The organism is Bradyrhizobium sp. MOS002 (assembly GCF_003020115.1).
Classification (GTDB): domain Bacteria; phylum Pseudomonadota; class Alphaproteobacteria; order Rhizobiales; family Xanthobacteraceae; genus Bradyrhizobium.
On sequence record NZ_PYFX01000018.1, the window covers coordinates 55985 to 96542 of the forward strand.

Annotated in this window: 39 protein-coding genes and 1 other RNA gene (1 of these 40 only partly in view); 35 read left to right on the forward strand and 5 right to left on the reverse strand. The window is 64.2% G+C overall.

Annotated features, from left to right (window positions below; all coding sequences use genetic code 11):
* Positions 1 to 301: a transfer-messenger RNA gene (gene ssrA, locus C7G41_RS31145) on the reverse strand; it reaches 66 nt to the left of the window's first position.
* 194 nt (positions 302 to 495) lie between these two features.
* Between ssrA and C7G41_RS31150 the strand changes: the two genes are divergently transcribed.
* The 11 genes from C7G41_RS31150 to C7G41_RS31200 all read left to right on the forward strand — a co-directional run bounded on the left by C7G41_RS31150 (position 496) and on the right by C7G41_RS31200 (position 10085).
* Positions 496 to 1002 (forward strand): chromate transporter, encoded by a 507-nt coding sequence (locus tag C7G41_RS31150; RefSeq protein ID WP_245446810.1) that lies wholly within the window; start codon positions 496 to 498, stop codon positions 1000 to 1002.
* Positions 999 to 1529, forward strand: a complete 531-nt coding sequence (locus C7G41_RS31155) for a chromate transporter (protein ID WP_106946114.1) — start codon at positions 999 to 1001, stop codon at positions 1527 to 1529. Before C7G41_RS31150 ends, C7G41_RS31155 begins: the two co-directional genes overlap by 4 nt.
* 95 nt (positions 1530 to 1624) lie before the next feature.
* Positions 1625 to 2386 (forward strand): tripartite tricarboxylate transporter TctB family protein, encoded by a 762-nt coding sequence (locus tag C7G41_RS31160; RefSeq protein ID WP_106946115.1) that lies wholly within the window; start codon positions 1625 to 1627, stop codon positions 2384 to 2386.
* Between the two features lie 7 nt (positions 2387 to 2393).
* A complete protein-coding gene (locus C7G41_RS31165; RefSeq protein ID WP_007600973.1) occupies positions 2394 to 3959 on the forward strand; it encodes a tripartite tricarboxylate transporter permease in 1566 nt (521 codons plus the stop codon).
* A 222-nt stretch (positions 3960 to 4181) separates the two neighbouring features.
* A complete protein-coding gene (locus C7G41_RS31170) occupies positions 4182 to 4976 on the forward strand; it encodes a thymidylate synthase (RefSeq protein ID WP_106946116.1) in 795 nt (264 codons plus the stop codon).
* A gap of 5 nt (positions 4977 to 4981) precedes the next feature.
* On the forward strand, positions 4982 to 5467 hold the full coding sequence (locus C7G41_RS31175) for a GNAT family N-acetyltransferase (RefSeq protein ID WP_106946117.1): 486 nt from the start codon (positions 4982 to 4984) through the stop codon (positions 5465 to 5467).
* The gene (locus C7G41_RS31180) at positions 5467 to 5976 is read left to right on the forward strand and encodes a dihydrofolate reductase (protein WP_106946118.1); all 510 of its coding nucleotides are present in this window, start codon (positions 5467 to 5469) and stop codon (positions 5974 to 5976) included. Before C7G41_RS31175 ends, C7G41_RS31180 begins: the two co-directional genes overlap by 1 nt.
* Positions 5977 to 6130: 154 nt before the next feature.
* Entirely contained in the window at positions 6131 to 7267 is a 1137-nt protein-coding gene (gene hflK / locus C7G41_RS31185; RefSeq protein WP_106946119.1) for an FtsH protease activity modulator HflK, read from the forward strand.
* On the forward strand, positions 7264 to 8160 hold the full coding sequence (gene hflC / locus C7G41_RS31190) for a protease modulator HflC (RefSeq protein ID WP_106946120.1): 897 nt from the start codon (positions 7264 to 7266) through the stop codon (positions 8158 to 8160). The genes hflK and hflC overlap by 4 nt, the downstream gene beginning before the upstream one ends.
* Positions 8161 to 8231: 71 nt before the next feature.
* A complete protein-coding gene (locus C7G41_RS31195; protein WP_018454337.1) occupies positions 8232 to 8438 on the forward strand; it encodes a DUF2065 domain-containing protein in 207 nt (68 codons plus the stop codon).
* Positions 8439 to 8582: 144 nt separating this feature from the next.
* On the forward strand, positions 8583 to 10085 hold the full coding sequence (locus tag C7G41_RS31200) for a Do family serine endopeptidase (RefSeq protein WP_106946121.1): 1503 nt from the start codon (positions 8583 to 8585) through the stop codon (positions 10083 to 10085).
* Positions 10086 to 10223: 138 nt separating this feature from the next.
* Here the strand turns inward: C7G41_RS31200 and serB are convergent, their stop codons facing one another.
* A complete protein-coding gene (gene serB, locus C7G41_RS31205; protein ID WP_106946122.1) occupies positions 10224 to 11129 on the reverse strand; it encodes a phosphoserine phosphatase SerB in 906 nt (301 codons plus the stop codon).
* Positions 11130 to 11140: 11 nt separating this feature from the next.
* On the opposite strand from serB, the gene miaA reads away from it, so the two are divergent.
* From miaA to C7G41_RS31265, 12 genes are all read left to right on the forward strand, one after another.
* Positions 11141 to 12097 (forward strand): tRNA (adenosine(37)-N6)-dimethylallyltransferase MiaA, encoded by a 957-nt coding sequence (miaA, locus tag C7G41_RS31210; protein ID WP_106946123.1) that lies wholly within the window; start codon positions 11141 to 11143, stop codon positions 12095 to 12097.
* Between the two features lie 329 nt (positions 12098 to 12426).
* The gene (locus tag C7G41_RS31215) at positions 12427 to 14202 is read left to right on the forward strand and encodes an acetolactate synthase 3 large subunit (protein ID WP_106946124.1); all 1776 of its coding nucleotides are present in this window, start codon (positions 12427 to 12429) and stop codon (positions 14200 to 14202) included.
* A gap of 154 nt (positions 14203 to 14356) precedes the next feature.
* A complete protein-coding gene (locus C7G41_RS31220; RefSeq protein WP_106946125.1) occupies positions 14357 to 15340 on the forward strand; it encodes a threonine dehydratase in 984 nt (327 codons plus the stop codon).
* A gap of 23 nt (positions 15341 to 15363) precedes the next feature.
* Positions 15364 to 15906, forward strand: a complete 543-nt coding sequence (gene ilvN / locus C7G41_RS31225) for an acetolactate synthase small subunit (protein ID WP_106946126.1) — start codon at positions 15364 to 15366, stop codon at positions 15904 to 15906.
* Between the two features lie 3 nt (positions 15907 to 15909).
* The gene (locus tag C7G41_RS31230) at positions 15910 to 16599 is read left to right on the forward strand and encodes a class I SAM-dependent methyltransferase (protein WP_106946127.1); all 690 of its coding nucleotides are present in this window, start codon (positions 15910 to 15912) and stop codon (positions 16597 to 16599) included.
* 189 nt (positions 16600 to 16788) lie between these two features.
* Entirely contained in the window at positions 16789 to 17685 is an 897-nt protein-coding gene (locus C7G41_RS31235) for an EamA family transporter (protein WP_106946128.1), read from the forward strand.
* Positions 17686 to 17687: 2 nt separating this feature from the next.
* Complete coding sequence (locus C7G41_RS31240) at positions 17688 to 18290, forward strand: LysE family translocator (protein WP_199198705.1); 603 nt, start codon at positions 17688 to 17690, stop codon at positions 18288 to 18290.
* A gap of 148 nt (positions 18291 to 18438) precedes the next feature.
* The gene (gene ilvC, locus C7G41_RS31245) at positions 18439 to 19458 is read left to right on the forward strand and encodes a ketol-acid reductoisomerase (RefSeq protein ID WP_007600992.1); all 1020 of its coding nucleotides are present in this window, start codon (positions 18439 to 18441) and stop codon (positions 19456 to 19458) included.
* 473 nt (positions 19459 to 19931) lie between these two features.
* On the forward strand, positions 19932 to 20783 hold the full coding sequence (locus C7G41_RS31250; protein WP_106946130.1) for an SDR family oxidoreductase: 852 nt from the start codon (positions 19932 to 19934) through the stop codon (positions 20781 to 20783).
* Positions 20784 to 20845: 62 nt separating this feature from the next.
* Positions 20846 to 21136: a DUF1330 domain-containing protein gene (locus C7G41_RS31255; RefSeq protein WP_106946131.1), complete on the forward strand. Its 291-nt coding sequence runs from the start codon at positions 20846 to 20848 to the stop codon at positions 21134 to 21136.
* Positions 21137 to 21371: 235 nt separating this feature from the next.
* Positions 21372 to 23084, forward strand: coding sequence for a sulfatase-like hydrolase/transferase (locus tag C7G41_RS31260; RefSeq protein WP_199198706.1), 1713 nt, complete (start codon positions 21372 to 21374; stop codon positions 23082 to 23084).
* Between the two features lie 228 nt (positions 23085 to 23312).
* On the forward strand, positions 23313 to 23690 hold the full coding sequence (locus C7G41_RS31265) for a rhodanese-like domain-containing protein (protein ID WP_106946133.1): 378 nt from the start codon (positions 23313 to 23315) through the stop codon (positions 23688 to 23690).
* A 26-nt stretch (positions 23691 to 23716) separates the two neighbouring features.
* On the opposite strand, the gene C7G41_RS31270 is transcribed toward C7G41_RS31265, so the two are convergent.
* Both C7G41_RS31270 and C7G41_RS31275 read right to left on the reverse strand, forming a co-directional pair.
* Positions 23717 to 25276 (reverse strand): glycine betaine ABC transporter substrate-binding protein, encoded by a 1560-nt coding sequence (locus C7G41_RS31270; protein WP_106946134.1) that lies wholly within the window; start codon positions 25274 to 25276, stop codon positions 23717 to 23719.
* A complete protein-coding gene (locus C7G41_RS31275; protein ID WP_199198707.1) occupies positions 25273 to 26055 on the reverse strand; it encodes an ABC transporter ATP-binding protein in 783 nt (260 codons plus the stop codon). Before C7G41_RS31275 ends, C7G41_RS31270 begins: the two co-directional genes overlap by 4 nt.
* A 148-nt stretch (positions 26056 to 26203) precedes the next feature.
* On the opposite strand from C7G41_RS31275, the gene C7G41_RS31280 reads away from it, so the two are divergent.
* Both C7G41_RS31280 and C7G41_RS31285 read left to right on the forward strand, forming a co-directional pair.
* Positions 26204 to 27022 (forward strand): ABC transporter ATP-binding protein, encoded by an 819-nt coding sequence (locus C7G41_RS31280; RefSeq protein WP_106946136.1) that lies wholly within the window; start codon positions 26204 to 26206, stop codon positions 27020 to 27022.
* Positions 27022 to 27807 (forward strand): ABC transporter permease, encoded by a 786-nt coding sequence (locus C7G41_RS31285; protein ID WP_007613304.1) that lies wholly within the window; start codon positions 27022 to 27024, stop codon positions 27805 to 27807. Before C7G41_RS31280 ends, C7G41_RS31285 begins: the two co-directional genes overlap by 1 nt.
* A 45-nt stretch (positions 27808 to 27852) precedes the next feature.
* On the opposite strand, the gene C7G41_RS31290 is transcribed toward C7G41_RS31285, so the two are convergent.
* Positions 27853 to 28302 (reverse strand): cupin domain-containing protein, encoded by a 450-nt coding sequence (locus C7G41_RS31290; protein ID WP_106946137.1) that lies wholly within the window; start codon positions 28300 to 28302, stop codon positions 27853 to 27855.
* 138 nt (positions 28303 to 28440) lie between these two features.
* Here C7G41_RS31290 and C7G41_RS31295 point away from each other — a divergent pair, with 138 nt between their 5' ends.
* From C7G41_RS31295 to C7G41_RS31345, 10 genes are all read left to right on the forward strand, one after another.
* Positions 28441 to 29466 (forward strand): ABC transporter substrate-binding protein, encoded by a 1026-nt coding sequence (locus C7G41_RS31295; RefSeq protein ID WP_106946138.1) that lies wholly within the window; start codon positions 28441 to 28443, stop codon positions 29464 to 29466.
* A gap of 29 nt (positions 29467 to 29495) precedes the next feature.
* Positions 29496 to 30200, forward strand: coding sequence for an NUDIX hydrolase (locus C7G41_RS31300; protein ID WP_106946139.1), 705 nt, complete (start codon positions 29496 to 29498; stop codon positions 30198 to 30200).
* Between the two features lie 95 nt (positions 30201 to 30295).
* Positions 30296 to 31618, forward strand: a complete 1323-nt coding sequence (locus C7G41_RS31305; protein ID WP_106946140.1) for an ABC transporter substrate-binding protein — start codon at positions 30296 to 30298, stop codon at positions 31616 to 31618.
* A 31-nt stretch (positions 31619 to 31649) separates the two neighbouring features.
* Positions 31650 to 32417 (forward strand): ABC transporter ATP-binding protein, encoded by a 768-nt coding sequence (locus tag C7G41_RS31310; protein WP_106946141.1) that lies wholly within the window; start codon positions 31650 to 31652, stop codon positions 32415 to 32417.
* Between the two features lie 3 nt (positions 32418 to 32420).
* On the forward strand, positions 32421 to 33125 hold the full coding sequence (locus C7G41_RS31315) for an ABC transporter ATP-binding protein (protein WP_106946142.1): 705 nt from the start codon (positions 32421 to 32423) through the stop codon (positions 33123 to 33125).
* A gap of 13 nt (positions 33126 to 33138) precedes the next feature.
* Entirely contained in the window at positions 33139 to 34020 is an 882-nt protein-coding gene (locus C7G41_RS31320) for a branched-chain amino acid ABC transporter permease (protein WP_106946143.1), read from the forward strand.
* On the forward strand, positions 34017 to 35036 hold the full coding sequence (locus C7G41_RS31325; RefSeq protein ID WP_106946144.1) for a branched-chain amino acid ABC transporter permease: 1020 nt from the start codon (positions 34017 to 34019) through the stop codon (positions 35034 to 35036). The genes C7G41_RS31320 and C7G41_RS31325 overlap by 4 nt, the downstream gene beginning before the upstream one ends.
* Complete coding sequence (locus tag C7G41_RS31330; protein WP_106946145.1) at positions 34996 to 35946, forward strand: polyphosphate kinase 2 family protein; 951 nt, start codon at positions 34996 to 34998, stop codon at positions 35944 to 35946. The genes C7G41_RS31325 and C7G41_RS31330 overlap by 41 nt, the downstream gene beginning before the upstream one ends.
* A 1043-nt stretch (positions 35947 to 36989) precedes the next feature.
* Positions 36990 to 39317 carry a mechanosensitive ion channel domain-containing protein gene (locus C7G41_RS31340; RefSeq protein WP_106946155.1) on the forward strand — a complete coding sequence of 776 codons (2328 nt, stop codon included), beginning with the start codon at positions 36990 to 36992 and terminating at the stop codon, positions 39315 to 39317.
* A gap of 103 nt (positions 39318 to 39420) precedes the next feature.
* Positions 39421 to 40434, forward strand: coding sequence for a tripartite tricarboxylate transporter substrate binding protein (locus C7G41_RS31345; RefSeq protein WP_106946146.1), 1014 nt, complete (start codon positions 39421 to 39423; stop codon positions 40432 to 40434).
* Positions 40435 to 40558 lie beyond the last annotated feature (124 nt).

The window sequence follows — 40558 nt, forward strand, 5'->3', positions numbered from 1 at the left end:
AGAATGGTCTTTCAAACTGCGTTACGCAGCCTGAGCAACCGGAGCAAAGTTGTCGTTGGCAACTATTGCATAGCCCGATAACGGCGGAACAATACCGAGAAAAAGAACGCCCTTTACGCCCTCGTCGATCCTATTTCGCCCCCGCCAAAGCCCGCTTTCAGGGCTAGCCCGCTGGTGGGCTTTGGTGGAGGCGCCGGGTACCGCCCCCGGGTCCGAATGGTTTATTACGACGACCGTTTATTTCCATAGCCGGCGAACCGGCACCCCCAATATAGGGGGCAAAGGTTTCAAATAACAGGTGTTTCGAGCGGCCATCCCGAGGTTCCCTTTGGATAGGTTCCCGACAGGCTTGGCCGCGCGTCGGCCGGCGTTCTAAGCTCCTGACATGTCCGAGGATTCCGCACCGGCTGCCCAACACCGAGATCACGACCGGACCGTCCAGCCACCAGCGCCGTTCCGCCGGGCTTGCTCGCGCTGTTCCTGGCCTTCGCCAGGATGTCGCTGGCGGGCTTCGGCGGGGTTTTGGTCTTCGCCCGGCAGGCCATCGTCGAGCAGCACCGCTGGATGACGGCCGACGAGTTCAACGAGACGTTTGCGCTCTGCCATTTCCTGCCCGGGCCCAATATCGTCAATCTGTCGATGGTGTTCGGCGCGCGGCTGCGCGGGATCGCAGGCGGCATTGCCGCCTTCGCGGGGCTGTTGCTGCCGCCCACGCTGATCATGACGGTGCTCGCGATCGTCTATGCCCGGTTCAGCGATGTGGAGGTGCTGCGCCGCATTCTCGCAGGCATCTCCTGTGCGGCCGTCGGCCTCTTGATCGCGGTGGTCTTCCGGATGATGACGCCGCTGCTCAAGCGGCTGGACGCTCTCGCGCTCGTCCTGATGGTGGGCGTCTTCCTCGCCATCGGCGTCCTTCGCCTGCCGCTCCAGGCCGTGCTTTTGGTCGCGATCCCCCTCAGTCTCGGCGCCACCTTCCTGATGCGGCGGAAGGTAGCAGCATGAACGCGGAGAACCCCATCTGGGCGCTGATCTCGACCTTTGGTCTGATGTCGCTGTTCGCGGTCGGCGGCGCCGCGGCGGCGGTGCCAGAGATGCACCGCATCGCGGTCGAGGTGCATCACTGGATGACCGACAAGCAGTTCGCCGACGCCTATGCGATCGCGCAGCTCTCACCAGGTCCGAACGTACTTATCGTCACGTTAATCGGCTATGCCGTCGCCGGCATCCCCGGCGCCCTGGCGGCGACCTTGGCCATGTGCCTGCCCACCGCGCTGCTTGCCTATTATGTCAGCCGGCTCCTCAACCGGCCGAGCCAATCGCGCTGGCCCGGGCTGATCCAGGCTGCACTGGTTCCGCTCTCGATCGGCTTGATGGCGGCGAGCGCCCTGATCCTCGCCGAGTCGACCGATCGCACGCTTGCTGCGCTGCTTCTGACGGCGACGGTTGCAGCGGTCGCATCCGTCTCGCGCATCAATCCACTATGGATTTTGCTCGTCGGGGGCTTGTTGGGTTTTGCTGGCATTGTGTAATGAAAATGGCTAGGCAGGGATCCGGGCGGGGGCATCGATTTCCAGCCGATTAGAACAACAGTGCTCGTGGCTTACGGGTCGCGGAGGAGACATGCATGGCCGATACGATGGGCCACTCGGCGACAGCCAACCGAAACACCTCGGTGGTGATCAGCTTTTGTCTGCTGGCCATAGCGCCGCAGATTTTCGAATTCATCTGGTCGTTCGGGACGATCTTTGGCTGGGGCGCCGGACGCGGCCCGGCCGCCGTGGTGATCAGCCACGTTACGGCGCTGCTCGCGGGCGCGCCCGGCGCGTTGCTCGGGGCGGTCGGCGGTGACACCAAGAAGGCGTCATCCGATGTGCTGCTGGCGCTGATCTATTCCTATCCGATCTTTGCGGTGGCGATTCTCACGTTCTTCATGACGATCAGGTCGTCGCAGGACTATGTCGGCGGAATCGTGCTGATGGCGCTCGCCTTGTTCGCACTGTGGGCCTCCAGCGATTTGCAGGGGATGCGGGGCTTCTCCTTTGGTGCCGGCACGGCGCCGCGGATGTTTGGCGGGCTGCTCGTCGCACTTGGCGCCGGCATTGCGTTGACGGGACTGCTGACCGACGGGCCGGGCATGGCACACTATGCCTGGCGTGGGCCGCTCTTCGTGATGATCTCGATCGTCTTCTTCGCGTTGGCGATTCGTCCGCTTGGGGTGGTGGTAACGGCGTTCGCAAGCTTCATGATCGCGGCGATGGGCACGCATGAGACGCGCTGGGTCGAAGCGCTCATCGTCGGGGCCTGCCTGACGCTCGGCTGCGCGCTGCTCTTCCCCTACGTGCTAGGCCTGCCGATGCCGATGTTCCCGCGCTTCCTGGTTCAGTGAGGGTGTGATGTTCGATCTCTTCCACAATCTGGGCCTCGGTTTCGGTGTGGTGTTTCAGATCTCGTGGTGGTCACCCTGGTGGCTCTACGGTCTGTCGCTGCCGATCTCGATCAATATTCTCATGTGCCTGATTGGCGCATTGGTCGGCACGCTGGTCGGCGTGCTGCCCGGTATCGGCACCGTCGCAACCGTGGCGATGCTCCTGCCGATCACGTTCGGATTGCCGCCGGTCGGCGCGCTGATCATGCTCGCCGGCATCTATTATGGCGCCCAGTACGGCGGCTCGACCACTTCGATCCTGGTCAATATTCCCGGTGAGGCGACGTCGGTCGTCACCGCCATCGACGGCCACCAGATGGCGAAGCAGGGCCGTGCCGGCCCGGCGCTGGCGATCGCGGCGATCGGCTCGTTCTTTGCCGGCTGCGTCGCGACCGTGCTCATCGCCGTGCTCGGCGCGCCGCTGACCAAGCTTGCGCTGGCGTTCGGTCCGGCCGAATATTTCTCGCTGATGGTGCTCGGCCTGATCTTCGCGGTGGTGCTGGCCAAGGGCTCGGTGCTGAAGGCGATCGCGATGATCGTGTTCGGCCTGATGCTGTCGATGGTCGGCTCCGACATCGAGACCGGCGCCTCGCGCATGGCGTTCAACATTCCGGAACTCGCCGACGGTCTCGGCTTTGCGACGGTGGCGATGGGCGTGTTCGGTTTCGCCGAGATCATCCGCAACCTCGACGCCGGCGCCGAGATGAACCGCGACCTCGTGCAGCAGAAGATCACCGGCCTGATGCCGACCAGGAAAGACCTGATCGACTCGGCGCCTGCGATCCTGCGCGGCACCGTGCTCGGCTCGATCCTCGGCATCCTGCCGGGTGGTGGCGCGGTCATCGCGTCCTTTGCGTCCTATACGCTCGAGAAGAAGATCGCCAAGAACCCGTCGCGGTTCGGCCGTGGCGCGATCGAGGGCGTGGCGGCACCGGAAAGCGCCAACAACGCCGCGGCACAGACCTCCTTCATTCCGCTGCTGACGCTCGGCATCCCGCCCAACGCCGTGATGGCGCTGATGGTGGGGGCGATGACCATCCACGGCATCGTGCCGGGTCCCCAGGTGATGCAGAAGCAGCCGGAGCTGGTCTGGGGCATGATCGCCTCGATGTGGATCGGCAATCTGATGCTGATCATCATCAACCTGCCGCTGGTTGGAATCTGGGTGCGGCTGCTGCGCGTCCCCTACCGGCTGATGTTCCCCTCGATCGTGATCTTCTGCGCGATCGGCATCTACTCCGTGAACAACGCGCCGGTCGACGTCATCCTCGCAGGCGTGTTCGGTCTGGTCGGCTACTGGCTGATTAAGCACGACTTCGAGCCGGCGCCGCTGCTGCTCGGCATGGTGCTCGGACCGCTTATGGAAGAGAACCTGCGCCGTGCACTGCTGATCTCGCGCGGCGACTGGAGCGTGTTCCTGACGCGTCCGCTGTCGGCCGTGCTGCTCGCGATCGCGGCTTTCCTGCTGGTGCTCACGGTGCTGCCCGCGTTGCGTGCCAAGCGCGACGAGGTGTTCACCGAATCCGAGAACTAAGGGCGCCGCGCCTGCGTCGGCGCGCCGTGGCTCGAACCCAAGCAGGCAAGTTGGCCAGCAGGATCAATCTGATAGACGAGGGGCGGGACGTGAGTTCCGCCCCTTGTCGTTTGCATCGGGAACGCTCACTTTTCCGGGTATAATGCGTATGGATGGCGAATCGCCGCTGTCGCAGCGCGGGGGCGGCCGCTAAATTCGCCGCCTCCCCAAAGGCTCACGCAAATGCACCAGTATCAGGACCTGCTCGAGCGGATTCTTTCAGACGGCGCCGAAAAGACCGACCGGACCGGCACCGGCACGCTGTCGGTGTTCGGCCATCAGATGCGCTTCAACCTGTCCGCCGGTTTTCCGATGCTGACCACCAAGCGCCTGCCGCTGAAGGCGATCGTGCATGAGCTGTTGTGGTTCCTGAAGGGCGATACCAACATCAAATATCTGCGCGACAACGGCGTCACCATCTGGGACGAGTGGGCCGACGCCAACGGCGATCTCGGCCCCGTCTACGGCCATCAGTGGCGCTCCTGGTCCGCGCCGGACGGACGCAGCATCGATCAGATCGCGAACGTGATCGACATGATCAAGCGCAATCCGGACTCGCGCCGCCTGATCGTCTCGGCCTGGAATCCGGCCGAGGTCGACAAGATGGCGCTACCGCCGTGCCACTGCCTGTTCCAGTTCTATGTCGCCAATGGCAAGCTGTCTTGCCAGCTCTATCAGCGTTCGGCTGACGTGTTCCTCGGCGTACCCTTCAACATCGCCTCCTACGCGCTGCTCACCATGATGGTGGCGCAGGTTACGGGCCTCAAGCCCGGCGACTTCGTGCATTCGTTCGGTGACACCCATCTCTATTCCAATCATCTGGAGCAGGCGAAGCTCCAGCTCACGCGCGCTCCGCGCGCGCTGCCGGTGATGCGGATCAACCCCGACGTGAAGGATATCTTCTCCTTCCGTTACGAGGACTTTGAGCTCGTCGGCTACGACCCGCATCCGCACATCAAGGCCGCGGTCGCGGTCTGACGCCGATGTCGCTCAACATCCGCCGTGTGCGTCCCGGCGAAGCCGGGCTGGTTCTTGCTTTCATCCGCGAGCTCGCCGAGTACGAAAAGCTTTCGCACGAGGTCGAGGCGACCGAGACTGACATCGCCGACGCACTCTTCGGCGAGCGACCGCAAGTCCATTGCGCCCTCGCCGAGTGGAACGGTGAGCCGGTCGGCTTCGCGGTGTGGTTCGCGAATTTCTCGACGTTCAGCGGCCGCCACGGCATCTATCTCGAAGATTTGTATGTGCGGCCGTCGCATCGGGGCAGGGGCCTCGGAAAAGCTCTGCTCGTGTACCTTGCCAGGGAATGCGTCGAGAACGGCTGGTCGCGGCTGCAATGGGCGGTGCTCGACTGGAACGCGCCGTCGATCGCGTTCTACAAATCGCTCGGTGCCGTCATGCTGGACGACTGGACGCTGTGCCGCGTCACCGGGCCTGCGTTGACGCGGCTTGCCGGGAGCGCGTCCTGATGGAGATCGTCTTCGTGGTGGCGATCGCTGAGAACGGCGTCATCGGCGCCGGCAACGCGATGCCGTGGCGAATGAAATCCGACATGGCGCGCTTCAAGGCGCTCACCATCGGCAAGCCCGTGATCATGGGCCGCAAGACCTTCGAATCCCTGCCCCGGCCGCTTCCGGGCCGCACCAACATCGTGATCACGCGCGACGCGGATTATCGCGCCGCCGGCGCCATCGTCACGACATCGGCCGCGGATGCAGGCGCGGTCGCACTTGGCGATGCCCTTCGGCGATCGGTCACCGAGATCGCCGTGATCGGCGGCGCCGAAATCTACCGGCAATGGCTCGATCGCGCCGATCGCCTCGAAATCACTGAAGTGCATGCGCGTCCCGAAGGCGACACGCATTTCGACATCGACAGGGCAGAGTGGGATGAGGTTGAGCGCATCCGCCATCCTGCCGGACCCCACGACAGCGCCGACTACTCCTATGTGACATATCGTCGGCGGGTGGGCCATTAACCGCATTTGCCAATGTTAACATTGACTTTTCTGCCCCCAAGCTTAGCTCGAAGGGCGGAGAGGGCTGCGTTGTAAGGGACCTGCCTGTCCCCTATAAAGCCGGACCGGACAAAGCGGGCGGGGGCCAATTTCACCCTGCCGAGGAGAGCGTCGAATGCCGTGGAAGAATCAGGGCGGTGGCCCATGGGGCTCGGGTCCGAAGGGACCATGGGGCAACGGCCCGCAACCGGTCGGGCCGAGGCCGCCGGATCTGGAAGATCTTCTGCGGCGCGGCCAGGATCGCCTCCAGCAGATCATGCCGGGTGGCTATTTCTCCGGCATCGGCATCACGCTGATCGTGCTGCTGATCGTCGCGTTCTGGCTGCTGTCGGGCTTCTTCCGGGTGCAATCCGAAGAGCTCGGCGTCGTGCTGCGCTTCGGCAAGCATGTCCGCACCGTGGATCCCGGCCTGAATTATCATCTGCCCTATCCGATCGAGACCGTGCTGCTGCCAAAGGCATTGCGCGTTTCCACCATCTCCATCGGCATGACGCTGATCGACGATCCGGCGCGCCGCGGCCGCTCCATTCGTGACGTGCCGGAAGAGAGCCTGATGCTGACCGGCGACGAGAACATCGTCGATGTCGACTTCACCGTGCTCTGGCGCATCAAGCCCAACGGCGTCGGCGATTTCCTCTTCAACATCCAGAATCCCGAAGGCACCGTGAAGGCGGTCGCCGAGAGCTCGATGCGCGAGGTGATCGGCCGCTCGCAGATCCAGCCGATCCTGACCGGCGCGCGCAACGTCACCGAACAAGGCGTGCAGGAATTGATCCAGAAGACCCTGGACAGCTACGGCGCCGGCATTCAGATCAGCCAGGTGCAGATGCAGAAGGTCGACCCGCCGGCTCAGGTGATCGACGCCTTCCGCGACGTCCAGGCGGCACGCGCCAATCTCGAGCAGTTGCAGAACGAAGCGCAGACCTATGCCAACCAGGTCGTGCCGCAGGCACGCGGACGTGCGGCGCAGATCATGCAGGCCGCCGAAGGCTACAGGGAGCAGACGGTCGCCGAGGCCAAGGGCCAGAGCTCGCGCTTCCTGAAGGTTTACGAGGAATACAAGAAGGCGCCCGACGTGACGCGTGAACGGATTTATCTGGAAACGATGGAGCGCGTGCTCGGCGGCTCGGAAAAGCTCATCTATGACGGCGGCCAGTCGGGCCAGGGCGTCGTGCCTTATCTGCCGCTCAGCGAGTTGACGGCCAAGCGGCCGCCTGCAACCGGCCAGCAGACCACCGGAGGCAACCGATGAGATCCCCGGTTACAGGCATCGCCACGCTGCTCGGCCTCCTGCTCGTCGTGATCGTGGGCTACATGTCCCTGTTCACGGTGGCGCAGACCGAGCAGACCATCGTGCTGCAGTTCGGCAAGCCCGTCGACGTCGTCACCGCTCCCGGCCTGCACTTCAAGGCGCCATGGAATTCGGTGATCAACATCGACAAGCGCATCCTCGATCTGGAGAACCCGTCGCAGGAAGCGATCGCGTCCGACCAGAAGCGGCTCGTGGTCGACGCCTTCGCGCGTTACCGCATCAAGGACGCGCTCCGCTTCTATCAGAGCATCGGCTCGATCCAGGCCGCCAACATCCAGCTCACCACGCTCTTGAACGCGGCGCTGCGCCGCGTGCTCGGCGAGGTGACCTTCATCAACGTGGTCCGCGACGACCGCGAGAAGCTGATGCAGCGCATCCGCGATCAGCTCGACCACGAGGCCGACGGCTACGGCATCCAGGTCGTCGACGTCCGGATCCGCCGTGCCGATCTGCCAGAGCAGAACAGCCAAGCGGTCTATCAGCGCATGAAGACGGAACGCGAGCGCGAAGCCGCCGAGTTCCGCGCGCAGGGCGGCCAGAAGGCACAGGAGATCCGCTCCAAGGCCGACCGCGAGGCGACCGTGATCGAGGCGGATGCGAGGTCGCTGGCCGAGCAGACGCGCGGCGTCGGCGATGCCGAGCGCAACCGTCTGTTCGCCGAAGCCTACGGCCAGGATGCGGATTTCTTCGCCTTCTACCGCTCGATGGCAGCCTATGAGACCGGGCTGCGCGCGAACGACACCCGCTTCCTGCTGCGTCCGGACTCGGATTTCTTCCGGTTCTTTGGTAACCCGTCCGGCAAGACGGCGACCACGACGCCAGCGAAGCCGTAAGCCAGACAAGGGCGGCAGGTCTGGCCGCCCTTCGTCCGGACAAGAACAGCACAACGGGAGGTTCCAATCCGATGAGGTCCATTGCGTTCGCCGACTTCCTCATCGGTTTGGGCATCCTGTTCGTGCTGGAAGGCTTGATGTTCGCGGCTAGCCCGGCCTGGATGCGCAAGGCCATGAAAAGCGCGATGGCCACGCCGGACAATGTCCTGCGGGCGGTCGGCATTGGTTCGGCCGTGGCCGGCCTGGTCCTGATCTGGGTTATGCGACGGCCAATTTAGCCGTCGCACCAACGCCAAAGTGAAGGCGAGGGACCGGTTTTCGCCTTATTATCCGGGTCTTGAGGCCCGTTAAGGTCCGCGCTTGCGCCGTCCCCCCGTTCGAGCGCAGTCTTGACGTCGAATCCTTGTTTCCTGGAGATCACAATGACCGCTGCCACCATTGCCCCGACCCGTTTGCGCTTAGGGCTGGCCGCGCTCGCCGTTGGCGTTTTCAGCGCACTCGGCACACCGGCCTATGCGCGCGGGCCGGACGGCATCGCCGACGTCGCCGAAAAGGTGATCGATGCGGTCGTCAACATCTCGACCTCGCAGACCGTCGAGGCCAAGGGCGGCGGCGGCGGCGGGAATGCCATGCCGCAACTGCCGCCCGGTTCGCCCTTCGAGGAGTTCTTCGACGACTTCTTCAAGAATCGGAAGGGTCCCGGCGGCGGCAGCAAAGGCGGCGAGAACAGCCCGGCGCCGCGCAAGACCAACTCGCTCGGAAGCGGCTTCATCATCGACACATCAGGCGTCGTCGTCACCAACAACCACGTCATCGCGGATGCCGATGAGATCAACGTCATCCTCAACGACGGCACCAAGATCAAGGCCGACCTGGTTGGAGTCGACAAGAAGACCGACCTTGCCGTGCTGAAGTTCAAGCCGCCGAAGCCGCTGGTATCGGTGAAGTTCGGCGATTCCGACAAGCTGCGCCTCGGCGACTGGGTCGTCGCGATCGGCAATCCTTTCAGCCTCGGCGGCACCGTGACGGCCGGTATCGTCTCGGCGAAGAACCGTGACATCTCGTCCGGTCCTTACGACAGCTACATTCAGACCGACGCCTCCATCAATCGCGGCAATTCCGGCGGGCCGCTGTTCAACCTCGATGGCGACGTCATCGGCGTCAACACACTGATCATCTCACCGTCCGGCGGCTCGATCGGCATCGGCTTCGCCGTACCGTCGAAGACGGTTGCCGGTGTCGTCGACCAGCTCCGCCAGTTCGGCGAATTGCGCCGCGGCTGGCTGGGCGTGCGCATCCAGAGCGTCACCGACGAGATCGCCGAGAGCCTCAACATCAAGCCGCCGCGCGGCGCGCTGGTTGCCGGCATCGACGACAAGGGCCCGGCCAAACCGGCCGGCATCGAGCCCGGCGACGTCGTCGTCAAGTTCGACGGGAAGGACGTCAAGGACCCGAAGGATCTCTCTCGCGTGGTCGCCGACACGGCGGTCGGCAAGGAGGTCGATGTCGTCATCATCCGCAAGGGGCAGGAGGAGACCAAGAAGGTCACGCTCGGCCGGTTGCAGGATCCCGACAAGGTGCAGGCCGCAGTGAAGACCGACGAGCCCGCGCCTGAAAAGACCGTGACACAGAAGGCGCTCGGCCTCGATCTCGCCGCGCTGAGCAAGGATCTGCGTGCGCGCTACAAGATCAAGGACAGCGTCAAGGGCGTGGTCGTCACCAATGTCGACGCCAATTCGGATGCCGCCGAGAAGCGCCTCTCCGCCGGCGACGTCATCGTCGAGGTGGCGCAGGAGGGCGTCTCCAGCGGCGCCGACATCCAGAAGCGGGTCGACCAGCTCAAGAAGGACGGCAAGAAGTCGGTGCTGCTGCTGGTGTCGAACGCCGACGGCGAGCTGCGCTTCGTTGCGTTGAGCGTGCAGTAAGGCGCACGAGCAGCCACACATTCACTGTCATGCTCCGCGAAAGCGGGGCATCCAGTATGCCGCGGCCTTTCCGTATCGCTCTGTCTTGGAATACTGGATCACCCGCTTTCGCGGGTGATGACGGCGGAGAGGAGGAGACTACCCCTCCACGAACTCCTCGCGTCGATACCCCTGCGCATACAGCAGCGCGGTGAGATCGCCATGATCGATCCGGGCTGCCGCAGCCGCGGCGACCGCAGGTTTGGCATGATACGCCACGCCCAGCCCTGCCGCCTGGATCATCGCGAGATCATTGGCGCCGTCGCCGACCGCCAGCGAGTCGATGTCGTCGAGATCGAACGATTCCATCAGATCCACCAGGGTCGCGAGCTTCGCCGCGCGCCCCAAGATCGGCTCCTTCACCTCGCCGGTGAACTTGCCGTCGCGGACGACGAGCTCGTTGGCGCGGTTCTCCTGGAAACCGATCCTGGTGGCGACCGCGCTGGTGAACAGCGTGAAGCCGCCGGAGACGAGACAGGCATAGGCGCCATGGGCGCGCATGGTCGCGACCAGTTCGCGGCCACCCGGCGTCAGCGTAATGCGCTTGGCCAGCACCTCGTCGACGGCACTGGCGGGGAGGTCCTTGAGCAGCGCGACGCGCTCGCGCAGCGCCGGCTCGAACTCGATCTCGCCGCGCATCGCGCGCTCGGTGATGGCGGCCACATGGGCCTTCACCCCGACGAAATCGGCGAGCTCGTCGATGCATTCCTGACCGATCATGGTGGAATCCATGTCGGCGAGAAAAAGCTTCTTGCGCCGGAAGCCGACTGGCTGCACGACGATGTCGATGGGCAGGTCGCCGCGAAGCTCGCGGAGCCGCTGCTCGATGGCGTGACGGTCGCCTTCGAGGTTACTGTCGACGCCGAAGGGGATGTCGACTGCAACCCCGTCGAACAGCCAGTGCGCGGGAGCTGCCTGAGGCAGCACGGCGCGGGCGCCATCGACGATGGTCGAGTCGAGCGCGGGATTATTCGGGTTGCAGATCAGCGTGGCAACGAGGGACATTTGAGGTTTTCGTGAGCGAGGGGCAAGTCGGAAGAAGGCATGTCGGCAAGGCGGTGCTTATCGCAGGCCCGACCGCCAGCGGCAAGTCGGCGCTGGCGCTCGAGCTTGCGCTCGCTGCGGGCGGAGTCGTGATCAATGCCGATTCCATGCAGGTCTACCGCGACCTCCGCATCATCACCGCGCGGCCCACAGATGGCGACGAGGCGCGGGTTCCTCATCGCCTGTACGGCCATGTCGATGCGGCCGTGAATTTTTCGGCTGGCGCCTGGGTGGGCGACGCGGCCAAGGCGCTCGAAGAGGCGAAAGCCGAAGGCCGCCTGCCGATATTCATCGGCGGGACCGGCCTCTATTTCAAGGCACTGACGGCGGGCCTTTCCGTGGTGCCGCCGATCCCCGCCGAGGTGCGCGAGGGCGTTCGGGCGCGGCTGGAGCGGAACGGCGTGGAGGCGCTGCACGCCGAACTCGCAGCCTCCGATCCGCGGGCGGCCGAGCGATTGAACCTGCGTGACCGCACGCGCATTGCGCGCGCGCTCGAAGTGGTCGAAGCCACCGGTCGTTCGCTGCTGGACTGGCATCATGAGGGCCAACCGCCCTTGCTCCCCCGGGACAGTTTTCGCGCGGTGTTCCTCGCGCCTGAGCGCGACGAGCTCTATGCGCGTATCGACGCCCGCTTCGAGGCCATGTTGGGTGCCGGCGCGCTGAAGGAGGTCGAGCGTCTCGCCGACCGAAACCTCGATCCGCTGCTCCCGGCGATGAAGGCTCATGGCGTGCCGGCGCTGATCCGGCATCTGCGCGGTGAGCTCAGCTTGGAGCAGGCCGCCACGATCGGCGGCGCCGACACCCGCCACTACGCCAAGCGGCAGTTCACCTGGTTCCGGCATCAATTGCCCGAATTCGAGTGGGTGAAGCCGGAGGAGATGCGGAACTGGCTGGCCACGATCGTGAACGCGGCACAGGACCCCGGCTGACACGCTTTTGTGCCTCGGCTCCCGAATTTACCTCTCGCCCAACCCCGGGAACACCGCTACACTGGCAAAATCGAGCGGAACGGCCGCTTTGCCTTGACATCGAGGCTTTGGGCGTTATGTTTCGCGCAACCTTTGGGATGCTGAGCGCCTAACATGCGTAATATTATTACCAATCTCCTTATCGCCGTCGTACCCAGGCACACCGCCGGGGGTGGCTAGCTGCCATCCACATGACAGGCGGTGTGCAGGGTCCCTCTTCGGGGCCTTTTTTATTTCCGAAAACCCGACACGAACGAAGCCGCTGACAACAGCGCATCCGGAGCAAGACAATGACCGACAAGAGCCACGATCCGAACCAGATGACCGGCGCCGCGATGATCGTCCGCGCGCTCATCGATCATGGCGTGACCGATATTTTCGGCTATCCCGGCGGCGCCGTGCTCCCGATCTACGACGAGATCTTCCAGCAGAGCCAGGTCCAGCACATCCTGGTCCGCCACGAGCAGGGCGCGGGCCACGCCGCCGAGGGCTATGCGCGTTCGACCGGCAGGCCGGGCGTTGCACTGGTGACCTCCGGCCCCGGCGCCACCAACATGGTGACGCCGCTCACCGACGCGCTGATGGACTCGATCCCGCTGGTCTGCATCTCCGGCCAGGTGCCGACGCATCTGATCGGCAACGACGCGTTCCAGGAATGCGACACCGTCGGCATCACGCGCCCCTGCACCAAACACAACTGGCTGGTGCGCGACGTCAACGATCTTGCAAAGGTGCTGCACGAGGCGTTTTACGTTGCGACCACGGGTAGACCGGGCCCGGTGCTCGTCGACGTGCCCAAGGACGTGCAGTTCGCAACCGGCACCTATCATCCGCCGCGCAAGTCCGACGTTCATCGCTCCTACGCGCCACGCGTGAAGGGCGATGCGACGCAGATCCGCAAGGCGGTGTCTCTGCTGGCCAATGCCAAGCGCCCCGTGATCTACAGCGGCGGCGGCGTGATCAATTCCGGCCCCGAAGCAACCAGGCTGCTGCGCGAGCTGGTCGAGGTCACCGGTTTCCCGATCACCTCCACGCTGATGGGCCTCGGCGCATATCCCGCGTCGGGCAAGAGCTGGCTCGGCATGCTCGGCATGCACGGCACCTACGAAGCCAACATGACCATGCATGATTGCGACGTCATGCTGTGCGTCGGCGCGCGCTTCGACGACCGCATCACCGGCCGCGTCGACGCGTTCTCGCCGGGCTCGAAGAAGATCCACATCGACATCGACCCGTCCTCGATCAACAAGAACATCCGGGTCGACGTGCCCATCATCGGCGACTGCGGCAACATCCTCGGCGACATTCTCCAGGTGTTCAAGGCGGAGGCGAAGAAGCCCGACATCAAGGCGTGGTGGCAGCAGATCGCGCAGTGGCGCGCCCGCAACTCGCTCTACTACAGGAAGAGCAACGACGTCATCCTGCCGCAGCACGCGATCCAGAGCCTGTTCGAGGCGACGCGCGGCAAGGACACCTACATCACCACCGAGGTCGGCCAGCATCAGATGTGGGCCGCGCAGTTCTACGGCTTCGAGGAGCCGCATCGCTGGATGACCTCAGGCGGTCTCGGCACCATGGGCTACGGCCTGCCCGCCGCGGTCGGCGTGCAGGTTGCCCATCCCGACAGCCTCGTCATCGACATCGCGGGCGATGCCTCGGTGCAGATGACGATGCAGGAGATGTCGACGGCGGTGCAGTACGAGCTGCCTATCAAGATCTTCATCCTGAACAACCAGTACATGGGCATGGTGCGGCAGTGGCAGCAGCTGCTCCATGGCAACCGCCTGTCGCATTCCTACTCGGAGGCGATGCCGGACTTTGTCAAGCTCGCGGAGGCCTATGGCGGCGTTGGCTTCCAGGTGCACAAGCCCGGCGATCTCGAGGGTGCCATCCAGGAGATGATCTCGGTCAAGCGCCCGGTGCTGTTCGACTGCCGTGTCGCGTCGCTGGAAAATTGTTTCCCGATGATCCCCTCCGGCAAGGCGCACAACGAGATGCTGTTGCCGGAGCAGGCGAACGACGAAGCCACCGCAAAGGCGTTCGCCGGCGGCAAGGCGCTGGTGTGAGCGTGATCGTCACAAATTCCGCTGTCATCGCCCGGCTTGACCGGGCGATCCAGTACGCCGCGGCCTCTCGATCGCTCTCGGGGGCCTCTGGAATACTGGATCCCCGCCTTCGCGGGGATGACAGTCGCGAGCGATGGATTGATGAGAAGGTGAAATGTTCGACCTGAACGAGCTCGAACGCGCACATGCGATCGTGGGGCAGGCGGTGCCGGCAACGCCGGCGCACGCCTGGCCGCTGCTCAGCCAGCGGCTCGGCACGCAGGTCGTGGTCAAGCACGAGAATCACACGCCGACCGGCGCCTTCAAGGTGCGCGGCGGGTTGGTCTATCTCGATCGGCTGAAGAGCGAACGGCCGAACATTCCGGGCATCATCTCGGCGACGCGCGGCAATCATGGTCAAAGCCTCGCCTTTGCGGCGAGCCGCCATGGCGTGCCTGCCGTGATCTATGTGCCGCGCGGCAATTCGGTCGAGAAGAACCGCGCGATGAAGGCGTTCGGCGCCGAACTCGTCGAGCATGGCAAGGACTTTCAGGCCGCACGCGAGGAAGCCGGCCGCCACGCGCAATTCGCCGGGCTGCACATGGTGCCGTCGTTCCATACGGACCTGGTGCTGGGCGTGGCGACCTATGCGCTCGAATTGTTCCGGGCCGCGCCGGATCTCGACATCCTCTATGTGCCGATCGGGCAAGGCTCGGGGATCTGCGGCTGCATCATGGCGCGTGACCTGCTCGGCCTGAAGACCGAGATCGTCGGCGTGCAGTCGACCGAGGCGCCGTCCTACGCGCTCTCGTTCGCGGCGGGCCACGTCGTGACGACCGAGACCAGCAACACGCTCGCGGACGGCATGGCGACGCGGATTCCCGATCCGGAAGCGCTCGCCATCATCCGCAAAGGCGCTTCGCGCATCGTCGAGGTCACCGACGACGAGGTCGCCGCCGCGATCCGCGCCTACTGGACCGACACGCACAATCTCGCTGAAGGCGCCGGCGCCGCCGCGCTCGCTGCGGCGCTTCAGGAAAAGACCAAGCTACAGGGCAAGCGCGTCGGTCTCGTGCTGTCAGGCGGCAATATCGATTTCGATCTGTTCCGCGGTTGGGTCGGGACGGATGCGCCGGTCGCTGATCGGGCGACGGCGTAAAGACGAGAATAGAGGGGACGACAATGAACCAGCCCGCATCCGCCTACTTCATCGAAGAGCGCCACGAGCCGAACGAGACGCACACGCTTTCGGTGCTCGTGCAGAACGAGCCCGGCGTGCTCGCGCGCGTTATCGGACTGTTCTCGGGGCGCGGCTACAACATCGAGAGCCTCACGGTCTCGGAGACCGAGAGCCAGAAGCATCTCTCGCGCATCACCATCGTCACCACCGGCACGCCGATGGTGATCGAGCAGATCAAGCATCAGCTCGACCGCATGATCCCGGTCTATCGCGTCGTGGACATGACGCTGACCAAGCGCTCGATGGAGCGCGAACTGGCGATGGTGAAGGTGCGCGGACAGGGCGAGCATCGTGTCGAGGCGCTGCGGCTGGCGGACGCGTTCCGTGCCCGCGTGATCGACGCCACCACCGAGAGCTTTGTGTTCGAGATCACAGGCAACACCGACAAGATCAATCAGTTTATCGACCTGATGCGTCCGCTTGGCCTCGTCGAAGTGTCGCGCACCGGTGTTGCCGCGATTGGTCGCGGGCCTGAAGGAATGTGAACCATGCTGGCGCGCGATTGGTATTACAACGAGCGGAACCGGATGGGGATCGGGCCTGCAGTGGCCTCGATCTACGACAGTCACGACGATGCCGATCTACGGGCGCGCGCGGCGCTGAAAATGCTTGGGGTCCAGCGCGGCTGGCGCATCGCCGACATCGGTTGCGGCAACGGCGTGCTCGCGACCGAGGCGGCGCTGATGGGCGCCGAGGTCGACGCCATCGACATCTCGCCCGCGATGCTGGCGCTCGCCGAGATCTACGCGCGCGACCGCAAAGCGCCCGTGCGCACGCAGTCCGCCGGCCTGCTCAGCTTCGCCTACCGGCCGGAGTCCTATGACCTGATCGTCAGCGAGTTCACGCTGCACCATCTGCCGGATTTCTGGAAGGCGGTGGCCATGTCGCGGATCTATCGCGCGCTCAAGCCCGGTGCCACCTTCTATCTGCGCGACATCGTCTACGCCTCGATGCCCGATGCCGTCGAGCGCGACGTCGAGCAATGGGCCGACTTTGAGATCAAGAACCACGATGTCCCGCGTGAAAGCGTCGTCAACCACATGCGCGACGAGTATTCCACTTTTGGCTGGGTCATGGAGCGGATGTTGACCGACGTCGGCTTCACGGTGGTCTCGGCCGATTACCACGCCCCGATGCACGGCACCTATCTGCTGCGGAAACCCGATTCTTCCACGTAAAGGCCGGCAAGCAAGGCTAAAGCCGTGAGAGCAAACTGCAACTACGATGTAGCTGCGCTCCCTCCCCCGCTTGCGGGGGAGGGCTGGGGAGAGGGTGTCTCCGCACTCGAGAACCCCCAAGAGGAGAAAACCCTCACCCGCGCCTTCGGCGCGACCTCTCCCGCAAGCGGGAGAGGTTAGGAGTTTGGGATGAAGCCGGCCGACATCCTCATCGCCATCCTGGTGGCGGTCATCTGGGGGCTTGCCTTCGTGGCGAGCCGGATCGCGCTCGACGAATTTTCGCCGGAGCTGATGACGGCGATGCGCTTCACCATTGCCGCGGTCCCGTGCCTGTTCATTCGCAAGCCGAAGGTCGCCTGGTCGCTCCTGATCGCGATCAGCTTCACGCTCTTTCTCGGCCAGTTTCTGAGCCAGGCCTATGGCATCGCCCATGGCGTGCCGGTGGGGTTGACCAGCGTCGTGGTGCAGAGCCAGGCGCTGTTCACGATCGGCTTTGCCGCGCTCGCATTCGGCGAGCGGCCGACGCCGGTGCAGACGCTGGGCATCGTCATCGCAGCCGTCGGCCTTTTGATGATCTGCGGCACGGTCGGCTATGATTTCAGCGTCGGTGCCTTCGCCGTGCTGATGATCGCGCCGGTCAGCTTTGCGATCGGCAATATCCTGCTGCGCGGCGCCCGCGGCGTGCCGATGTTCGATCTGTTCGCCTGGTTGTGCCTCGCCACCGCGGTGCCGCTGTTCGCGCTCACGCTGGTCGTCAACGGGCCGACACCGACCTGGCAGTCGCTGATTCACATGTCGCTCACCGGCCTCATTTGCATGCTGTTGATCGGCGGCATCTCCACCAGCATCGCCTATTGGCTGTGGGGTCGGCTGCTGCGTGACTATCCGACCGCGCAAGTGGTGCCGTTCGCGCTGCTGGTGCCGTTCGTCGGCTCGGCCGCGTCCAGCATCGTGTTCGGTGAGCGGTTCGGCCCGCTGCGCCTCGCCGGCATGCTCACCGTGATCGGCGGTATAGCGGTGATGGTGCTGGCGAAGCGCCCCGGGGCGGTACCCCAGAGAACCGCAGCCGAAGCCCGCGTGAGGTGAGCATGTCCCAGTCGCTGCTGTATGCCTTCTTCGCCTTCATGGCCGTGATGTATTTCACGCCTGGGCCGAACAACATCATGTTGCTGTCCTCGGGGCTGACCTATGGCTTCCGGCGCACCATCCCCCACATCGCCGGCGTCGTCATCGGCTTCGCCTTCATGATTGCAGCGGTCGGTCTCGGGCTCGGCACCGTGTTCCTGGCCTATCCCATCCTGCAGATCGTTTTGAAATATGCCGGCGCCGCCTACTTGCTCTATCTGGCCGCCGTGATCGCTTTCTCGGGTCCGGCCAAGCCGGGCGACGGAGACGGCCGCGGTCCGATGACCTTCCTGGGCGCCGCCATGTTCCAATGGATCAACGCAAAAGGCTGGGTGATCGTGATCGGCACCATCACCGCCTATGCGGCCATCGCCCAATTCCCGCTCAACATCGCGATCCAGACCTTGATCAGCCTGCTCGTGGGCACGGTCTCGACGGTGGTCTGGGCCTTCTTCGGCACCGCACTGCGGCCGGTCCTGACCTCCGTGCGGCTGGTCCGCGCCTTCAATATCCTGATGGCGATCCTGCTGCTGGCGTCGCTCTACCCCGTCGTCATGGATGCATGATGCCCCAGCTTTCCATGCAGAAACGGGTTTCCCAGGGGGCCGAAAATGCTCTAGACAGCCCCCCGAAATCCGCAAATTTCACCGTCCGAGACCTGACTGACAAGACCTGACCAACGGCCGATTCCGGCCCCTGAACGAGGAAACGACCATGCGTGTTTATTATGATCGCGACGCCGACCTGAACCTGATCAAGGGCAAGAAGGTCGTCATCGTCGGCTATGGCAGCCAGGGCCACGCCCATGCGCTGAACCTGAAGGATTCCGGCGTCAAGGACGTGGCGATCGCGCTCCGCAAGGGTTCGGCCTCGGCCAAGAAGGCGGAAGCTGCCGGCTTCAAGGTGATGGAAGTCGCCGAGGCCGCCAAATGGGCCGACCTGGTCATGATGCTGACCCCGGACGAGCTCCAGGGCGACATCTACCGCGAGCACCTGCACGACAACATGAAGAAGGGCGCCGCCCTCGTCTTCGCGCACGGTCTCAACGTCCACTTCAACCTGCTCGACCCGCGCGCCGATCTCGACGTTCTCATGATCGCGCCGAAGGGCCCCGGCCACACCGTGCGTTCCGAATACCAGCGCGGCGGCGGCGTGCCCTGCCTGATCGCGATCGCCAAGGACGTCTCGGGTAACGCCCACGACCTCGGCCTGTCCTACGCCTCCGCTGTCGGTGGTGGCCGCGCCGGCATCATCGAGACCACCTTCAAGGAAGAGTGCGAGACCGACCTGTTCGGCGAGCAAGTGGTGCTCTGCGGCGGCCTGGTCGAGCTGATCAAGGGCGGCTACGAGACCCTGGTCGAAGCCGGCTACGCCCCGGAGATGGCCTATTTCGAGTGCCTGCACGAGGTGAAGCTGATCGTCGACCTGATCTACGAAGGCGGCATCGCCAACATGAACTACTCGATCTCCAACACCGCGGAATACGGCGAGTACGTCACCGGTCCGCGCATCGTCACCGACGAGACCAAGAAGGAGATGAAGCGGGTTCTGAACGACATCCAGTCCGGCAAGTTCGCCCGCGACTGGATGCTCGAGAACAAGGTCAACCAGACCTCGTTCAAGGCAACCCGAGCCAAGCTCGCCGAGCATCCGATCGAGGAAGTCGGCGCCAAGCTGCGCGACATGATGCCCTGGATCAAGAAGGGCGCGCTGGTCGACAAGTCGAAGAACTAAGTCGCGGTCGTACGGGTGCGGCGTATCGGTTGCGCCGCATCCGGACACGCAAGCGAAAACACAAGCTTCGTCCGCCAAACCAATTCTTAAATCTTCGCGACTATATTCGAGCGAGATCGCAACCAGCGGTCTCGCTCTTTTCGTCTCGCGCGAAGCATTGCTGCTTCATTCAAATTCTCCGCGAGCTGAAGTGCTCCCTGAGCATGAAGAACTGACGCTTAAACCACATTCTTGGTCTCGCGTTGTTTTTCGGAATTTCCCAGAAGCCCCCGATCCTCAAAAGCTCAGCGTCTTCAGGGTCAAGTATTCGGCTCTTTATCCATATCTTCACGGTGCAATCAATCTCACGTCGCGACGTTCGCGCCTCGCTTCACCTTAAGAACTGACATCGGTGGCGTCTCCTTGAGTGGTGGACGGCATTGCGCCCCGGCACCTTTCCCCTGCATGATCGCGGGAGCTCTTGGGGGAAGACCATGCGATCCGTCGTCGTCACCGGCGCGTCCACCGGCATCGGCTGGGCCATTGCGAAATTTCTGGTCGGGCGCGGCTATCGCGTGTTCGGCAGCGTCCGCAAGCAGGCCGATGCGGATCGGCTCACGGGTGAGTTCGGCGCGAACTTCACCCCGCTGCTGTTCGATGTCACTGACGAGGCTGCCGTGCTGGCCGCCGCAGGAGAGGTGCGCGAGGCGCTGGGCGGCGAGCCGCTGGCCGGTCTCGTCAACAACGCCGGCGTCGCTGTCGCCGGTCCCGTGTTCGAACTGTCGGTCGACGACTTCCGCCGGCAGATGGATATCAACGTGATCGGCCCGGTCATCGCGACGCAGGCCTTCGGTCCGCTGCTGGGCGCCGACCCCTCGTTGAAGGGACCGAAGGGCCGGATCGTGATGATCAGCTCGGTCGCGGGCAAGAACGGCAATCCGTTGTTGGCGCCATACTGCACCTCCAAGCATGCCATCGAAGGCCTGTCGGAGAGCTTGCGCCGCGAATTGATGCTGTTCGGCATCGACGTCATCATCGTCGCCCCCGGCGCAGTCAAGACGCCGATCTGGAGCAAGGCCGAGCAGATCGATCTCTCGGCCTACCAGAACTCGCCCTATCTGCCGGCGCTGAACAAGGTCATGGCGTTCATGATGAAGCTCGGCGAGACTGGGCTGCCGGCCGAGCGGATCGCCGAGGTCGTTTTCGAGGCGCTCACCGCCGCGAGGCCCAGGGTTCGCTACCAGATCACGCCGGACCGGATGCGGCATTTGATGACGGCCACGCTGCCCAAGCGTGTGGTCGACCGCATCATCGCCAAGCGTCTCGGGCTGCTGCCGCAGGGCTGAGCCTCCGAGGTGCGACCACTGCCAGACAGGTGATCGATTTCCGATCGTGGGAGCGTCTTGAGATGCCGGCTTATGTGATTTTCGACGTCGAGATCAGGGATTTCCAGCAGTACCAAAGCTTCATGTTGGGCGTGAAGCCCGCCCTGGAGGCCGCTGGAGCCAGATATCTGGCGCGCGGGGGCGCTCACAAGGTCTTCGAGGGAGACTGGCAGCCCCGCAGGATCGTTCTACTGGAATTCCCATCCGTCGCAGCCTGGGAGGCGTTCTACACAGGCGCGACCTACCAGGGACTCAAAGCGGTCCGGGACGCTTGCAGCTCTGCCCGCCTGGTCAGCGTCGAGGGCCTCGACTAGACGGCAAGTCGGTTCTCCACTGCGGGATTTGCCCTGGCGGGACGAATTGGGCGCGGAGACCAATCGGCTTCCGCTAACATTAAGCGAAGGTCGGATCGCGACACGCGTTGCTTGTCCGTGACCGTTCAATTACAGTTTTGTGACACGGTGCAGGCCTTCCGGCTGCGCCGAACGCCGCAGGCCCGGTCAGCCGGCTCGGCAATCGCCTTGCCGGACCAGCAGTTGCGTGTCGTCGATGGCGCCCGCGCCCAATCCAGGTCCTTCTGCCACAACCGCCGTGCTGGCGAGCGTCGCCGCGCTCGGTATCTGGCGGCTGCTCGCGGTTGCTGCGCCGCATCTCGCAGCGCTCGTGCTGATGTACGAGACCGAGACGGATTTCGGCGCACGGCTCTCCTTCGTGCTGGCCTGGGGCATCCTCAACTTCTTCTGGATCGCACTGCTGCGGCGGCCGGCGCTCTCGGGTGCGCTGTCGCTGACCATGGTCGTGGTGCTGGTGCTGCTGTCACGGCTGAAGCACGACGTCGTGCAGATGACGGCCAACTTCATCGACCTGATGATGATCGACCGCGACACGGTGGCATTCCTATTCACGATCTTCCCGAATCTGCGCTGGTCGGTGATCGGGGCCGGCCTCGTCACGCTGCCGCTGATGTATGCGCTGTGGTGGCTCGACCCGTTCCGCATTCGTAGGCTGCCGGCGCTCGCCTGCAAGCTCGCCTGCCTCTCCGCGCTGGTCGGCTATTCGCTCTATCATCCGGACGAGGCCTGGCGCGGCTATTACGACGACGGCTATCTCTCGAAGTTCTTCCGCTCCGGCGTCAGCGCGGTCTCCGACTTCGCGCAATACGGCTTCATGGAATCGGCCGCTTCGACCAACGAACGGCTCAACATGCCGCTGGTCGATGCCTGCCATCCCGCGGGCCGTCGGCCGAACATCATCATGGTCCATGATGAATCGAGCTTCGACATCCGCGCTGCGCAAGGCATCAAGGTGCCGGCGGGCTACGGCAGCCATTTCAAATCCTGGGACGGCAAGGAGCGCGCGTTTCTGGCCGAAAGCAATGGCGGGCCGAGTTGGTTCACCGAATACAACGTGCTCGCCGGTCTCTCCTCGCGCTCGTTCGGTCGTTTCGCCTATTTCGTGACGCGCATTGCAACAGGCCGTGTCGAGCGCGGCCTGCCGCTGGCGCTGCGCCGCTGCGGCTACGATACCCTATCGCTCTATCCCGCCTATGGCGGCTTCATGGCCGCGCGCAGCTTTCAGATGACGACCGGCATCGAACGCTTCCTCGACTCCAAGGATCTCGGCGCCAAGGATGTCGAGCCGGACAGCTTCTTCTACGACAAGGCGCTCCGGCTGATGGGCGAGCGGACGCCGAACAAGCCGCTGTTCACCTTCATCTATCTCGGCGCCAATCATTTCCCCTGGGAGACGCGCTTCCGCCCCGATCTGACGCCGAACTGGCGCGCGCCGGGCAATGTGCCGTCCATCGACGAATATCTGCGCCGGCAGGCGATGAGCGCCGAGCAGTACAAGGCGTTCGTCGCCGGCCTGAAGAAGAATTTTCCCGGCGAGCCCTTCCTGATCGTGCGTTACGGCGATCATCAGCCAGAGTTCGCGCCTGGTATCCTCGAGCCGGGGCTCGACGAGGGCGCCATCGGCAAGAAGCTCGACGCCTACGATCCGCGTCTGTACGCGACCTACTACGCGATCGACGCCGTCAATTTCGAGCCGGTGAAGAGCGACGCCGTGATGGACACGGTCGACGGCCCCTATCTGCCGCTGGTGATCCAGGAAGCCGCCGGCATCCCGCTCGATCCATCCTTCGCCGAGCAGAAAGAGATCATGCTCCGTTGCAAGGGCATGTTCTACGCTTGCAAGGACGGCGCCGAAGCGGCCCGGCTGAACCGGCTGCTGATCAATGCGGGGATGATCAGGGGGCTTTAGCCTTTATCGCCGTCATCCCCGCGCAACCGCGAAGCGGTTGTCGCTGGAGGTCCGGGGGCGTAGCTAAGGCTTCTAAGGATGCACGGCCCGGCTGCGTCGCGGCCATTCATTCGCCATCGTATCCGTCGATATCTTAGTCTTCCGTGCTCCTCCGAACGAGGGACGCGACGAAGGACGATGCCGGTTAAGGGGGGCGTTCGACAAACCGCGAGCCCAAGGAGAATTCATTTGGCAATTTCCGTGAAACAGATGCTGGAGGCCGCCAACGCGGCCGTGCCGAAGATCACGTCGGCCCAGGCCAAGGAGATGATCGGCAAGGGCGCGCTCGTGCTCGACGTGCGCGATGCGCCTGAGATCGAGAAGAGCGGCAAGATATCCGGCGCCCTGAATGTCTCCCGCGGCATGCTGGAGTTTCGGGCCGATCCGGACTCGCCCTATCACGACAAGGCACTGGCCAAGGACAAAGTCGTGATCCTTTATTGCGCCTCCGGCGGTCGCTCTGCTCTCGCCGGCAAGCTGCTTCAGGACATGGGCTACAGCCACGTCTACAACGTCGGCGGCTTCAAGGATTGGGTCGATTCCGGAGGGGCAACCGAGAAGGCGTAGCAAAGGCGCCGGCGCGGAGCCATGTCCTAGCGCCCGCCCACCTTCTCCCACAGCCATTTCGCCACCGCATCCGGCGACGAATTCGCATCATTGCCGGCGGCGCGCAAATTGGCTTCGCGCATGGTCGCGATGTCGATCTTGCCGAGCAGCGGTTTCAGCGCGGCCTGCAGCCGCTCGTCGGCGGCGCGCTTCGGGGCCAGCAGCAGGATCGCGTCGTAGGGCGGGATCGCATGCCTGGGATCGTCGAGCGCAACGAGATCGTATTTCGCGATCAGCCCGTCGCTGGTGTAGCCCGCGATGACATCGACCTCGCCGCTGGCGACGGCCGCATACATGAAGTCCGGCTGCATCTGGCGCTGGGCGCGGAACGAAAGGCCATAGGCCTTTTGCAGCGCCGCCCATTCGGGTCGGGAGAAGAACTCATAGTCGCCGGCGATCGACAGGGTCGACGCATGCGCGGCGAGATCGGCGATGGTACGGATGCCAAGCGCCTCGGCGCGCTTCTTCGGGATCACCAGCGCATAGGCATTCTCGAAGCCGAGCTCGCCGAGCAGGGTGATGTTCTCTTTCGCAAGCGTTGTCTGCAGCTCCGCCAACAGCTCCGCGCGCGGCTTGATATCCGTGCGGTGAAGCTGATTGGCCCAGAGCGTGCCGGAATAATCGACATAGAGATCGATATCGCCGGCTTTCAACGCCTCGAAGATCACGCTCGAGCCGAGACCGGATCGTGCGACGGCGGAAAGACCGGCCGCCTGAAGCCGGTCCCTCATCAGCGCCGACAGTACATACTGCTCGGCAAACGTCTTGGCGCCGACGACATAGCTCTGTGACGAACGCCCCATCGTCGGCACCAATGTTGCGGCGACCAGTGCCGCGATCCCGGCCGCGCCAAGCCCCGCGCGCACGCGGCTGCGCCGGCGCAGGCCGCTCTCGATCAGGCCGAGCAGCTGATCGACGGCGAGCGCCAGCAGGGCCGAGGCAAAGCAGCCGAACAGCACGAACACCCAGTTCTGGGTCTGGAGCCCGGCAAAGATGTAATTGCCGAGGCTGGTCTGCCCGATCGGGGTCGACAGCGTCGCGGTGCCGATCACCCACACTGCGGCGGTACGGATTCCCGCCATCATCACCGGGAGCGCCAGCGGCAGTTCGACCATCACCAGCGACTGCGGTGCGGTCATTCCGACGCCCTTCGCAGCCTCGATCAGCGCTGGATCGATGCCGTTGAGGCCGGTGATGCCATTGCGTAGCACCGGCAGCATCGAATAGAGCGCCAGCGCCAGCATCGCCGGCAGGAAGCCGAAAGCGGAGAAGGAGACGCCGAACCAGGCCAGCGTCACGGAGGCCGCGAGCAGCAGGAGCGGATAGAACAACGCGAGCAGTGCCAGCCCGGGTACCGTCTGCACGATGCTGGCGAGCGCGAGCAGGATGGCGCGCGGCGTGGGACGGTTGCGCGTCAGGATCGCCAGCGGCAGGCTGACGATCAGGCCGAGCGCAAGTGCGGCGAGACTCACGCGGACGTGGTTGCCGAGATAGTCGGGCAAATGCGCCAGCGCTTCGCCCCACCGCGGATCGGTGAAAAGGCTCATGCCGCCCCGCTCTGTGGCAGCAGCGCGTTCAACCGCTCGACCTGGCGTCGCGGCGTCCGCAGCAGCTCCAGCACGTAGGCGTCGCTGCTTTTCGAGAGCTCCACTGGCGTGCCCTGCGCCAGCAGCTTCCCGCTGCGCATCACCGCGATGCGGTCGGCGAGCAGGATCGCTTCCGTCATGTCGTGGGTGATCATCACGGTGGTCAGGCCGAGCTTGCGGTGCATCTCGCGAAAATCGTCGCCGAGTGCATCGCGGGTGAGGGGATCGAGCGCGCCGAAGGGCTCGTCCATCAGCACGATGCGGGGCCTTGCCGCAAGCGCCCGCGCCACGCCGACACGCTGGCGCTGGCCGCCCGAGAGCGCATCCGGCAGCCGCTCGCGATGCGCGGCCCGGTCGAGTTGCACGAGCTCCAGCAACTCATCGACCCGCGTTGCGATATCCGCCGCCGGGACACCCAGCAGCTTCGGCGTGATCCCGATATTGTCGGCGACGCTCAGATGCGGGAACAGCCCGCCGCTCTGGAAGACGTAGCCGATGCGGCGCCGCAGCGCGACCGGATCGACGGATCGCACATCGTCGCCCTCGACCGTGATCGTGCCCCCATCCGCCTCGATCAGGCGGTTGGCGAGCCGCAGCAGCGTCGTCTTGCCTGATCCCGAGCCGCCGACGATCGCCACAAACTCGCCTTCGGCGATGTCGAGTGACACATCGTCCACGGCCTTGAGCGCGCCGAAGCTCTTGGTGACGTGAGCATAGCCAATCATCGGCCTGGAGGACATCGGGCGGGGGCTCACTGCACTGACCCGCCCCAAGGAGGGGAGGGAGGAAGGGAGGGGATGACAAGGCCCATGCGTAGCACGCCTGGCGGCTTGATTGAACTTGGCCGCGCGAGCGGCTAAGGCATCGGGCCAAGTTCGGAGGGAATACATGATAACGCCTACGGCAGTGGCGCTGGAAGATGCCAAGGTCGCGTTCCAGCTGGGGGACGGGCGGGTCTATACGGCGGTGGAGCAGGCGCATCTGACGGTCGCGCAGGGCGAGTTCGTCGCCATCGTCGGCCCGACCGGCTGCGGGAAATCGACGCTGCTCAACGTCGCGGCCGGGCTTCTGAAGCCGGCTGCCGGGAGCGTCAGGATATTCGACCAGCCGCTCGCCGGGCTGAACCGGGATGCCGGCTATCTGTTCCAGGCCGATGCGCTGTTCCCCTGGAAGACCGCGCTCGACAACGTCGCGATCGGGCTCGAAGTCAGCGGCACGCCGCGCAGCGAGGCGCTGCCGCGGGCGCAGAAATGGCTGACCTCGGTCGGCTTGGGCGCCTTCGCCAACCGCTACCCGCACATGCTCTCGGGCGGCCAGCGCAAGCGCGTGGCGCTGGCGCAGGTGCTGATCCGCGATCCGAAGATCCTGCTGATGGACGAGCCGTTCGGGCCGCTGGATGCGCAGACCCGGCAGGTGATGGGCAATCTGCTGCTCGACCTCTGGAACGCCGACCGCAAGGCCGTGCTGTTTGTGACCCATGATCTGGAAGAGGCGATCGCGCTCGCCGACCGCGTCGTGATCATGTCGGCGGGGCCATCTTCCCGCATCATCGGCGATTGGCGCGTGAGCCTGCCGCGCCCGCGCGACATTTTTGAAGTGCGGCTGGACAAGGAGTTCCATGCGCTTCACCGCGAGATCTGGAGTGTGCTCAAGGACGAGGTCATGAAGGGCTATGCGCAGTCCACGCAAGCGGCGGAGGCGGTCTGATGTCGCGCGTCACGCTGCTTTCGCTGCAAGTGCTGGTCGCGGTGGTCTGCCTCGCGCTGTGGCAATTGCTGTCGACCGTGCCCGTGTTCGGCAAGATCCTGCTGCCGCCGTTCTTCTTCTCCAATCCGGTCGATGTCTTCGCCCAGATCGTCAAATGGTTCTCGTCCGGTGTGATCTGGAAGCATCTCGGCATCACGCTGACGGAATCGATTCTGGCCTTCGTGATCGGATCGGCCGGCGGCGTGCTGATCGGCTTCTGGTTCGCGCGCCAGCCGCTGGTCGCCGCGGTGTTCGATCCCTACGTCAAGATGGTCAACGCACTGCCGCGTGTGGTGCTGGCGCCGATCTTCGCGCTGTGGCTCGGGCTGGGCATCTGGTCCAAGGTCGCGCTCGGCGTGACGCTGGTGTTCTTCATCGTGTTCTTCAACGTCTATCAGGGCGTCAAGGAGGTCAGCCGCACCGTGCTCGACAACGGCCGCATGCTCGGCATGAGCGAGCGGCAGCTGATGCAACACGTCTATTGGCCCTCGGCGCTGTCGTGGATGTTCTCCTCGCTGCACACGTCGGTGGGCTTTGCCGTGGTTGGTGCGGTCGTCGGCGAATATCTGGGATCGGCGGCGGGGCTCGGCTATCTCATTCAGCAGGCCGAGGGCATATTCGATGTCGCCGGTGTGTTCGCCGGCATGTTCGTGCTGTCGGCCTTCGTCATCCTGATCGACTTTGGCGTGACGTTGGTGGAGCGGAGACTGCTGGTCTGGCGCCCGACCGTGGACGGACGCGGCTAGGCCGCAAGGGGCCCGCGCGCCGCGCGAGCCCCGGATGGCGAAGGTTCAATCCAGCAGCTTGGTGTCGTCGGGGGCCTGCGGCGGCGTCTTGATCGCGATTGCCTTGACCTGTCCGCTGATCGGCTTGGTGCCGCCATGCGGCGTCCCCTTCGGGATGATGACGAGGTCGCCCGGCTTCACCGTGACTTCCTTGTCGCCGAACCAGATCGTGCCGGTGCCCTCTAAAATGTACTGGATCTCGTTGGTGTTGGGATGCATGTGCTTGGGCACATTGCCGACCTGGATCGAGATGGTGGCGCCATCGGCGCTTGCGAACGTCTTGGAACGGTAGCCGACGGCGTTGGCGTTCCCGAGCGCGTCGCCCTCCATCTCGCCGGTGTGGATGATCTGCGGAATGATGTTCTCCGCGGCCAGCGCCGGCCGAAGCAGGTGGGTTGCGCCGCATCCGGCGGCAAAAGCGGTGGCGATCGACAGCCCGATTGCAAGGCGATTCATGGATGATCCTCCCCATCAAGAATTGTTCTTGTGGGCTCATGCTATTGCGCCGAAAGGCCGATGACCAGAGCCTTAGGCCGTGCTTCTCAAGCCAGTCGGGCTGCTCTATGGTGCCGCCAGCCGAACGGAGGAAAACCAATGAAGAACACGATAGCCAGGCTCGCGGGCGCGTTGATCGCGCTGACGCTCACCACCGGTCTTGCCGCGGCGCAAAGCAAGGTCACCATCGCGATCGGCGGCGGCTCCTGCCTGTGCTATTTGCCGACGGTGCTGGCAAAACAGCTCGGCGAATATGACAAGGCCGGCCTCAATGTCGAACTCGTGGACCTCAAGGGCGGCTCGGATGCGCTCAAGGCCGTGCTCGGCGGCAGCGCCGACGTGGTCTCCGGCTATTTCGACCATTGCGTCAACCTCGCAGCCAAGAAGCAGGAGCTTCAGGCCTTCGTCGTCTATGACCGCTATCCCGGCCTCGTGCTGGTGGTTTCGCCCTCGCACACCAACGAGATCAAGTCGATCAAGGACCTCGCCGGCAAGAAGGTCGGCGTCAGCGCGCCCGGCTCCTCCACGGACTTCTTCCTCAAGTACATGCTCAAGAAGAACGGCGTCGATCCTGCCAGCGCTGCCGTGATCGGCGTCGGCCTCGGCGCCACCGCGGTCGCTGCGATGGAGCAGGGCCAGATCGACGCCGCCGTGATGCTCGATCCGTCCGTGACCGTCCTCCAGGGCAGCCACAAGGATCTGCGCATCCTCTCGGACACCCGCACCCAGAAGGATACGCTCGAGACGTTCGGCGGCGAATATCCGGGCGGCGCGCTGTACTCGACCGCGGCCTGGGTTGCCGGCCACGAGAAGGAGACGCAGGCGCTCACCAACGCGATCCTGGGCACGCTCGCCTGGATCCACTCGCACTCGCCCGAGGAGATCATGACGAAGATGCCGGAGGAGACGGTCGGCAAGAACAAGGACCTCTATCTCGCGGCGCTGAAGAACACGATCCCGATGTTCTCCGAGACCGGCAAGATGGACCCGAAGGGTGCGGACGCCGTGCTCGCGGTGTTCAGCGTCGGCTCGCCGGAGGTGGCCAACGCCAAGATCGACGTCAGCAAGACCTTTACCAACAAGTATGTCGAGCAGGCCAAGAAGACCACGGGAAGCGTCAAATAACTGACGCGAAGGTGTGGTCATCAGGCGTCATGACGTCACCAATCATTCATCGGGTCACGACGCTTGCGCTTGCCGTGCGGCCGATCGTCTGGGCGTTCGCGGAGGAGCGGCGCGCCGAGATCACCGCGCATTTCGCCGAGAAGCAGCGTGAGCGACCAAAACTCTGGAACGGTCGCGTCCTGCTCGGGCGGGATGCAATGTTCACCGACGGCCATCTCGCCGCGACCTATTTCGAGACCGATTTCGCGAGCTTCCTCGCCTGGCGCGACTGGGGCTTTCCCGACAACGCGGTGTTCAACGGTTTCGGCATGGGCGCTCTGTGCACCTCCGACGGCGCCTTCGTCATGGGCGAGATGGCGCAGCACACCGCCAATGCAGGCCGGATCTATTTCCCGTCGGGCACGCCCGACCTCGACGACGTCAGGGGCGACACGCTCGACATTCCCGGCAGCGTGATCCGCGAACTCGAGGAAGAGACCGGCCTGACCGCGGCCGACTATCGGGTCGAACCGGACTGGCACTGCGTCGTCACCGGCCCCACGATTGCGATGTTGCAAATTATCAACCTGGACATGCCGGGTGATGTGGCGCGTGCGCGAATCGAAGCCAATCTGGCGCGCGAGGTCGAGCCGGAGCTCTCGGCTATCCATCTCGTGCGCGGGATGAGCGATCTCACGCCGTCCATGCCGCGATTTGTCACGGCCTTTGTCGAGCAGCAGTTCGCGTCGCGCTGATGCGCGAGGCTTGACATCGCCACGCCCAGCCCATGTGATGGGCAAAAATACAAAAGCAAAAAGAATGCAACGCACAATCGTCCAGGGAGGTTTTGATGCGTATGCGCATGGCTGCCCGTTTGGTACGTGGGCTGTTGGTCGCGATTTCAGCGACGGGCCTGGCGCTGTCCGCCCAAGCCCAGGATCAAGGCAAAGAGAAGAAGATCAAGATCGGCGTCGTTTTCGATTTGACCGGGCCTCTCGCCGGCGGCGGCTCTGAGCTCGGCTATATCGGCGCAAAGATCGTTCTCGACCATTTCGCCAAGACCGGCGTCGAGGGGTACAAGATCGAAGCGGTCTACGCCGATGCGCAGAGCAAGCCCGACATCGCGATCAACGAATCCGTCCGCCTGCTCGAGCAGGAGAAGGTCGACATGGTGCTCGGCTTCTTCTCCTCGGCGCAATGCGTGCCGGTCGCGGCCCGCGTCGAGCAGCTCAAGAAGTTCATGTGGATGACGACCTGCATCTCGTCGGCCGTGTTCAACGAGAAGGGTTACAAATACGTCTTCCGCCCGCAGGCGAGCGGCGATCAGTTCGGCATGATGACGATGGATTTCATCGCGCAGAACGCCAAGGCGAAGTTCGACAAGGAGCCGAAGGATCTGCGCGTCGCCATCATTCACGAGGACGGCGCCTATGGTGTCGACGTGTCCAGGGGCAACGAGGCCGGCGCGAAGAAGGCGGGCTTCAACGTCGTGATGAAGGAGGGCTATTCGGCCACCGCGCCTGACCTCTCCGCGCTGGTGACCAAGCTGAAGCGCGCCAAGCCCGACGTCATTTTCCATACCGGCTACAACCCCGATATCACGCTGTTGCTGCGTCAGGCGCGCGAGCAGGGGCTGAAGTTCGGCGCGCTGATGGGGCACGGCGCGGGTTACGGGGTCTATGAGAAGCTGAAGGAGGGCATGGGCGCCGATGCCACCTACATCTTCAACACCGACCCGATCTCGATCTGGCTTGCCAACCAGAAGACCATGGATCCCAAGCTCCCGCCCGTGATCAAGATGGTCGGCGAGGAGTTCGACAAGATCCGGCCCGGCGTCGCCATCCGCTCAGCGCATGTCGGCATCGGTGCGTCCAACACGTATGTGTTCATGAATGACGTGCTGCCGCGCGCGATCAAGAAATATGGCGGGGTCGATCCGGATGCGCTGCGCAAGGCTGCGCTCGACACTGATATTCCCGAAGGGGGCACCATGCTCGGCTTCGGCGTCAAGTTTTACGGCGAGGGCATGCCGATGGCCGGGCAGAACGAGCGATCGTTCCCGGTCGTGATCCAGTACATCGACGACAAATCCTCCGTGGTGTGGCCCAAGAGCCAGGCGCAGCGCGAGGCCGTGCTGCCGCTGCCGAAGGGCACCACCTACAGCAACCAGTAGCGCAAATGCGCGCAGAGAGGAGAGCGGGACGGTGCTGGAAGTCAGCGGGCTGGTGAAGCGGTTTGGCGGCTTCACCGCCGTCAACAATGTGTCGTTCAAAGTCGATCAGGGCGAGATCCTCGGCCTGATCGGACCCAACGGCTCGGGCAAGAGCACGATCTTCAACATGCTCTCGGGCACGCTGGCGCCGACGTCCGGTTCGATCCTGTTCGACGGCTCCGAGATCGCAGGCCTTCCGCCGCACCGGATCATCAACAGCGGCATCGGCCGCACCTTCCAGATCCCGCGGCCGTTCCGTCGCCTGACGATCTTCGAGAACGTCGCGCTCGCCGGATTCTATGGCCAGGGCCGCCATAGCCGTGCCAGGGCCGAGGAGGCGGCCGAGCGATCGCTGGCGATGGTCGGCTTGCCGACGGATCGTCATGCCAGCGTCGATGGCCTCGGCGCAGCCGGCCTGAAGAAGCTCGAACTGGCCAAAGCGCTCGCCACCGCGCCAAAACTTCTGCTGGCCGATGAGAGCCTCGGGGGTCTCGACGAGGCCGAGATGGGGCAGGCGGCCAACATGCTGCGCAACATCCGTGACGAACTCGGCATTACCATCATCTGGGTCGAGCACATCATGGGCGTGCTGATGCGCGTCGTCGATCGCGTCATGGTGCTCGATCACGGCGAGAAGATCTCGGAAGGTTTGCCGAGTGCCGTTGCCGGGGATCCCCGCGTCATCGAGGTCTATCTCGGCACCGATGCCGAGACCACGCAGGCCGCGGCCGCCGCCGCGCGCCGCCGTGCCGGAGGGTAGCCGATGCTGGAGCTCCGCGGCGTCAATGCCGGCTATGGCACGTTCCAGGCACTGTTCGACGTCGATCTCGACGTGAAGGCGGGCGAGGCTGTCGGCGTCATCGGGCCGAACGGGGCCGGCAAGACCACCCTGATGCGCGTCATCTCCGGCCTGATCCGTCCCTCGCGTGGCTCGATCAGAATGGAAGCGGTGGACGTCGTGGCCACGCCGCCGCACAAGATCGTCAGCCTCGGGATCGCGCATGTGCCGGAGAACCGGCGGCTGTTTCCGCAGCTCTCGGTCGACGACAATCTCAAGATGGGCGCCTTCATGAAGGAGGCGCGCGGGCACTATGCCGAGCGACTGGACGTGGTGTTCGATCTGTTTCCGCGCCTGAAGGAGCGCCGCCACCAGATGGCCGGCACCATGTCCGGCGGCGAACAGCAGATGTGCGCGATCGGCCGCGCGCTGATGTCGAATCCAAAGCTGCTGCTGCTCGACGAGCCGTCGGCGGGGCTGGCGCCGGTCGTGGTGCAACAGGTGTTCGAGCTGGTGAAGCGGATCCGCGCCAGCGGGCTGACCGTGCTGATCGTCGAGCAGAATGTGCAGCAGGTGCTGCGGGTGGTCGATCGTGCCTATCTGATCGAGGCGGGCACGATCAGGTCCTCGGGCACCTCGGCCGAGATGTTGGCGAGCGACACGGTCAAGGAAGCGTATCTCGGGGTGTGAGGTTGATGCGGGCATGCAAGCATTTTTCGACATTTTCGACATCTACCTGCTGGAGGCCGTGATCAACGGCATCCTGCTCGGCGGCGTGCTGGCGCTGCTCGCGCTCGGGCTCAATTTGATCTTCGGCGTCATCGACGTGACCTGGATCTGCTACGCAGAGCTGGTGATGATCGGCATGTATGCCATGTACTTCCTGGTGCAGTATTACGGCATCAGCTATTTCCTCGCCGCGCCGCTTACCATCCTGCTGGTCGCGGTGCTCGGCGCGGCGCTGCATTACCTCGTGATCGCGCCGCTCCTCACGGCGCCGCCGATCAACCAGTTGCTTGCGACCGGCGGGGTGCTGTTCGTGCTCCAGAGCTTTGCCACCGTGGCCTTCGGCATCGACTTCCGCAACCTCGGCATCCGCTTGCCGGTTCTCGCCTTCGGCGACATGAATTTCAGCTACGCACGACTTCTGTCCTTCCTGGCCGCGCTGGTCGGCATGGTCGTAGTCTATCTGTTCATGACGCGGACCTTCACCGGCACAGCGATCCGGGCGATCTCGCAGGACCGGCAGATCATGGCGCTGATGGGCGTCGACACGAAGAGGATCTATCTCATCACTTCCGCGATCGGCGGTGGGCTGGCCGGGCTCGCCGCCTGCCTGCTGGTGCTGCAATATGACGTGCATCCGTTCGTCGGCCTGTCGTTCGGGCCGATCACCTTCCTGATCTGCGTGCTCGGGGGCTTGGGCAATTTCATCGGCGGCTTCATCGCCGCCTTCGTGTTCGCCGAGATCATCTCGCTCGGCGGCCTGTTCTCCGATCTCGAATGGGGCTATGTGCTCGCCTTCGCTTTCTTCATCGTCATGATGTTCATCCGGCCCGCGGGCCTGCTCGCGAGGCGCCGATGATGGGGCGGGGACGGCTTGCAGCTTGGGCGGTGGGATTGGCGGCGCTGGTCGCGCTGCCTTTCGTCTATCGCGATCCCTATCATCTGCACATCCTGGTGCTGATCCTGATCTGGTCGTTCGCCTATACGTCCTGGTCGATGATGGGGCGGTTCGGCCTCGTCTCGCTCGGCCATGGCGGGTTCATGGGAATAGGCGCCTATGTCACCGCGCTGCTCTGGAATCACCTGGGATGGTCGCCCTGGATCGGCATCCCCATCGGCATGGTCGCGGCCGGCGCGCTGGCACTGATCGTCGGCTACCCCTGTTTTCGCTTTCGCATCACCGGGCACTATTTCGTGCTGGTGACGCTCGCGCTCTCCGGCATCGTGCTTCAGGTCATCACGGCGACGCGCGACTATACCGGCGGCTCGCTCGGCTACACGCCGAACCGGGCCGCGGGCAACAAGCTCTGGTCGCTCCAATTCGACGACAAGATCACCTGGTATTTGATCGCGCTCGGGGTCTGGCTTTTCGGCATCGTGGTCTGGCACTGGGTCGACCGCAGCATGGCCCGGTACGCGCTGGAGGCGATCTCGGAGGACGAGGACGCCGCGGCCGCCGCCGGCGTCGACGTCACCGCGGAGAAGCTGAAGATCACGCTGCTCAGCGCGCTGATGACGGCCTTGGCCGGCGCGATCTACTGCCAGTACCAGATGTTCATCACACCAGATACGGTCAGCGGCATCGCGGTGTCGCTCCAGATGGTGTTCGCGGCCATCGTCGGCGGCCTGTTCGTCTCGCTCGGCCCGACCTTCGGCGCCGTCATCACGATTATGCTGGCCGAGACCCTGCGCATCGGCTTTGGTACCAAGGCGGTCGGCTGGGATAATCTCGTCTACGGCGTGCTGCTCGTGCTTTTCATCATATTCCTTCCGAAGGGCATCCTTGGTAGCTTGCTCGACCGATTGAAGCCGCAACGCAAGGTGTCCAGCGCTCATGAGCAAGAAGTCGTCCAAATCGCTCGCCCAGGAACTTGACCGCTACATCACGCCGTTCCGCTACGATGGTTCGGGCAAGTTTCATCTCAAGGACCACAAGACCAACGAGAAGGGTGACCTCAACAAGGAGAAGGCCCAGGAGATTCTCGATGCCAACATGAAGCGGCTGATCGCGTTTCAGGAGAAGCTCTACGCCCAGGACCGCTGGTCGGTGCTGATCGTGTTCCAAGCGATGGACGCCGGCGGCAAAGATTCTGCGATCAAGGCGATCTTCGAGGGCATCAATCCGCAGGGCTGCGAAGTCAGTGCGTTCAAGGCGCCGAGCAGCAAGGAGCTCGATCACGATTTCCTCTGGCGCCACGCGATCGCGCTGCCCGAGCGTGGCCATATCGGTATCTTCAACCGCTCCCATTACGAGGAATGCCTGGTGACGCGTGTGCACCCGGAGATCCTCGCCAAGGAGAAGCTGCCGCAAAAGCTGGTCACCAAGAACATCTGGAAGGAACGGTTCGAGGACATCTCCGCCTGGGAGCGCTACCTCGCGCGCAACGGCACCGTGGTGCTGAAATTCTTCCTCAATCTGTCCAAGGACGAGCAGCGCGAGCGCTTTCTCGATCGGCTTGAGGATCCGTCCAAGCAGTGGAAGTTCTCCATGGACGACATCAAGGAGCGCGCGCTGTGGCCGCGCTACCAGGCGGTCTATCAGGACATCGTCCGGCACACGGCAACGCCGCATGCGCCGTGGTATGTCGTGCCGGCCGACCACAAATGGTTCGCCCGCGTCGTGATCGGGTCGGCCGTCGTCGCGGCGCTCGAAAAGCTCGATCTGCGCTTCCCGAGCGCCGACAAAGCCTCGCGCGGTGAATTCGACGAGGTGCGCAAGGCGCTCGAGAAAGAGGAGAAGGCGGGCAAGAAACAAAAAGCGCGAAAACAACCCCATGCACAGTAGCTTGGGATAACGAAATCAATGACTTGAAGGTCAGCGCGACGCTTGCGGATTTCTTGCGGATTTAACGAAACCGTTTGACCCGTCGGGCAAAACAGGCGCATGATGTCATCGTCCCCAAACTCTCGGTATCCGCGGCTCCACCAGTGGCAGAAGCGCTCCACCTTGGCGGGAAGGGCAGCCTCGTAATTCGCCCACTTTCTCGTATTTCGCTGCAGCCAATTCCTTGCAGTGAGACGGAACGCGTCCTCAAATGTGATTTGCGCGCCGTTGATCTTGCTTGACAGTCTTGCGTCACGGGAGGACCATCGCAGTGGTCGCAAACAAGCGACGCGCAACGTCCACATCAAGAGCAAGGGGAGGTCTATGACACCACCTCCGCAGATCCAGCCGCGTTAAGTGCGATGGAGCTCGTTCGGACTATCGCATAGCGGCAGAAACCGCGAACGGCACGCCGGGCCAAGGTTTAGAGGGCTGCATCAGTGTGGCATAGCCCCTACCTGCCCGGCGCTGTATTGAGCATCACCGATCATGTCGGATGGCCGTGACGAGGCCGCCGCGCATTTGGCATCCTGCTTCTCTCCTCCTCCTCATCGCGTCATTCCGGGCCGACTCCCGGAATGACGCAGGGCTGTCGCATATCAGGGCTATCGCATACGACGTCTCAGCGGCGCCTGAGCGCGCGCCTCGTCCTTCGAGACGCCGCGTTCCGCGGCTCCTCAGGATGAGGCTCAGCTGCATCCAGTCGCGTTGAATTGTTGCCGCATACTCATCCCTCATCCTGAGGGCCCGCCGCAGGCGGGCGTCTCGAAGGATGGCCGCAGTCGAGCTTCCAGCCGCGTGCCCGCATTCCGACCGTTGCACGTCGCGCCTTGAGACCGGGTTCCCGCTTCCTGCACCGCGGCAAATGCCAAGAGAATGTCGCCTCATTGGCCAACTTCCGACACAGCGCCCGGGCGAATAGCGTCGATCCGACATGATGCATGTGCTTCGGCGGTGACGGTCCCGACGTCGCCGTCGCATTCATTTTTTCCAGGGAATCCCTCGTGTCGCATAAGCTTGCCTCCGCGCTTCTCGCCGCGCTCTTGATCGCGATTTCATCTCTCTCCAGCGTCCGCGCCGCGCCGCCTGCGCCGGCAGCAGATAGCGCTGCCGCGTTGTCGCCCGACGAGGCCAAGCGCGCGCTGGAGACGCTGCAGGACGACAAGAAACGCGCGCAGATGATCGACACGCTACGCGTGATCGCCAATGCGTCCGGTCCACAGCCCGCGCCCGAGCCAAAATCCCCGATCCCGCTCGCGGCCGATGGCCTCGGTGCGCAGCTTCTGCTGACCGTGTCGGAAGAGATCGGCGAGATCTCGCGAGACGTCGCCGATATGGCGAGGACGCTCACGCACTTCCCGGCCTTCTATTATTGGATCGTGCGCACCGCGAACGATCCCGCCGCCTACAATCTCCTGATCGAGATCGCCTGGAAGCTCGCGCTGGTGCTTGGCTGCGCCCTCGCGGTGGAGTGGGTGGTCTTCCGGCTGATCCGTCGTCCCGTCATATTCCTCGAAGCGCGCGTGCCGCAGAGCGTGCACGTACCGGTACAGCCGCTCGCCGCCGGCGACCCGCCTTCATCCGCGTCCGGTGTCGCTGCCCAGCCTGAGCAGCATCGGCGTCGCGTCAGTCTTGCGCGGGCGTGGCAATTACTGCTGCGGCTGCCTTTCGTGATCGGTCGTCTCGCGCTCGAACTGCTTCCGGTGCTCATCTTCGTCGGCGTGGCCACGGCGCTGCTTGGAACGGAGATCGGTGATGCCGGCATCGTCCGCCTCGTGATCCTCGCCGTCGTCAATGCCTATGCATTCTCGCGCGGGCTGATCTGTCTCGTTCGTGCGCTGGCGGGACCGTACGGCCTGTTTCCGGTTCGCCCTGAAACGGCGGCCTATATCGAGATCTGGGCGCGCCGCATCGTCGGCGTCGGGGTCTCCGGCATCGCCTTTGCCAATGTGGCGCTGCTGCTCGGCCTGCATCGCGCCGGCTATGCCGCGCTCCTGCGCATGGTGATGCTGGTCGTGCATCTCTTCATCGTCGTCATCATCCTGCAATGCCGCCGCCAGGTCGCCGAAGCCATCCGCGCGCCGGCCGACCGGCAGGGGATCGCGGCGCGACTGCGCAACCGCATTGCGGGCGGCTGGCACTATCTTGCCATCGCGCTCGACCTCGCGCTCTGGGCGGTGTGGGCGCTGAACATCCGCAACGGCTATTCGCTGCTGCTGCAATATTTCGTCGGCACCGTCGCGGTGGCACTGATCACGCGTGTCGCCATTATGCTGACGCTGGGCCTGATCGACCGCGGCTTCCGCATCAAGCCCGAGATCCTCCAGCGCTTTCCGGGCCTCGAGATCCGCGCCAACCGCTATCTGCCGCTGCTGCGCAAGATCGTCTCCGGCGTAATCGCCTTCATCGGCCTGGTTGCCATGCTCGAAGTCTGGGGCGTCGACGCCATCGTCTGGTTCTATGGCGGCCAGATCGGCAGCCGGCTGATCTCCGCAGTGGTGACGATCGGACTTGCCGTATTCATCGCGGCTGCGATCTGGGAAGCCAGCAACGCGCTGCTGGACCGCCAGATCAATACGCTGTCGCGCGACGGGCACTATGCCCGCGCCGCGCGGCTGCGGACCTTTCAGCCGATGCTGCGGACAGCCTTGCTTTGCGTGATCGCCACCGTCGTCGGACTCACGGCGCTCAGCGAGATCGGCGTCAATGTCGCGCCGCTGCTCGCGGGCGCCGGCATCGTTGGCATCGCCATCGGTTTCGGTTCGCAAAAGCTGGTGCAGGACCTCATCACCGGCCTGTTCCTGCTGCTGGAGAACACCGTCCAGGTCGGCGACAGCGTCAGCGTGTCTGGGCTATCGGGCGTGGTCGAGAACGTCTCGATCCGAACGATCAGGCTCCGGGCCGGTGACGGTGCCGTGCACATCGTGCCGTTCAGCGCGGTCACGACCATCACCAACGCCAGCCGCGGCGCCGGCAATGCGTCCGTCAGCGTCAACGTCGCCTACAAGGAGGATACCGACCGCGCCGGCCAGATCCTCAAGGATATCGTCGACGAGATGCGCCGCGAGGTGGAATTCCGCAGCCTGATCCGCGGCGATCTCGAGCTCTGGGGCATCGACAAGGTCGACGGCGCCATGGTGTCGATCGTCGGCCAGATCCGCTGCACCGAGGCCGGCCGCTGGCCGGTGCAGCGTGAATTCAACCGCCGCATGAAGCAGCGTTTCCAGCACAACGGCATCGAGGTCGCATCCGCCACCCAGACCATCCTGATGCACATCGCGCCGCCGGCCGATGGCGCAGCTCATCTGATGCCGCGTCGAGCGGCAGGGTAGTCGTTCCACAAAATTTCCGACTTGCCTCTGCCCGTCCGGCAGCGTTCACTCCGGCTCCAGCCCGTTGACAACATGCGGGCGGCAAAAAGAGTGGGAGATATCGATGCGGGGGCTGTGGGCCGGATTGCGCGGCCATGTATTGCGCGGCCATGTGGTGGTCGTGTGCGCCTTGATCGGAAGTGCAGCGTGGACGGCTCCAGCGAGCGCGCAGCCGTTTCCGTCGCGGCCGATCACCCTCGTGGTGCCGTTCGCGGCGGGCGGTCCGACCGACACGCTGGCACGCATCCTGTCCGAACGCATCGCCGCCGAATTGCACACGACAATCGTCGTTGAAAACGTGGCGGGCGCCTCCGGCAGCATCGCCGGCGCCCGCGTCGCGCGCGCAACGCCGGATGGCACCACGATCACGATCGGCCATTGGGGCACGCATGTGCTCAACGGCGCGATCTTCAAGCTACCCTATGACGCGATCGCCGATTTCGAGCCCGTCGCGATGATCGCGATGGGCACGCAGCTCATCGTCGGCCGGAAGTCGCTCGAGGCCAACAATCTGAAGGAGATGATCGCGTGGCTGAAGGCCAACCCCGGCAAGGTGACTGCCGGCACGGCCGGCGCAGGCACGGGTGCCCACGTCGCCGGTGTCTTCTTCAAGGAGAGGACCGGTACCGACTTCCAGTTCGTGCCTTATCGCGGCGCGGGGCCCGCCATGATCGACCTCGTGGCCGGGCAGATCGACATCATGTTCGATCAGGCCTCGAACTCGCTGCCGCACTACAAGAACGGTGCGATCAAGGCGTTCGCGGTGACGTCGCCGACGCGGCTCGCCTCCGCGCCCGATATCCCGACTGTCGACGAGGCGGGGTTGCCCGGTCTCTACATCTCCTACTGGCACGGCATCTGGGCACCGAAGAACACGCCGAAGGAGATCGTCACAAAGCTCAACGCGGCCATCGTCACCGTGCTTGCCGACGCTTCCCTCAAGCAGCGGTTTGGCGAATTGGGGCAGGAAATTCCTCCGCTCGATCAGCAAACGCCCGCAGCGCTCGGAGCCTTCCAGAAGGCCGAGACCGAGAAATGGTGGCCGATCGTGAAGGCCGCCGACATCAAGGCTGAGTAGCGCTGTTGCTGCATATCTCTCCCTCATCCTGAGAGCCTGACTCAAAAAGCGTAGACGTCTTCAAGGTCTGGCCAAGCGGCGAGTTAAGAGCCTCAGATGGGCAGCGAGTAGCCAGGCGAGCTCG

Coding starts and splice junctions, on each gene's coding strand:
- hflK (WP_106946119.1), top strand. CDS start 6,131: ATGCCGTGGAAGAATCAGGGCGGTGGCCCATGGGGCTCGGGTCCGAAG.
- C7G41_RS31235 (WP_106946128.1), top strand. CDS start 16,789: ATGAAGCCGGCCGACATCCTCATCGCCATCCTGGTGGCGGTCATCTGG.
- C7G41_RS31345 (WP_106946146.1), top strand. CDS start 39,421: ATGCGGGGGCTGTGGGCCGGATTGCGCGGCCATGTATTGCGCGGCCAT.
- C7G41_RS31155 (WP_106946114.1), top strand. CDS start 999: ATGAACGCGGAGAACCCCATCTGGGCGCTGATCTCGACCTTTGGTCTG.
- C7G41_RS31165 (WP_007600973.1), top strand. CDS start 2,394: ATGTTCGATCTCTTCCACAATCTGGGCCTCGGTTTCGGTGTGGTGTTT.
- C7G41_RS31200 (WP_106946121.1), top strand. CDS start 8,583: ATGACCGCTGCCACCATTGCCCCGACCCGTTTGCGCTTAGGGCTGGCC.
- C7G41_RS31285 (WP_007613304.1), top strand. CDS start 27,022: ATGTCGCGCGTCACGCTGCTTTCGCTGCAAGTGCTGGTCGCGGTGGTC.
- C7G41_RS31230 (WP_106946127.1), top strand. CDS start 15,910: ATGCTGGCGCGCGATTGGTATTACAACGAGCGGAACCGGATGGGGATC.
- C7G41_RS31260 (WP_199198706.1), top strand. CDS start 21,372: ATGGCGCCCGCGCCCAATCCAGGTCCTTCTGCCACAACCGCCGTGCTG.
- C7G41_RS31240 (WP_199198705.1), top strand. CDS start 17,688: ATGTCCCAGTCGCTGCTGTATGCCTTCTTCGCCTTCATGGCCGTGATG.
- C7G41_RS31160 (WP_106946115.1), top strand. CDS start 1,625: ATGGCCGATACGATGGGCCACTCGGCGACAGCCAACCGAAACACCTCG.
- C7G41_RS31315 (WP_106946142.1), top strand. CDS start 32,421: ATGCTGGAGCTCCGCGGCGTCAATGCCGGCTATGGCACGTTCCAGGCA.
- C7G41_RS31220 (WP_106946125.1), top strand. CDS start 14,357: ATGTTCGACCTGAACGAGCTCGAACGCGCACATGCGATCGTGGGGCAG.
- ilvN (WP_106946126.1), top strand. CDS start 15,364: ATGAACCAGCCCGCATCCGCCTACTTCATCGAAGAGCGCCACGAGCCG.
- C7G41_RS31275 (WP_199198707.1), bottom strand. CDS start 26,055: ATGTCCTCCAGGCCGATGATTGGCTATGCTCACGTCACCAAGAGCTTC.
- C7G41_RS31295 (WP_106946138.1), top strand. CDS start 28,441: ATGAAGAACACGATAGCCAGGCTCGCGGGCGCGTTGATCGCGCTGACG.
- C7G41_RS31150 (WP_245446810.1), top strand. CDS start 496: ATGTCGCTGGCGGGCTTCGGCGGGGTTTTGGTCTTCGCCCGGCAGGCC.
- ilvC (WP_007600992.1), top strand. CDS start 18,439: ATGCGTGTTTATTATGATCGCGACGCCGACCTGAACCTGATCAAGGGC.
- C7G41_RS31170 (WP_106946116.1), top strand. CDS start 4,182: ATGCACCAGTATCAGGACCTGCTCGAGCGGATTCTTTCAGACGGCGCC.
- C7G41_RS31320 (WP_106946143.1), top strand. CDS start 33,139: ATGCAAGCATTTTTCGACATTTTCGACATCTACCTGCTGGAGGCCGTG.
- C7G41_RS31195 (WP_018454337.1), top strand. CDS start 8,232: ATGAGGTCCATTGCGTTCGCCGACTTCCTCATCGGTTTGGGCATCCTG.
- C7G41_RS31325 (WP_106946144.1), top strand. CDS start 34,017: ATGATGGGGCGGGGACGGCTTGCAGCTTGGGCGGTGGGATTGGCGGCG.
- C7G41_RS31175 (WP_106946117.1), top strand. CDS start 4,982: ATGTCGCTCAACATCCGCCGTGTGCGTCCCGGCGAAGCCGGGCTGGTT.
- C7G41_RS31280 (WP_106946136.1), top strand. CDS start 26,204: ATGATAACGCCTACGGCAGTGGCGCTGGAAGATGCCAAGGTCGCGTTC.
- serB (WP_106946122.1), bottom strand. CDS start 11,129: ATGTCCCTCGTTGCCACGCTGATCTGCAACCCGAATAATCCCGCGCTC.
- C7G41_RS31255 (WP_106946131.1), top strand. CDS start 20,846: ATGCCGGCTTATGTGATTTTCGACGTCGAGATCAGGGATTTCCAGCAG.
- C7G41_RS31305 (WP_106946140.1), top strand. CDS start 30,296: ATGCGTATGCGCATGGCTGCCCGTTTGGTACGTGGGCTGTTGGTCGCG.
- C7G41_RS31290 (WP_106946137.1), bottom strand. CDS start 28,302: ATGAATCGCCTTGCAATCGGGCTGTCGATCGCCACCGCTTTTGCCGCC.
- C7G41_RS31300 (WP_106946139.1), top strand. CDS start 29,496: ATGACGTCACCAATCATTCATCGGGTCACGACGCTTGCGCTTGCCGTG.
- hflC (WP_106946120.1), top strand. CDS start 7,264: ATGAGATCCCCGGTTACAGGCATCGCCACGCTGCTCGGCCTCCTGCTC.
- C7G41_RS31330 (WP_106946145.1), top strand. CDS start 34,996: ATGAGCAAGAAGTCGTCCAAATCGCTCGCCCAGGAACTTGACCGCTAC.
- C7G41_RS31250 (WP_106946130.1), top strand. CDS start 19,932: ATGCGATCCGTCGTCGTCACCGGCGCGTCCACCGGCATCGGCTGGGCC.
- C7G41_RS31180 (WP_106946118.1), top strand. CDS start 5,467: ATGGAGATCGTCTTCGTGGTGGCGATCGCTGAGAACGGCGTCATCGGC.
- C7G41_RS31270 (WP_106946134.1), bottom strand. CDS start 25,276: ATGAGCCTTTTCACCGATCCGCGGTGGGGCGAAGCGCTGGCGCATTTG.
- C7G41_RS31215 (WP_106946124.1), top strand. CDS start 12,427: ATGACCGACAAGAGCCACGATCCGAACCAGATGACCGGCGCCGCGATG.